The organism is Kitasatospora sp. NPDC088783 (assembly GCF_044750705.1).
GTDB classification, from domain to species: Bacteria; Actinomycetota; Actinomycetes; order Streptomycetales; family Streptomycetaceae; genus Kitasatospora; species Kitasatospora fiedleri.
This window is the reverse complement of the sequence record NZ_JBIVKJ010000020.1, coordinates 1-57,234: the sequence shown is the minus strand read 5'-3', so window position 1 is coordinate 57,234 and position 57,234 is coordinate 1. Positions and strand designations below refer to the sequence as shown.

General features: G+C 74.6%; 47 protein-coding genes, 1 tRNA gene and 1 pseudogene (1 of these 49 only partly in view). 23 read left to right on the top strand and 26 right to left on the bottom strand.

All coding sequences use genetic code 11. The features are described 5' to 3' along the window. The 4 genes from ACIP60_RS33975 to ACIP60_RS33960 form a co-directional block, all read left to right on the top strand. A protein-coding gene (locus ACIP60_RS33975; protein ID WP_400692185.1) for a glycosyltransferase family A protein crosses the window boundary here: on the top strand, positions 1–311 show its end. The gene continues 430 nt to the left of window position 1, outside the view; the window shows 311 of its 741 coding nt (coding positions 431–741); its start codon lies beyond the left edge, outside the window; it ends in the stop codon at positions 309–311. 180 nt (positions 312–491) lie between these two features. Continuing rightward, positions 492–1,967, top strand: a complete 1,476-nt coding sequence (locus ACIP60_RS33970) for an AMP-binding protein (RefSeq protein ID WP_400692182.1) — start codon at positions 492–494, stop codon at positions 1,965–1,967. A 79-nt stretch (positions 1,968–2,046) separates the two neighbouring features. After that, positions 2,047–3,093 carry a cytochrome P450 gene (locus ACIP60_RS33965; protein ID WP_400692179.1) on the top strand — a complete coding sequence of 349 codons (1,047 nt, stop codon included), beginning with the start codon at positions 2,047–2,049 and terminating at the stop codon, positions 3,091–3,093. Positions 3,094–3,237: 144 nt separating this feature from the next. Further along, on the top strand, positions 3,238–4,131 hold the full coding sequence (locus ACIP60_RS33960; protein WP_400692177.1) for an NAD-dependent epimerase/dehydratase family protein: 894 nt from the start codon (positions 3,238–3,240) through the stop codon (positions 4,129–4,131). A 67-nt stretch (positions 4,132–4,198) separates the two neighbouring features. Here ACIP60_RS33960 and ACIP60_RS33955 read toward each other — a convergent pair whose 3' ends face one another. From ACIP60_RS33955 to ACIP60_RS33945, 3 genes are all read right to left on the bottom strand, one after another. After that, positions 4,199–4,399, bottom strand: coding sequence for a hypothetical protein (locus ACIP60_RS33955; protein WP_400692174.1), 201 nt, complete (start codon positions 4,397–4,399; stop codon positions 4,199–4,201). A gap of 165 nt (positions 4,400–4,564) precedes the next feature. After that, the gene (tenA, locus tag ACIP60_RS33950; protein WP_400692171.1) at positions 4,565–5,221 is read right to left on the bottom strand and encodes a thiaminase II; all 657 of its coding nucleotides are present in this window, start codon (positions 5,219–5,221) and stop codon (positions 4,565–4,567) included. A gap of 56 nt (positions 5,222–5,277) precedes the next feature. Then, complete coding sequence (locus ACIP60_RS33945; RefSeq protein WP_030463001.1) at positions 5,278–5,595, bottom strand: cupin domain-containing protein; 318 nt, start codon at positions 5,593–5,595, stop codon at positions 5,278–5,280. A gap of 93 nt (positions 5,596–5,688) precedes the next feature. Here ACIP60_RS33945 and ACIP60_RS33940 point away from each other — a divergent pair, with 93 nt between their 5' ends. Then, positions 5,689–6,063 carry a phage holin family protein gene (locus ACIP60_RS33940; RefSeq protein WP_100837181.1) on the top strand — a complete coding sequence of 125 codons (375 nt, stop codon included), beginning with the start codon at positions 5,689–5,691 and terminating at the stop codon, positions 6,061–6,063. A gap of 271 nt (positions 6,064–6,334) precedes the next feature. Continuing rightward, the gene (locus ACIP60_RS33935) at positions 6,335–9,301 is read left to right on the top strand and encodes a protease pro-enzyme activation domain-containing protein (protein ID WP_400692166.1); all 2,967 of its coding nucleotides are present in this window, start codon (positions 6,335–6,337) and stop codon (positions 9,299–9,301) included. A 63-nt stretch (positions 9,302–9,364) separates the two neighbouring features. Here ACIP60_RS33935 and ACIP60_RS33930 read toward each other — a convergent pair whose 3' ends face one another. Beyond that, positions 9,365–9,511, bottom strand: coding sequence for a hypothetical protein (locus tag ACIP60_RS33930; RefSeq protein WP_400692163.1), 147 nt, complete (start codon positions 9,509–9,511; stop codon positions 9,365–9,367). Positions 9,512–9,668: 157 nt separating this feature from the next. On the opposite strand from ACIP60_RS33930, the gene ACIP60_RS33925 reads away from it, so the two are divergent. Beyond that, complete coding sequence (locus ACIP60_RS33925) at positions 9,669–10,196, top strand: NUDIX domain-containing protein (protein WP_100837183.1); 528 nt, start codon at positions 9,669–9,671, stop codon at positions 10,194–10,196. Between the two features lie 12 nt (positions 10,197–10,208). Here the strand turns inward: ACIP60_RS33925 and ACIP60_RS33920 are convergent, their stop codons facing one another. From ACIP60_RS33920 to pdhA, 4 genes are all read right to left on the bottom strand, one after another. Beyond that, positions 10,209–11,933 (bottom strand): globin domain-containing protein, encoded by a 1,725-nt coding sequence (locus tag ACIP60_RS33920; protein ID WP_400692159.1) that lies wholly within the window; start codon positions 11,931–11,933, stop codon positions 10,209–10,211. 240 nt (positions 11,934–12,173) lie between these two features. After that, positions 12,174–13,454, bottom strand: coding sequence for a dihydrolipoamide acetyltransferase family protein (locus tag ACIP60_RS33915; protein WP_400692156.1), 1,281 nt, complete (start codon positions 13,452–13,454; stop codon positions 12,174–12,176). Next, complete coding sequence (locus ACIP60_RS33910) at positions 13,454–14,461, bottom strand: alpha-ketoacid dehydrogenase subunit beta (protein WP_282202006.1); 1,008 nt, start codon at positions 14,459–14,461, stop codon at positions 13,454–13,456. Before ACIP60_RS33910 ends, ACIP60_RS33915 begins: the two co-directional genes overlap by 1 nt. Further along, positions 14,458–15,627 carry a pyruvate dehydrogenase (acetyl-transferring) E1 component subunit alpha gene (pdhA, locus tag ACIP60_RS33905; protein ID WP_400692152.1) on the bottom strand — a complete coding sequence of 390 codons (1,170 nt, stop codon included), beginning with the start codon at positions 15,625–15,627 and terminating at the stop codon, positions 14,458–14,460. Before pdhA ends, ACIP60_RS33910 begins: the two co-directional genes overlap by 4 nt. Before the next feature lie 147 nt (positions 15,628–15,774). On the opposite strand from pdhA, the gene ACIP60_RS33900 reads away from it, so the two are divergent. Next, positions 15,775–16,242: an Lrp/AsnC family transcriptional regulator gene (locus tag ACIP60_RS33900; RefSeq protein ID WP_233533760.1), complete on the top strand. Its 468-nt coding sequence runs from the start codon at positions 15,775–15,777 to the stop codon at positions 16,240–16,242. Positions 16,243–16,272: 30 nt separating this feature from the next. On the opposite strand, the gene ACIP60_RS33895 is transcribed toward ACIP60_RS33900, so the two are convergent. Beyond that, entirely contained in the window at positions 16,273–16,857 is a 585-nt protein-coding gene (locus ACIP60_RS33895; RefSeq protein WP_100837187.1) for a TetR/AcrR family transcriptional regulator, read from the bottom strand. A 47-nt stretch (positions 16,858–16,904) separates the two neighbouring features. Then, a complete protein-coding gene (locus tag ACIP60_RS33890) occupies positions 16,905–17,960 on the bottom strand; it encodes a glycosyltransferase family 2 protein (RefSeq protein ID WP_400692147.1) in 1,056 nt (351 codons plus the stop codon). A gap of 149 nt (positions 17,961–18,109) precedes the next feature. Here ACIP60_RS33890 and ACIP60_RS33885 point away from each other — a divergent pair, with 149 nt between their 5' ends. Both ACIP60_RS33885 and paaN read left to right on the top strand, forming a co-directional pair. Beyond that, complete coding sequence (locus ACIP60_RS33885) at positions 18,110–19,375, top strand: hypothetical protein (RefSeq protein WP_400692144.1); 1,266 nt, start codon at positions 18,110–18,112, stop codon at positions 19,373–19,375. 165 nt (positions 19,376–19,540) lie between these two features. Continuing rightward, complete coding sequence (gene paaN / locus ACIP60_RS33880) at positions 19,541–21,235, top strand: phenylacetic acid degradation protein PaaN (RefSeq protein WP_400692141.1); 1,695 nt, start codon at positions 19,541–19,543, stop codon at positions 21,233–21,235. An 89-nt stretch (positions 21,236–21,324) separates the two neighbouring features. Here the strand turns inward: paaN and ACIP60_RS33875 are convergent, their stop codons facing one another. From ACIP60_RS33875 to ACIP60_RS33865, 3 genes are all read right to left on the bottom strand, one after another. Next, positions 21,325–22,254 carry a hypothetical protein gene (locus ACIP60_RS33875; RefSeq protein ID WP_400692138.1) on the bottom strand — a complete coding sequence of 310 codons (930 nt, stop codon included), beginning with the start codon at positions 22,252–22,254 and terminating at the stop codon, positions 21,325–21,327. A gap of 420 nt (positions 22,255–22,674) precedes the next feature. Next, complete coding sequence (locus ACIP60_RS33870) at positions 22,675–23,085, bottom strand: DUF3800 domain-containing protein (protein ID WP_400692296.1); 411 nt, start codon at positions 23,083–23,085, stop codon at positions 22,675–22,677. A 521-nt stretch (positions 23,086–23,606) separates the two neighbouring features. Further along, entirely contained in the window at positions 23,607–24,842 is a 1,236-nt protein-coding gene (locus ACIP60_RS33865; RefSeq protein WP_400692135.1) for a glycosyltransferase, read from the bottom strand. Between the two features lie 128 nt (positions 24,843–24,970). Here ACIP60_RS33865 and ACIP60_RS33860 point away from each other — a divergent pair, with 128 nt between their 5' ends. The 4 genes from ACIP60_RS33860 (at position 24,971) to ACIP60_RS33845 (ending at position 31,818) form a co-directional block, all read left to right on the top strand. Continuing rightward, positions 24,971–26,446, top strand: a complete 1,476-nt coding sequence (locus ACIP60_RS33860; protein WP_400692132.1) for an FAD-dependent oxidoreductase — start codon at positions 24,971–24,973, stop codon at positions 26,444–26,446. A 188-nt stretch (positions 26,447–26,634) separates the two neighbouring features. Continuing rightward, on the top strand, positions 26,635–28,803 hold the full coding sequence (locus tag ACIP60_RS33855) for a protease pro-enzyme activation domain-containing protein (protein ID WP_400692130.1): 2,169 nt from the start codon (positions 26,635–26,637) through the stop codon (positions 28,801–28,803). A 250-nt stretch (positions 28,804–29,053) separates the two neighbouring features. Continuing rightward, entirely contained in the window at positions 29,054–30,160 is a 1,107-nt protein-coding gene (locus tag ACIP60_RS33850; protein WP_400692127.1) for a hypothetical protein, read from the top strand. A gap of 311 nt (positions 30,161–30,471) precedes the next feature. After that, entirely contained in the window at positions 30,472–31,818 is a 1,347-nt protein-coding gene (locus tag ACIP60_RS33845) for a peptidoglycan-binding protein (RefSeq protein ID WP_400692124.1), read from the top strand. Between the two features lie 18 nt (positions 31,819–31,836). Here ACIP60_RS33845 and ACIP60_RS33840 read toward each other — a convergent pair whose 3' ends face one another. The 5 genes from ACIP60_RS33840 to ACIP60_RS33820 form a co-directional block, all read right to left on the bottom strand. Continuing rightward, positions 31,837–32,493: a TrmH family RNA methyltransferase gene (locus ACIP60_RS33840; RefSeq protein ID WP_100837195.1), complete on the bottom strand. Its 657-nt coding sequence runs from the start codon at positions 32,491–32,493 to the stop codon at positions 31,837–31,839. Further along, positions 32,490–34,631 (bottom strand): FUSC family protein, encoded by a 2,142-nt coding sequence (locus ACIP60_RS33835; RefSeq protein ID WP_400692120.1) that lies wholly within the window; start codon positions 34,629–34,631, stop codon positions 32,490–32,492. The genes ACIP60_RS33840 and ACIP60_RS33835 overlap by 4 nt, the downstream gene beginning before the upstream one ends. Before the next feature lie 35 nt (positions 34,632–34,666). After that, complete coding sequence (locus ACIP60_RS33830) at positions 34,667–35,734, bottom strand: HTTM domain-containing protein (protein ID WP_400692117.1); 1,068 nt, start codon at positions 35,732–35,734, stop codon at positions 34,667–34,669. After that, positions 35,731–36,357, bottom strand: coding sequence for a DUF5819 family protein (locus ACIP60_RS33825; RefSeq protein WP_400692114.1), 627 nt, complete (start codon positions 36,355–36,357; stop codon positions 35,731–35,733). The genes ACIP60_RS33830 and ACIP60_RS33825 overlap by 4 nt, the downstream gene beginning before the upstream one ends. Before the next feature lie 79 nt (positions 36,358–36,436). Continuing rightward, positions 36,437–37,558 carry a rhodanese-like domain-containing protein gene (locus ACIP60_RS33820; RefSeq protein WP_400692111.1) on the bottom strand — a complete coding sequence of 374 codons (1,122 nt, stop codon included), beginning with the start codon at positions 37,556–37,558 and terminating at the stop codon, positions 36,437–36,439. Between the two features lie 216 nt (positions 37,559–37,774). Between ACIP60_RS33820 and ACIP60_RS33815 the strand changes: the two genes are divergently transcribed. Next, positions 37,775–40,456: a SpoIIE family protein phosphatase gene (locus tag ACIP60_RS33815; protein ID WP_400692108.1), complete on the top strand. Its 2,682-nt coding sequence runs from the start codon at positions 37,775–37,777 to the stop codon at positions 40,454–40,456. Positions 40,457–40,475: 19 nt separating this feature from the next. On the opposite strand, the gene ACIP60_RS33810 is transcribed toward ACIP60_RS33815, so the two are convergent. Further along, entirely contained in the window at positions 40,476–41,243 is a 768-nt protein-coding gene (locus ACIP60_RS33810; RefSeq protein ID WP_400692106.1) for a hypothetical protein, read from the bottom strand. Positions 41,244–41,451: 208 nt separating this feature from the next. Then, positions 41,452–43,233 carry a phosphatidylglycerol lysyltransferase domain-containing protein gene (locus tag ACIP60_RS33805; protein WP_400692103.1) on the bottom strand — a complete coding sequence of 594 codons (1,782 nt, stop codon included), beginning with the start codon at positions 43,231–43,233 and terminating at the stop codon, positions 41,452–41,454. 187 nt (positions 43,234–43,420) lie between these two features. Between ACIP60_RS33805 and ACIP60_RS33800 the strand changes: the two genes are divergently transcribed. Further along, positions 43,421–44,089 (top strand): response regulator transcription factor, encoded by a 669-nt coding sequence (locus ACIP60_RS33800; RefSeq protein WP_282206381.1) that lies wholly within the window; start codon positions 43,421–43,423, stop codon positions 44,087–44,089. Further along, the gene (locus ACIP60_RS33795) at positions 44,086–45,315 is read left to right on the top strand and encodes a sensor histidine kinase (protein ID WP_400692099.1); all 1,230 of its coding nucleotides are present in this window, start codon (positions 44,086–44,088) and stop codon (positions 45,313–45,315) included. Before ACIP60_RS33800 ends, ACIP60_RS33795 begins: the two co-directional genes overlap by 4 nt. A gap of 126 nt (positions 45,316–45,441) precedes the next feature. Here ACIP60_RS33795 and ACIP60_RS33790 read toward each other — a convergent pair. Beyond that, positions 45,442–45,525: transfer RNA gene (locus ACIP60_RS33790), tRNA-Leu, on the bottom strand. 352 nt (positions 45,526–45,877) lie between these two features. Here ACIP60_RS33790 and ACIP60_RS33785 point away from each other — a divergent pair. The 6 genes from ACIP60_RS33785 (at position 45,878) to pknB (ending at position 54,196) form a co-directional block, all read left to right on the top strand. Beyond that, positions 45,878–46,756: a DUF3662 and FHA domain-containing protein gene (locus ACIP60_RS33785; RefSeq protein WP_282206379.1), complete on the top strand. Its 879-nt coding sequence runs from the start codon at positions 45,878–45,880 to the stop codon at positions 46,754–46,756. 12 nt (positions 46,757–46,768) lie between these two features. Continuing rightward, the gene (locus ACIP60_RS33780; RefSeq protein WP_400692095.1) at positions 46,769–47,293 is read left to right on the top strand and encodes an FHA domain-containing protein; all 525 of its coding nucleotides are present in this window, start codon (positions 46,769–46,771) and stop codon (positions 47,291–47,293) included. Between the two features lie 45 nt (positions 47,294–47,338). After that, positions 47,339–48,850, top strand: a complete 1,512-nt coding sequence (locus tag ACIP60_RS33775; protein WP_400692092.1) for a protein phosphatase 2C domain-containing protein — start codon at positions 47,339–47,341, stop codon at positions 48,848–48,850. Between the two features lie 34 nt (positions 48,851–48,884). Continuing rightward, positions 48,885–50,390: an FtsW/RodA/SpoVE family cell cycle protein gene (locus ACIP60_RS33770; protein ID WP_400692089.1), complete on the top strand. Its 1,506-nt coding sequence runs from the start codon at positions 48,885–48,887 to the stop codon at positions 50,388–50,390. Beyond that, positions 50,387–51,844 carry a peptidoglycan D,D-transpeptidase FtsI family protein gene (locus ACIP60_RS33765; protein WP_400692087.1) on the top strand — a complete coding sequence of 486 codons (1,458 nt, stop codon included), beginning with the start codon at positions 50,387–50,389 and terminating at the stop codon, positions 51,842–51,844. Before ACIP60_RS33770 ends, ACIP60_RS33765 begins: the two co-directional genes overlap by 4 nt. Positions 51,845–52,162: 318 nt before the next feature. Then, a complete protein-coding gene (gene pknB / locus ACIP60_RS33760; RefSeq protein WP_400692084.1) occupies positions 52,163–54,196 on the top strand; it encodes a Stk1 family PASTA domain-containing Ser/Thr kinase in 2,034 nt (677 codons plus the stop codon). A gap of 85 nt (positions 54,197–54,281) precedes the next feature. Here pknB and ACIP60_RS33755 read toward each other — a convergent pair whose 3' ends face one another. The 5 genes and pseudogenes from ACIP60_RS33755 to ACIP60_RS33735 form a co-directional block, all read right to left on the bottom strand. Then, the gene (locus ACIP60_RS33755; protein ID WP_400692082.1) at positions 54,282–55,016 is read right to left on the bottom strand and encodes a class E sortase; all 735 of its coding nucleotides are present in this window, start codon (positions 55,014–55,016) and stop codon (positions 54,282–54,284) included. Positions 55,017–55,034: 18 nt separating this feature from the next. Further along, positions 55,035–55,994, bottom strand: coding sequence for a class E sortase (locus ACIP60_RS33750; RefSeq protein ID WP_400692079.1), 960 nt, complete (start codon positions 55,992–55,994; stop codon positions 55,035–55,037). 5 nt (positions 55,995–55,999) lie between these two features. Beyond that, positions 56,000–56,662 carry an aminodeoxychorismate/anthranilate synthase component II gene (locus ACIP60_RS33745; protein WP_400692076.1) on the bottom strand — a complete coding sequence of 221 codons (663 nt, stop codon included), beginning with the start codon at positions 56,660–56,662 and terminating at the stop codon, positions 56,000–56,002. A gap of 58 nt (positions 56,663–56,720) precedes the next feature. Further along, complete coding sequence (locus ACIP60_RS33740) at positions 56,721–56,891, bottom strand: hypothetical protein (protein ID WP_014137037.1); 171 nt, start codon at positions 56,889–56,891, stop codon at positions 56,721–56,723. Positions 56,892–57,099: 208 nt separating this feature from the next. Further along, positions 57,100–57,234, bottom strand: a pseudogene (locus ACIP60_RS33735) (IS5/IS1182 family transposase); the annotation flags it as partial.

Sequence of the window (57,234 nt, the reverse complement as noted above, 5' to 3'; positions counted from 1 at the left end):
CCCTCTTCGGCCGGATCCGCCCCGCCCACCGCCGCCGCCACGGCTACCTCACGCCCTACCGCATGCACGCCGGCAACAACATGGCCATCACCGCCGACCTCTACCTCGCCACCGGCGGCATGCCCCGCCGCCCCTCCCCCACCGACCGCGCCTTCATCAACCGGATCCGCCGCCACAGCACCGCGATCGTCCGCCGCCCCGACATGGTCGTCCAGAACTCCACCCGCCGCATCCGCGCCTACGGCCTGCGCGGCACCGCCCGCTGGTACCTCGAACGCGGCGCCGGCCACCGCGACGTCGACGTCCGGTGAGACGGCGAGGTCCGCGTCGCGGGCCCGGGAACCGGCGGGTCGTCCGAGCAGCTGCGCGCCGGAGCCCACCGGCGGCCCCGAGCCCGCCGTTCCCGGGCCCCGGCGCGGACCTTCCGTCCGTCCCCCTCCCGTCCGTCCCCTTCCGCCCGCCTGCCCGCCCGCCCGCGAAGAGGAGTCCCCGTGCTCGACCAGCTCGCCCGCACCCTGCGCGAAGGCGCCTCGCGCCCGGCGCTGCTCACCAGCACCCGCCGCGGCAGCCCCCGGGTGCTCGCCCGGTGCGCGGAGCTGGCCGCGCTCGCGGACGGGTACGCCGCGGCGCTGCACCACGGGCACGGCCTGCGGCCGGGGGACACCCTGGGGGTGGCGGTGCGCCCGGGGCCGCGGGCCCTCGCCGTGCTGCTGGCCGCGCACCGGCTGGGCCTGCGCAGCGCGGTGCTGGACCCGGGCGCCGGGCCGGAGGTGCTGCGGGCGCGGCTGGCGCTGGCCCCGCCCGCGCTGATCCTGGCCGACTCCGCCGCGCAGGCCGTCGCCGGGTGGGCCCGTCCGCTGGCCCGCCGCGCCCGGCTGGAGCTGCCGCCGCTGGGGGCGCTCGGCCCGGTGGCGACCGTCGGTCCCCGGCACCCGTGGTGCGCCCGGTCGCTGGCCGGGCACCCGGGGCCCGCCCCGGACCCGTACGAGGGGGACGGCGACGCGGTGGTGGTGTTCACCTCGGGCACCACGTCCGCCCCGCGCGCGGTGGTGCACTCGCGGGCCTCGCTCGCCGCCGGGATGCGGGCCGTGGACGCGCTGGTGCGCCCCCGTCCGGGCCGGACGGTGCTCGGCGGGACGACGTTCGTGCTGGTCCCGGCGCTGGCCGCGGGCGCGGTCGTCGCGCTGCCGGCCCGCCGCACCGCCGTGCTGCAACGCCAGATCGACCGGCTCGCCCCGGACGAGACCTACCTGACGCCGCCCCGGCTGCGTCCCCTGACCAGGCTCACCGGCCGGGTCTGGACCGGGTCCGCGCCCGCCGACGCCGCGCTGCTGCGCCGGGCCAAGGAGGCGGGGGCGGACGAGGCGTGGGGGGTGTACGCGCTCACCGAGCTGTTCCCGGCCGCGGCGGTCGAGGAGCGCGACAAGAGCGCCCACGACGGCCCGGGCGACCTGCTCGGCCACCCGCTGCCGGGCGTCCGCACCCGGCTCGGCGCGGACGGCGAACTGCTGCTCGCCGCCCCGGCCGCCCGCGACCGCTACCTCGGCGAGGACCCGGACCCGTGGGTGCGCACCGGCGACCGGGCCCGCCTCGACCCGGCCGGTCGGATCGTGCTGGCCGGCCGGCTCAAGGACATGGTGCTGCGCCGCGCCGAGAACATCTACCCGGGCCTGTACGAGCCCTCGCTGCACCTGCCGGACGTCGAACTCGCCGTCCTGGTGGGCGTTCCCGGCCCGGACGGCGACGAGCGCCTGGTCGCCCTGGTCCAGCCCCGTCCCGGCGCCGACCCCCGGCGGCTGCGCGCCGCCCTGCACGCCCCGCTCGCCCGGATGGGCACCGCCCGCCCCGACGCCCTGCTGCTCGGCCCCGTCCCGCTGACCGGCCGCTCCCGCAAACCCGACCGCGCGGCGGCCGCCCGCCAGTGCGCCCGCCGCCTCGCCGACCACCCGGCCGGGCGGACGCGCTGACCCCGCCGGACCCGCCCGCCCCCGCCGACACCGGCACCGCCGCCCGCCGCACCGCCGACACCCCACCCCGGAGGGCCAGTTGACCGCCGCCCGGCGCGCCGACCGCACGGTCTACCTGCGCAGCCACCCCCTGCTGTTCGCGCTGCTCGCCGCGACCCGGCACCGGCCGGTGCTCCGGCTCGGCCGCACCGTGCTGGTCCACCACCCGGACGCCTACCGCGAGGTCCTCACCCGCGTCCCGCTCGACCGGACGGCCGAGCGGACCACCGGCGGCACCGCCGCCCGGCTCACCGGCGGAAGCCTGCTCTTCGACCAGCAGGGAGCCGAACACCGCACCGCCCGGCGGGAGTTGACGGCCCTGCTGGGCCCGGCCGGGGTGGCCGCGCTGCGCCCGGTCTGGGAGCGGGTCCTGGACCGGCACCTCGGCGGCCTCGACCGGCCCGTCGACCTCGTCCCCGCCGTCCGCGAACTGGCCGGCGCCACCGCCGCGGCGCTCACCGGCAGCGACGCCCCGCCGGTGCGGCTGGCGCTCGCCGCGGAGCGGGCCGCGGCCGCCACCGCCCGCGCGCACCTGCCCGCCCTGCTGCCCCGCCCGGGCGGCGCCCGCCGGGCCCGCACGGCCGCCGACCGGTTGAGCGGGCTGCTGCCCGACCCGCGCGACGCGATGCTCGCCGTCGCCGCGGTCAACACCACCCTCGCCGCCCTGCCGCGCGCCGTCGCCTGGTGCGCCCGCGAGCGGCTCTGGGACCTGGCCCGCGACGACGCCCCGGCGCTGGCCGCCGAACTGCTCCGCCGCACCGCCGCGTCCCCGGTCCTCCCGCGCGCCGCGGCCGCCGACGCCACCGTGCTCGGCCACCGCGTCCGCCGCGGCGACCGCCTGCTGCTGGTCGCCCGGCACGCCGCCGAGGCCCAGCACGACACCCCCGCCCACCCGCACGCCACCCTGGCACCCTTCGGCCTCGGCCCGCACACCTGCCCCGGCGCCGCCCTCGCCCGCGCCCAACTCGCCGCCCTGCTGAGCACCCTGGCCCCGCACCGCCCGCACGCCCTGCGCACCTCCCCGCACCCCGGCAGCGCCCTGCCCTCCTACCGCACCTGCGTCATCGGCCCGCCGCGCCCCCGTTGACCCTCGCCCGCGCCCGACGCGCCACCCCGCCCGCACGCCCTGCGCACCCGCGCCGCCGCCCCGCCGCCCCGCCGCGCAACTGACGACCCGCCATCCCGCCGACATGCCAACGCCCGCCATCCCGCCCGCCAGCGAAGGACCGCCGTGCCCCCGTTGACCCTCGCCCTCACCGGCGCCACCGGCTTCTGCGGCGCGCACCTCGCCGCCCTCGCCACCGCCCGGGGCCACCGGGTGCTGGCCCTCGGCCGCCGCCCCGCCCGGCACGGCGCGCACGTCCGCTGGGACGCCGCCGCGGACACCGCCGCCTCGCCCGAACTGCGCGCGGCGGACCTGGTGGTGCACTGCGCGGCGGCCGTCGGCGACCACCCGCCGGGCTCCCCCGCCGAACGGGACCAGTACGCCGTCAACGTGCGGGCCACCCGGCGTCTGCTGGAGGCCGCCGCCGGGACGCCCTTCGTGTTCGTGAGCAGCGCCAGCGTCTACGACCCCCGCCCCGACCGGTCGCTGGTCACCGAGGAGCACCCCACCGCCGCCGGCCACCTGAACGCGTACGGGCGGACGAAGGCCCGCGCGGACGCCCTGGCGCTCGCCGCCGGCGCCGTCGTGCTGCGCCCGCGCGCGGTGTACGGGCCGGGGGACCCGCACCTGGTGCCGCGACTGCTGGCCGCCGTCCGGTACGGGGTGCTGCCGCTGCCGGGCGGGGACGTCGAGCTGAGCCTGACCGCGGTGGAGAACCTCGCCGCGGCGTGCCTGGCCGCCGCCGACTGGCCGCCGGGGGCGTACAACGTCGCCGACCGCGCCCCGTACCGGCGGGACGCCGCGCTGCGCCGGGTGCTCGCGGCCCACGGCCGCCGGGCCCGGCTGCTGCACGTCCCGCCCCGGCTGGCGGCGCTCGCGGTCGGCCGCCGCCCGCAGGTGACGCGCTACGCGCTGGACCAGCTCGCGCACCGCGTGGTGCTGGACACGCGGAAGTCCCGGTCCCGGGGCTTCGCCCCGGGCCGGGACCTCGACGACTACCTCTCCCGCCTCACCGGCTGACCGCCCCACCGGCTGACCGCCCCACCGGCCGGCGGGCCGGGAGACCGGGAGGCCGGCGGGCCGGGGGCTAGTTCCGGGCGGCCTTCTTGATCAGGATCACCACGGCCGCGGCGATGCCGACCAGCACCAGCACGTTGATGGCGAAGCCGACGATGCCGGCCACCACGCCCACGATGGTCCAGAAGACCTTCCAGGCGATCACCAGCAGCAGGATCGGGACCACGATGTTGCGCACCCACGAGGGCAGCGACTTCCAGAACTCGGCCATGTCCGTACCTTCTCCCCTCGGGGTCGGTGCCGGTGTTTCCGGCTGCGTTCCCGCTCCCTCGATCTCGACACTTCGATCGTAGGCGGCGCGGAGATCCGAAATCGAGGGGCGACGGCCCGGAGAGAACCCGGAGATCCTTCCCTGACTCCCCGCCGGGGAGAACCCTCAGACCGGCCAGGTCTCGCCGCGCCAGGCGGCGTCCCAGAACATCCACTCGTAGCGCGAGGTGGTGGTGAAGTGCCCGACCACGCGCCGCCTTTCGGCCGCGGAGAGCTCCTCGCCGATCCGGTCGGTGAGGTCCAGGACGCGGCGCACCACGGTCTGGAACTCCTCGTCGCCGTACGCGGCGATCCACTTGGCGTAGAGCGGTTCGGGCGAGGAGCGGCGGGCCAGCTCCTCGCCGACCCGGGCGTAGATCCAGTAGCAGGGCAGCACGGCGCCGAGCGCCTCGGCGAAGGAGCCGCCGTAGACGGTGGCCAGCAGGTAGCTGGTGTAGGCCCGGGTGGTGGGCAGCACCGGTTCGTCGTCGACGCCCGGCCCGCCCAGCGCGCCCATGAACTCGCCGTGCATGTCCTGCTCGGCGGCGATCGCGCCGACCGCGTCGTGGGCGAAGGCCAGCACCTGGTCGTCGCCGGGGGCCTTGGCGGCGCAGACGGCCAGCGCCCGGGCGTAGTCGCGCAGGTAGTGGGCGTCCTGGACGACGAAGTGGCGGAACGCGGCGCGCGGGAGGGTGCCGTCGGCGAGGCCGAGCAGGAAGGGGTGGTCGAGTATCCGGCGGTAGGTCGGCTCGGCGGCCGTCCACAGTTCGTCGGTGAGCTTCACGGGTGGTCCTCCTCCCGGAACGGCGCGGTGCTGCGGTCGGTCCTCCGGCCGGACGGTCAGTCCTCCGGCGGGGAGAAGACCACCAGCACCCGCAGTTCCTCGGTGATGTGGTGGAAACGGTGCTCCGTCCCGGCGGGGACGAACACCACGCTGCCGCGCCCGACCGTGGCGGTCTCCCGGCCGACGGTGAGTTCGGCCCGGCCGCTGACCACCAGGTAGATCTCGTCCTGGGCGTGCGGGGTCTGCGGGTCGGTGTCGCCGGGGGAGAGCGCGTACAGGCCGGCGGACATCGTCGGCTGCTTCAGGAAGCGCAGGTACGCGCCGTCGCTCCCGGCGCGCTCGGCGTCGAGTTCGTCCAGCCGGAACAGCTTCATCGGGGCTCGGCTCCTCTCCCGGTCCGGCCCCATTCAACAACACCGGCGCGGGGAGCTTCCGCCCGGCCGTCCGGGCCTGCCACCATCCGCAGCATGAAGAATTTCGTGATCAAAACGCTCATCAACGCGGTGGCCATCTGGGTCGCCGCCTGGATCGTCACCGGGATCACGCTCTCGGGGGACGACTGGCAGCACAAGACACTCACCGTGGTCGCGGTGGCGCTGGTCTTCGGCGTGATCAACTTCCTGATCAAGCCGCTGGTGAAGCTGTTCTCGCTACCGCTGTTCTTCCTCACCCTGGGGTTGATCACCTTCGTGATCAACGCCCTGATGCTCTGGCTGACCTCCTGGGCCTCGGACAAGCTGAGCCTGGACTTCCACGTCGAGGGCTTCTGGTCCGCGCTGCTCGGCGCGCTGATCATCAGCCTGGTGTCCTGGGGCCTCAGCCTGGCGCTCAACGACGACTGAACACCCCGCGGGCGGCCCACCGGCACCGGGCCGCCCCAGGAGGAAACCCCGTTGCCGAACGTCCGTTCCCGACTGGTATAACTGTCCGCCGGTGAGCTGACCGCCCCGTCGCCCGGGGCGCGAGCTTCGGGGGGTTCCACGGCGTCCACGCCGTCCTCTCCGCTGCCTTCACGACCTCCGTGCTGCCTCGACACCCGGCCGTGCGACCGGTCCGCCACTGCATGGCGGCCGCGCACGCGACCGCCGGACGAATGGCACTGGAGAGAACCGCATGCCAACTGCCCCTCCCCGCGGGCGGATACGCCGCGCCCTGGCGGGCGCCGCCGCCGCGTCGGTGGTCCTGGGCCTGGTCGCACCGACCGCCGCCCACGCCGCGAGCCCCCAGCCCGACCAGCGGATCGGCCGCGTGCCGACCGTCCCCGGCGGCGCCACCCGCACCGCCGCCCCGGCCGACAGCACCGTGCTGGACCTCGGCGTGACCCTGCGCCCGCGCGACCCCGGCGCGCTGGAGGACTTCGTCACCGCCGTCTCCACCCCGGGCTCCCCGCTCTACCACCAGTACCTGCGGACCGGCGAGTTCGCCGGCCGCTTCGGGGCCGCCCCGGCCGACGTGGCCGCCGTCACCGCCGAGCTCACCGCGGCCGGCCTGCGGCCCGGAGCGGTCGAGGACGACGGCCTGACCATCCCGGTCGAGGCCACCGTGGCGCAGGCCCGCAAGGCGTTCGCCACCGACTTCGCCGGCTACGCGCTCGCCGACGGCAGCGCCGCCTTCAGCAACACCGAGGCGCCCAAGGTCTCCGGCCGGGCCGCCGCGAAGGTGCTCGGCGTCACCGGCCTGAACTCGCTGGCCGGCGCGGTGTCGATGAGCCGCCCCTCGGGCAGGGTGATCGAGCAGCCCCGGCAGGCACCCGCCACCGAGCGGCAGCTCAAGCCGTCCTACGTCGGCGGCCAGCCCTTCGTCTGCTCCGGCATCAAGGACCAGCTGACCAAGGCCGGCCTGCGGCCGATGATCGACTACAACACCCCGGACACCCTGACGCTCAACACCTACCAGCAGGCGTTCGGCAACGGCGGCGCGGGTGCCACCGTGGCGATCCTGGCCCTGGAGGAGTTCGACGACCGGGCGATCGCCGGGTACCAGAGCTGCCTGGGCACCAGCACCAACGTCAGCCGGGTCAAGGTCGACGGCGGCCCCACGCAGCCCCCCGGCGCGGACGTCGGCGTGGAGACCGCGCTCGACATCGAGACGGTGATCGGCCTGGCCCCCAACGCGGACGTGCTGGTCTACCAGCCCGCGGACGCCAGCATCCGGGAGCTCAACTCCGGCCTGCGCCGCATCGTCACCGACAACCGGGCCCAGACGGTCTCGATCAGCTGGGGCCTGTGCGAGCCGTACGTGGACTCCGCCTCCGAGCAGGCGCAGAACCTGATCCTCCAGCAGGCCGCCGCCCAGGGCCAGTCGGTCTTCGCCGCCTCCGGCGACTCCGGCTCGACCGGCTGCACCGACGACCACGGCCGCCCCCAGTCGGGGCTGGCGGTGTCGTTCCCGGCCTCGCAGCCGTACCTCACCGCCGTCGGCGGCACCAGCGTCTCCGACCCGTACAACACCCCGACCGAGTCGGTGTGGAACACCCCGGGCGGCGGGGCCGGCGGCGGCGGCGTCTCGGCCGTCTGGTCGGTGGACGGCGCCACCGGCTACCAGTCCGGCTTCTCCGGCCAGGGCTACGCCAACCTCTGCAACGCCGCGGCCGGCCGGGCCTGCCGCCAGGTGCCGGACGTCTCCGCGCTGGCGGACCCGAACCAGGGCTACCTGACCCTGACCCACGCCGACTCCACCACCCTGTACTGGGACCTGATGGGCGGCACCAGCTTCTCCGCCCCGCTGTGGGCGGCGATGACCGCGCACGCGAACGCCGACCCGAAGTGCGCCGCCGCCGGGCCGCTGGGCTTCCTCAACCCGCAGCTGTACAAGCTGGGCAGCACGCCGGGCCTGTACGACCCGGTCACCGGCAACAACGTGGTCAGCGCCTCCGGCTACACCGGCCCGCTCTACCAGGCCGGCACCGGCTACGACCTGGCCACCGGCCTGGGCACCCCGCGCGCCGACAAGCTGTTCGCGCAGCTGTGCGCCAAGCTCCCGGGCAGCCCGGCCGGCGCGTTCAACGCCGTCGTCCCGACCCGCCTGCTGGACACCCGCGGCGGCGCCCCGCTGGCCGCCTACGGCGAGACCGCGGTGCAGATCGCGGGCAGCGCCGGCATCCCGGCGAACGGCGTCACCTCGGTGGTGCTGAACGTCACGGTGACCGACCCCACCACCGACGGCCACCTGACCGTCTACCCGTCCGGCGGCGCCCGCCCGAGCACCTCCAACCTGAACTGGACCGCGGGCCGGACGGTGCCGAACCTGGTCACCGTGCCGGTCGGCCCGGACGGCAAGGTCCGCTTCTACAACGGCGCCTGGGGCCAGGCCCAGCTGATCGTCGACGTCCAGGGCTACTACGGCACCGCGGGCGGCTCGACCTACCTGCCCTCCGGCCCGACCCGGGCGCTGGACACCCGCTCCTCCGGCGGCGCGCTCGCGGCCTACGCGACCCGCACCGTGACGAGCGGTCAGCTCAGCGCCCCGAGCGGGACGAAGGCCGTGGTGCTGAACGTGACCGCGACCGACACCCGGACCGACGGCCACCTGACCGCCTACCCGTCCGGCACCACCCTGCCGAGCACCTCCAACCTGAACTGGACGGCGGGCCGGACGGTCGCCAACCAGGTGATCGTGCCGCTCGGCGCGGACGGCTCGATCAGCGTCAACAACGGCTCCTGGGGCTCCGCCCAGGTGATCGTGGACGTCTTCGGCTTCCTCGGCGCCAACGGGGGCGCGTCGTTCCACTCGACCACCCCGCAGCGCCTGTTCGACAGCCGGGTCGGCCAGGGCACCAACAGCTGGCCGTTCGGCGCCGACGAGATCCGGGCCCTGAACCTGGACGGCGACGGCCGACTCGCCAAGGCCAAGGCCGTGGTGCTGAACGTGACAGTCACCAACCCGCGGGTCGACGGCCACCTGACCCTCTACCCCTCCGGGCAGAGCGCGCCGGACACCTCGAACCTGAACTGGTCGGCGGGCCAGACCGTGCCGAACATGGTCACCGTGCCGGTCGGCCCGGACGGCCGCGTGATGATCAAGAACGGTTCGTGGAGCTTCACCGACGTCATCGTCGACGTCTTCGGCTACTACAGCTGAGCCCGGGGGCCGGCCGTCCGCCGGCTCCCCCCTCGCGGGCTGACCCCGGAATCCGTTCCGGGGTCAGCCCGCTTTCTCGTGCCCGGTGGTGGAGGGGATGGCGGCGAGCTCCTCGTCCGGCGGCTGCCCGGTGCCGGAGACCACGTCGACCATCCGCACCTCGCCGTCCCGGTGGACCGCGTGGTAGTCGGCGGCGAATCGAAAATCCACGGCGCGGGCGCCCCGCGCCGCCGCCCGACGCCCCCGGACACGCCGTTCCACCCGGACCGCGGAACGGGTCCCTCCGATTCGTCCCCGTGTGCGAGTTTCGCGCCCGCCGCCGCGCGGGAGACTCCCGCACAACGCTCGCGCCCCGGAGGTGGCAGCCATGTCGGGCCCGGTCCGTCCTGTCGTCAAACGCACCGCCCGCGCGATCCTGCTGGACGTCGATCCGGACGACCCGCACGCGCCCGCCTCGCTGGTGCTGATCCGCCGGGTCCGCCCCGGCTCCCCGCACCCGTACTGGATCACCCCCGGCGGCGGCGTCGAGCCCACCGACCCGACGGTGGTCGCCGCCCTGCACCGCGAGGTGGACGAGGAGTTGGGCGGCAAGGTCACCGACGTGGTGCCCGCCTTCGTCGACACGGTGGCGCAGTCGCACCACGACGACGGCACCCCGGCGCACCCGCACGGCGTCAAGGTGCAGCACTTCTTCGTCTGCCGGCTCGCCGGGCTGGACGAGTCCCGCCGGCACGGCCCCGAGGTCGAGCGGCCCAACGGCGAGTACGCGGTCGTCCGGGTCCCGTTCACCCGCGAGGGCGTCACCTCGGTCAACGTGGTCCCGCCCAGCCTGCGCGCCTACCTCGCCGCCAACATCGAGGGCGTCCGCGCCCTGCTCGCCCCCGACCTCGGCTGAACCACCGCCGCCTCACCCGCCCCGTCGGTCCTCCCGCGCCGCCAGGTCGTGCCGGACCCGCCCCTCCGGCACCCCGCAGCGCCGCAGCACCGCCGCCCCGGACCGCACCATCGCCGCCGGGCCGCTCAGGTACGCCGTGAAGCCGCGCCAGGGCGCGTACCGGGCCACCGCCTCCGGCAGGTCCCCGACCAGCGCCCCGACCGGCCCGACCGGCTGCTCCGACACCACCGGACGCACCGTCAACCAGGAGTGCTCGGAGGCCAGTTCGCGCAGCTCCTCCAGCCGGTACAGCTCCTCGGCCCGCCGCGCCCCGTAGAACACCTCCACCCGGCGCCCGGCCGCGCCCCGCTCGGCCACCTCCTCGACCAGTGCGGCGATCGGCCCGATCCCGGTGCCGCCGCCCAGGCACAGCAGGTCCTCCCCCGCCGCGTGGTCCACCGTCATCGCGCCCTCCGCCGCCCCCAGCCGCAGCACGTCGCCCGGCCGCGCCCGGTGCACCAGCGCGTTGCTCACCCAGCCCGCCGGCACCGCCTTCACGTGCAGCGTCAGCAGCCCGTCCGGCCGCGGCGCCGAGCCGAACGAGTACGGCCGCCACACCCGCGGCCACCACGGCGTCTCCACCGCCGCCCACTGCCCGGCCCGGAACGGGTACGCCTGGTCCGGACGGAGCGTCAGCACCGCGACGTCCCGGGTGGCCTGGCGGTGCTCCACCACCTCGGCCTGCCACCACGGCGGGGCCGAGCGGGCCTCCTCGTCGGCGCCCTCCGCCATCAGCCGGGCCACCAGCGCCAGCAGCCGCCGCCAGGCCGCCTCGGTCCGCTCGTCCCAGCCGCTGCCGCCGTACCGGGCCAGCGCCGCCACCAGGCAGTCCGCCACCGAGGCGTAGTGCCGGGGCAGCGCCCCGTACGTGCGGTGCCGCCGCCCCAGCGGGCCCAGGTACCCGCGCAGTTCCTCCGGGTCGCCCGCCCGGGACGCGCAGAGCCGCAGCGCCTGGAACAGCCGGGCGCGCTGCTCGTCCATCGCGGCCGGGAACATCGCCCGCAGCTCCGGGTGGCGCAGGAACAGCAGCGCGTGGAAGTGCGCCATCGCCCGGTCCGCGTCCGGCGCCACCGCGGCCAGACAGGCCCGCACCAGCACCAGGTCCTCGGGACCCGGCGGCTGGACCGGCGGCGCGTCCGCCCCGGCCGGCTCCAGCGCGGGCGGCGGCTCGACCGCCGCCGGCACGCCCCAGGCCCGGCTCCACCGGTCGTCCGGACCGACCCGGTTCAGCGCCGGCGCCGGCCGGAACAGCGGCTCGAACGACACCGGGACGGCCGCCGACGGCACCGGCACCACCGCGGGCACCGGTGCGGGCACCGTCGGCGCCCAGGTCGGCTTCGCCGGCACGGCCGGCACCGGGGTCAGCCCGGCCGGCCCCGTGGCGGCGGTCGGCTCCCCCGGCTTCCCCGGCTGCACCGGCCCCAGCGGGAACGGGAGCCCGGAGGCGGCCGGGAACGCGGCCGGGAACGGCCCGGGCTCCGGGGCCGGACCCGACCCGGCGGAGGGCTGCTCCGCCGGATCGGACGGCTCCCGCTGCTCCGGGGCGGTCGGAGGTTCGTCCGCCGGCTCGGCCGGGGCGGACGGGGTGGACGGGGTGGCGGCGGGCTCGGCACCGGAGGGCACGGGACCGGCCGCGGTGCCCCGGCCGGCCTCCACCTTCGACGGCCTGCTCTCCCGGACGAGCTGACGAGCGCTCAAGAGAATCGTTTCGCTTCCGATCGACCTGTGTACTGACGCCCCAGCACAGTGACACCGACCGCACAGCTCATCCGACGAATCCGGGGAACCCCGGACATCCGGGCCGTCCACCCGCTACCCTCACCCGCCGGGCGGCGCCCCCGTGGAGCCCGGCCGGACCCCACGGCGCGCCACCGCGCACCACCGCACGCTCCCGAAGTTCACGGCGCGCCCCGGCAGGTCACCGCGCACCCCGACAGGTCACAGCACCCGCAGCAGCGTCCCCGGCCGCTCCACGCAGTCCGCGACGAACCGCAGGAAGCCGCCCGCCGTGCCCCCGTCGCACACCCGGTGGTCGAAGGTGAAGGAGAGCTGGGTGACCTGGCGGACCGCCAACTCCCCCTGGTGCACCCACGGCTTGGGGGCGATCCGCCCCACCCCGAGCATCGCCGCCTCGGGGTGGTTGAGCAGCGGCGTCGAGCCGTCCACCCCGAACACGCCGTAGTTGTTCAGCGTGAACGTCCCGCCGGTCAGCTCCGCCGGGGCCAGGGTGCCCTCCCGGGCCGCCCCGGTCAGCCGGGCCAGCTCCTCGGACAGCCGCTCGGTGCCCAGCCGCCGGGCGTCCCGGACCACCGGCACCAGCAGGCCGCGCGGGCCCTGCGCCGCGAACCCCAGGTGCACGGCCCGGTACCGGCGCACCGAGTCGCCCTCGACGCTCGCGTTCAGCTCGGGGAAGCGCTCCAGCCCGGCCAGGCAGATCCGGGCCAGCAGCGCCAGCACGCTCACCTTCGGGCCCGGCACCTGGTTCAACTGGGCCCGCAGCGCCATCAGTTCGGTGGCGTCCGCGTCCACCCAGCAGGTCGCGGCCGGGATCTCCCGGTGGCTGCGGGTCAGCTTCTCGGCCACCGCCCGGCGCAGCCCGCGCAGCGGCACCAGTTCCTCGTCCGGGTCGGTTCCACGTGGAACGGCGACCGGCTCGGGCGCGGCGGTCGCCCCGATCGCCCGCTCCACGTCCCGCCGGGTGACCAGCCCGTCCGGCCCGCTCCCGGCCACCTCGGTCAGGTCCAGTCCGTGCTCCCGGGCGATCCGGCGCACCAGCGGCGAGATCACCGCCACCACGGCCGGAGCCGCCAGCGGAGCCGGAACCGCAACGGGCTCGACCACCGCAGCGGACGCGGGCGCGGCCCCCGGCAGCACCCGCCGCCGTCCGGCCCGCCGGGCCTCGGCGACCCCGTACCCGACCAGCGGGCGCTCCACCGCGGGCTCGGCGGCCGGGGCGTCCCCGGGCGCGGGCGCCACCGCGACGGTCACCAGCGGCGCGCCGACCGGCACCTCCTGCCCGACCTCGCCGTAGCGCGCGGTCACCACCCCGCCGTACGGGCAGGGCACCTCGACCACCGCCTTGGCGGTCTCCACCTCCACCACCGGCTGGTCGACGGCGATCACCTCGCCGACCTCGACCATCCAGCGCACCACCTCGGCCCCGGTGAGCCCCTCACCGAGGTCGGGCAGCGTGAACTCGCGGACCACGGGCACCGCCATCACTCCTCCCATTGGAGCCGGGCGACGGCGTCCAGGATCCGGTCCACCCCGGGCAGGTGGTGGTGCTCCAGCATCGGCGGCGGGTACGGGACGTCGAAGCCGGTGACCCGCAGCACCGGCGCGGCCAGGTGGTGGAAGCACTTCTCGGTCAGCCGGGCGGCGATCTCCGCCCCGGCCCCGCCGAAGCCCGCCGACTCGTGCACCACCACGGCCCGGCCCAGCGAGCGGACCACCTCGCAGGCGGTGGCCTCGTCGAACGGCACCAGCGAGCGCAGGTCGAGCACCGCCAGGTCCCACCCCTCGGCCTTCGCCGCCTCGGCGGCCTCCAGGCAGACCGGCAGCGAGGGCCCGTAGGTGACCAGCACCGCGGAGCTGCCGGGGCGGCGCAGCACGGCCTTCCCGATCGGTTCGACGGCCGCCGCCGGGTCCCACCCGTCCTTGCCCCAGTAGAGCCGCTTGGGCTCCAGGAACACCACCGGGTCGTCCGAGGCGATCGCGGCCCGCAGCAGCCCGTACGCGTCGGCGACGGTGCCGGGGGTGACCACGTGCAGGCCGGGCGTGGCGGCGTAGTACGCCTCGGAGGCGTCGCTGTGGTGCTCGACGCCGCCGATGCCGCCGCCGTACGGGATGCGGACGGTGATCGGCAGCGGGAGCTTCCCGGCGGTGCGGTTGCGCATCTTGGCGACGTGCGAGAACAGCTGCTCCAGCGCCGGGTAGGCGAAGGCGTCGAACTGCATCTCGACCACCGGGCGCAGCCCGTACATGGCCATGCCGACGGCGGTGCCGAGGATGCCGGCCTCGGCCAGCGGGGTGTCCAGGCAGCGGTCGGGGCCGAACTCGGCGGTCAGGCCGTCGGTGATCCGGAAGACGCCGCCGAGCGCGCCGACGTCCTCGCCGAGCACGTGCACGGTGTCGTCGGCGCGCAGCGCGTCGCGCAGCGCGAGGTTGAGGGCCTGCGCCATGGTGCCGGTGCGCAGGCCGGACTGCTCGCGGGTGGCGGTGCTCATCGGCCGTGCACCTCGGCCTCCGCGGCGAGTTCGGCGGCCAGTCGGGCGGCCTGCTCGCGCAGTTGCTGGGTGGGTTCGGCGTAGACGTGCGCGAACAGCGACATCGGGTCGAGCTCGGGGTCGGCATGGAACTCGGTGCGCATCCGGGCGGCCAGCTGCTCGGCCCGCTCGGCGGCGTCGGCGACCAGTTCCCCGTCCAGCAGGCCGCGCCCGCGCAGGGCGTCCTCCAGCAGCCGGACCGGGTCGTGCGCCTGCCAGGCGTCGACCTCCTCGGCCGACCGGTAGCGGGTGGCGTCGTCGGCGTTGGTGTGCGCCTCGACCCGGTAGGTGAGCGCCTCCACCAGGGTCGGGCCGCCGCCGGTGCGGGCCCGCTCGACGGCCTCGGTGAGCACCTGGTGCACGGCGAGCGCGTCGTTGCCGTCGACCAGCCGGCCGGGCATCCCGTAGCCGACCGCCTTGTGGGCCAGGGTCGGGGCGGCGGACTGCCGGGTCAGCGGGACGGAGATCGCGTAGCCGTTGTTCTGCACCAGGAACACCACGGGGGCGTGCAGCACGGCCGCGAAGTTCAGGCCCTCGTGGAAGTCGCCCTCGCTGGTGCCGCCGTCGCCGAGCAGGGCGAGCGCCACCGTGTCGTCGCCGGCCAGCCGGGCGGCGTGCGCCAGGCCGACGGCGTGCGGGACCTGGGTGGCCAGCGGGGTGCAGAGCGGGGCGGTGCGGGTGGCGCGCGGGTCGTAGCCGGTGTGCGCGTCGCCGCGCAGCAGGGTGAGCGCCTCCAGCGGGTCGACGCCGCGGGCGACCACGGCCAGGGTGTCCCGGTAGGAGGGGAACAGCCAGTCCGCGGGGCGCAGCGCGAGCGCGGCGGCCACCTGGCAGGCCTCCTGGCCGGTGGAGGCCGGGTAGACGGCGAGCCGGCCCTGCTTGGTGAGGGTGGTGGCCTGCTGGTTGTAGCGGCGGCCGGCCACCAGCCGCCGGTACAGCTCGCGCAGCAGTCCGGGGTCGGCCGCCTCGGCGGCGGGGGTGCCCAGCACCCGGTACGGCTCGGCGTCGGGCAGCAGCGGGGCGGGGTCGGTGCGGGGCGCGGTGGCGCCGGGCCGCCAGCCGGGCACGTCGGCCGGGTCGGCCGCTCCGGCTCGGGCGGCCTGCTTCCTGTGGTCCAGGACGGTCATCTCGGGCACCTCCGGGGTGATGGGGGCTCCCTACCGATTGTTCGGTCGTCTGGTCAACTTGACCATATCCCCGTCAAGACGGTGGACAGTCGGCCGAAAGGGAGGTCTGCTGGGGCCAGCACGTCCAATCACGAGGGATGGGGGGCCATGTCGGCTGAACAGGTGTCCAGACTCGACCGGGTGGACCGGTCGATCCTGCGGCTGCTGCAGCAGGACGGCCGGGCCTCGATCCGCTCGGTGGCCGAGCGGGTGCACGTGTCCCGGGCGAACGCGTACGCCCGGATCTCCAGGATGGTCGAGGACGGCGTGATCCGCGGCTTCACCGCCCGGGTCGACCACGAGAAGGCCGGGCAGGCCGCGTCCGCGTACGTCACGCTGCGGATCGTGCAGAACTCCTGGCGCACCGTGCGCGAGCAGCTGCTGCGCCTGCCCGGGGTGGCGCACATCGCGCTGGTCGGCGGCGACGACGACGTGCTGATGCTGGTCCACACGGCGGACAACCGGGCGCTGCGCGAGCTGGTGCTGGGCAGCATCCAGTCGATCCCGGAGGTGCTGGGCACCCGCACCATGCTGGTGTTCGAGGAGACCGACCAGATCCCGGCGGACGGCCCGTAGCGGGGCCGGGGCCGGCCGGCGCCCGGCGGGTCAGCGGGCGCGCAGCCCCTCGAAGGCGAACCGGGCCACCGCGTCGGGCAGCGCCTCGGTGCCGCGCTGGCCCGGGCGGTACCACTCCACCAGCGAGTTGACCGTGCCGAACAGCAGCCGGGTGGCCAGCCGGGGCTCGACGTCGGCGCGCAGCTGTCCGGCGGTGACGGCGTCCTGCACCAGCTCGGCGACCCGGTGGTCGAAGTCGCGCCGCCGCTCCAGCGCCCACTGCTCGGTGCCGGTGTTGCCGCGCACCCGCAGCAGCAGCGTCACGTACGGCAGCTCGGCCAGCAGCACCTCGGCGGTGCGGCGCACCACGTGCTCCAGCCGGTCCACCGGGCGGCCCGCGACGGCGGCCGGCTCGTCGAGGATCGCGAACAGCGCGTCCAGCGCCCGGCCGACGGCGAGGCGCAGCAGTTCCTCCTTGCCGCGCACGTGGTGGTAGATCGAGGACTTGGAGATCCCGGCGGCCCTGGACAGGTCCTCCATCGAAGTGCCGTCGTAGCCGCGTTCGTTGAAGACCCGCACGGTGACGGCGAGCAGCGAGTCGACGGTGTAGGCGGCGCGCGGGGAGTGATCGGCCATGCGACGAGTATCCCCGGGGCCGCGGCGGCCCGCCCCGGCGGGTGGTCTCAGATCCCGGCCCGGCCGGTGCCGTCCACGGCCTCGGACCCGGCCCCGGACCTGGCCCCGGGCCTGATCGCCGACCGGGCCGCCGACCGGGCGGCGGTCCGCCCGGCCGCCCCCGCGGTGTCCTCGGCGACGAAGTAGGCGGGCCGGCGCTGCACCGCGCTGTAGATCCGGGCCACGTACTCGCCGAGCAGTCCCACGCAGATCAGCTGCACCCCGCCGATGAACAGCAGGCCGACGAAGAGCGAGGTCCAGCCGGGCACGGTGGCGCCGACCAGGTAGACGGTCAGGCAGAAGGCCAGTAGCAGCAGGCAGGTGAAGAAGGCGACGGTGCCCAGCCAGGTGGCCAGCCGCAGCGGGGCGGCGGAGAAGCCGGTGATGCTGTCCAGGGCGAGCCGGACCATCTTGGTCAGCGGGTACTTGGTGCTCCCGGCGACCCGCTCCTCGCGGACGTAGCGCACCTCGCCGCTGGGGAAGCCCAGCCAGGGCACCAGCAGCCGGTAGACCCGCTGCTGGTCGGGCAGTTCCCGGAGCGCCTCGACGGCCTCCCGGCTGAGCAGCCGGAAGTCGCCGGCGTTGGACGGCACCTGCCGCCCCACCAGGCGGCGGATCAGCCAGTAGTAGCCGCCGGCCGTCCAGCGCTTGAAGCCGGTGTCGGTGGAGCGGTCCTCGCGCACCCCGTACACGATGTCCAGGCCCTCGCGGCGGGCCAGTTCCAGCATGTCGGGGATCTTCTCCGGCGGGTCCTGGAGGTCGGCGTCGATGCTGGCCACGTAGTCGCCGACGGCGTGGTCGAGACCGGCGGTCAGCGCGGCCTGGTGGCCGCTGTTGCGGCGCAGCCGGACCATCCGCAGCTCGGGCCAGTCCGCGGACAGGTCGCGCAGCAGGGCGGCGGTCTTGTCGGTGCTGCCGTCGTCCACCGCGAGCACCTCGTAGCGGGCGCCGAGGCCGTCCAGCACCGGGCGCATCCGGGCCGCGAAGGCGGGCAGCGCGTCCTCCTCGTCGTACATCGGGACGACCACCGACAGCAGGGTGCCCTCCTGAGCCGCTGCAGTCATCAGTTTCTCCCGCCGAGTGGGTGACGTCCGTCCGATGGTGGGGAGTGTAGCCACGTGCCGTCCCGTCAGGTACGGACCAGTGGTGCGTGCCGTAGGCTCGCCCGAGAATCCGGGCGGCCCGGCGGGGCCCGAGACCCAGACAGGACCTGATGGCGATGGCAGCGAGCCCCGACACCGAAGTGGCCGAGCGACCCGATCCGCCCGTGGAGAGCGGTGCCCCCGCGCCGGGCCCGCGGGCCTGGCTGCGGCACGTCCTGGCCGAGTACGGGCCGGCCCTGGCGGTGTTCGCGGCGGTCCGGCTGATCGCCTTCACCTCCTTCATGTGGCTGCTGTCCTGGTCCGGCGAGTACCTGACCAAGGACCCGCGGTTCGGCGGCGGCAAGCACGTCTGGGACGTGCTCGGCGGCTGGGACGGCTGGTGGTACCAGCAGGTCGCGCTGAACGGCTACGACCCGAAGCTGCTGCCGTCCACCTCCGGCCCGTGGACGCTGGAGCAGAACTCGGTCGCGTTCTTCCCGCTCTACCCCGGCATGATCAAGATGGTCTCCGCGGTGACCGGCCTGAACACGCTGGGCGCGGGCATCGCGGTCTCGGTGCTGTCCTCGTTCGTCGCGGCGGCCGGCATCTACGCGGTGGCCAAGCTGCTCGCGGGCCACCGGGCGGCGGTGATCGCGGCCGCGGTCTGGGGCCTGTTCCCGGGCTCGGGCGTCGAGTGGGCGGTCTACTCGGACTCGCTGTTCGTCGCGCTGGCCGCCTGGGCCTGCTACTTCGTGATGACCCGCAACTGGCTGGCCGCGGGCGTCACCTCGTTCGTCGCGGGCCTGAACCGGCCGACCTCGGCCGCGCTGGCCGCGGCGGTCGGCGTGGCCGCGCTGATCGCGCTCTGGAAGCGCCGGGACGGGGTGCTCGGCCCGCTGGCCGCGCTGGTGATCGCCCCGCTCGGGTTCGTCGGCTACATCGCCTGGGCGAGCTGGCGGATGGGCAGTTGGACCGCCTACTTCGACCTCCAGCGCGGGGCCTGGCTGCACTTCTTCGACTGGGGCAAGCACACCGGCAACGTGCTCCGGAACCTGCTGTTCGGGCACCACGACTACATCTTCGGCTACCCCACCGAGGACCTGATCGCGCTGTTCCTGGTGTTCTCGCTGCCGATACTCGTCTTCCTGCTGGTCCGGATGCGCCCGCCGGTCTTCCTGCTCGTCTACACCGGCATCACCCTGGTCCTGGTGCTCGGCAGCCAGCAGATCTTCGGCAACACCTCCCGCTACCTGCTGCCCTGCTTCCCGCTCTTCCTCCCGATCGCGGTCGGCCTCAAGCGGCTGTCGCGGGTCTCGCTGGCGGCCACCCTGGGCACCGTCGCGCTGGCCTCCGGCTGGTACGCCGGGTACGTGCTGTTCGAACTGGGTATCCCGTAGAGCGCGGCCGACCCCCACGACGGCCGTCCCCGGCTCCCGGGGGCGGCCGTCGCGCGTCCGCCCGCCCGGCGGCGGACCGGACCGGGGGCGGACCGGGGCCTTGCACCGACCGATCGTTCGGTTACGCTGAGGAGCGTCCCGCCCCGCCCCCGTGAGGAGCGCACCATGTCCGCTGCGACCCCCGCCCTGCCGGTCGCCGAACTGCTCGCCCGCCACCAGGACACCCTCGACCGCGCCCTGGCCGCGATCGCCGAACGCGACTACTGGTCGCCGTACCCGGAGTTCCCCAAGGCGTACGGGGAGAACGCCGTCGCCGACGGCAAGTCCGCCTTCGAGGCCCTGCTGGGGCGGGAGTTCGACCTCCCCGGCCACCCCGGCGGCGGCACGCCGGTCAGCGGCGAGACCTCCCCGTACGGCCTCGAACTGGGCGTGCTCTACCCGCACGCCGAGCCGGACGCGCTGCTGGCCGCGCTGGAGGCCGCCCGGCCCGGCTGGGCCAAGGCGTCGCCCGCCGAGCGGGCCGCGGTCTGCCTGGAGGTGCTGGCCCGGATCAGCGCCCGCACGCCCGAGTTCGCGCAGGCCGTGATGCACACCACCGGCCAGGCGTACGGCATGGCCTTCCAGGCCGGCGGCCCGCACGCCCAGGACCGCGGCCTGGAGGCGGTGGCGTACGCGTACGCCGAGCAGACCCGGCTGCCCCGCTCGGCGCGCTGGACCAAGCCCCAGGGCAAGCGCGAACCCCTGGTGATGACCAAGGAGTTCACCGCCGTGCCGCGCGGCACCGCGCTGCTGATCGGCTGCAACACCTTCCCGACCTGGAACGGCTACCCGGGCCTGTTCGCCTCGCTGGCCACCGGCAACGGCGTGCTGGTCAAGCCGCACCCGCGCGCCGTGCTGCCGCTGGCGCTGACCGTCCGGATCGCCCGCGAGGTGCTCGCCGAGGCGGGCTTCGACCCGAACCTGGTCTGCCTGGCCGCCGAGCACGAGGGCTCCGCGATCGCCAAGGTGCTGGCCCTGCGGCCCGAGGTGAAGCTGATCGACTACACCGGCTCCACCGGCTTCGGCGACTGGCTGGAGGACAACGCCCGGCAGGCGCTGGTGTACACCGAGAAGGCCGGCGTGAACACCGTCGTGCTGGACTCCACCGACGACTACCGCGGCATGCTGGACAACCTGGCCTTCTCGCTCAGCCTGTACAGCGGCCAGATGTGCACCACCCCGCAGAACCTGCTGATCCCGCGCACCGGCGTCCGCACCGAGGACGGCGAGCGCTCCTACGAGCAGGTGGTGACCGACTTGGCCGCCGCCGTCCAGGGCCTGCTCGCCGACGACACCCGGGCCGCCGCCCTCCTGGGCGCCGTGGTCAACCCGGGCGTGCTGGCCCGCAGCGCCGCCGCGGCCGGCGGTGAGTACGGCGAACTCGCCCTCGCCCCAAGGGTGGTGGCCTCCGCCGAGTTCCCCGGCGCGACCATCCGCACCCCCGCCCTGGTGAAGGCCGACGCCGAGAAGCCGGACGACCGGGCCCGCTTCCTGGCCGAGTGCTTCGGCCCGGTGGCCTTCGCGGTCGCCGTGGAGTCCACCGCCGCCGCCGTCGAACTGCTGCGCCGCACCACCGTCGAGCACGGCGCGATGACCGCCGGCGCCTACACCACCGACCCCGCCGTCGAGACCGCCCTGGTGGACGCCTGCCTGGAGGCCGGCGTCTCGCTCTCGCTCAACCTGACCGGCGGCGTCTACGTCAACCAGACCGCCGCCTTCTCCGACCTGCACGGCACCGGCGCCAACCCGGCCGCCAACGCGGCCTACTGCGACGCCGCCTTCGTGGCCTCCCGGTTCCGCACCGTCGAGGTCCGCAAGTAACGGCCCGCCGGAGCGGGTTCGACCACCCGGCCCGGACGGCTCCGCCACCGGAGCCGGGTGGTCGAACCGCTCGCGGGGCCGGCCCGGGGCTATCCGGTGAACGTCGCGGGCAGGCCGAACGGGAGCACCGGTAGCGCGGCCCTCGCGGCACGCATCGCGTCCCGGACCCGCGCGGCCCCCGCCCGGGTGGCCGCCGCTCCACCGCCGACCGAGACCGGCCGGGGGACGAGGCCCGCGCAGGGGGCGCAGACGCCGGGACGGGGTACGGGGTCGTGGCAGGTGGCGCACTCGGCGTAGCGGGCCGCGGCCGGGCGGGCGGCGGCGGGTTCGGGCGGCATCTTGCGCTCCAGGCGGTTGCGGAGCACGGCGGCCGCCGAGTGCAGCGGGACGGGCAGGCCGGGCAACAGGGCGGCGGCGAGGTCCGCGGTGCTCGCCCCGCGCTCCTGCCACCCGGCGACCAGGGGCGCGAGTTCCTCCGCCTCGGCCTGGCCGAGCCGCAGGCGCGGCTCCGGGCGGATCACCCGCAACAGCGTGGCGGCCGCCCCGCGGACCCGCTCGTCCGACACCGGCGGCAACTCCGCCACCTCCCGCCGCCCGGCGGACCCGGCGGGTCCGGTCGGTCCGGCGGGGAGGGAGGGTTCTTGGTACCGGTCCTTTGGAAGGGCCTCACCCCCGGTGGTGGCTGGTGCACCGGAGCCCGGGAAGGTGACACCCGGGAGCGGCGGGAGCTGCGGGGTGTCGTAGACGTGGTTCTCGCTGACGACCGTCCCGTCGGGCAGCCGGTTCTTCTCGACCCGGTAGAACCCGGCCCGGGCCAGTTCCCGCAGCGCCTGGTAGACCGCCTTCCGCCCCTGCGGACTGCTGTCCGCCATCTGCCGCCCGTCCTCCCGCCAGCCGTCCGGCCGGGACAGCAGGTCGACGAGCAGACCGCGGGCGGTGTAGGAGAGCTGCCGGTACTGCAACACCGCATTGGGCAGCACGGTGAAATTGCGCGCGTGGGCGCTACGATGAACTCGCATCGGGAGGTACGACTCCTGTTGTCAGGCCCCGGGGTGTTGGCGCACCGCCGGGGTCAAACTTTTCCACTTGTGGTGGGGAACGTAGCACACGTACCAGCCGAAAACCGACATGATCGACAAGCGGTCACTCCCGCCCTCCCCCAATCATGATCGATCGTCAAACGCCACTTCCCACAAGACATTTGACACCTCTGCCACCCACCCCCACCCACCCGTCCCGTCCCCGGACGCCGCCGCATCCGCTGCGGATGCGGCGGCGTGAAGGCCGGCCCGCCGGCGGTGCCACCACTTGCTGGACGGAGTTATCTCTGAGAGTATTCTTGTGCAAGGTCCCATGTGTTCCTGGAGAGCACTCAGGGGATCTTGCTCTCGTGGGCCCCCGGTTCTTCCGGGGGTTTCTGCGTTTCAGGCGCCCCGGTTTCAGGCGCCCCGTTCGTCGTCCATCCACACGATGCCTTCGTGGCCGTGGCCTTCGAGCCAGTGGCCGCTGAGCCGCCGGTACGCCTTGGACATGCCTTCCACCGGCTGGACCTTGGGCCAGATCTCGGGGTGCTGGGCGACCAGGTGGTGGAAGGCTGCGTAGCCGACCATGTCCGCGGCCTGGATGAACTGGCTGAAGCGGCTGTCCTGCATGATCGGGTCCTCCAACACGCGGCGGGAAGCCAAGGGCAGGGCGCGGTGGTGGTCTCGGTAGGGCTTGGCGTTGCGCACCGCCTGGTTCCACTGCTCCTGGGCCTGGGCGGGCGTGAGGGCACCGGTGTCGTGGGGGCCTGACTGGCCGTCGTAGAAGACGAGAACCCTGGTGTCGTTGTCGAGCGCCCAGGTCTCCAGGCGGTCGGCGAAGGCTTGGTAGACGGCGGGGGTCTGGGGGGGTGCGCCCAGCCACGGTCATCACGCGCAGGCTTCCGCAGCGAGCGAGACGCTGCATCATCAGCTCGTGGGCCCGGCGACGGGCCGAGCGGCTGAAGGCGGCGTTCTGCTCGTCGGTCGCGCGGGGACGGCCACGCCCTTTGACGAAGTCCTTGGCATGGAGTTCGACGTTCTTCGGCACGCCCCAGGTCTCGTCGAGCTCGCGCCGGCCTTCGAGCCAGCAGTGGAGCAGGTCGCTCCAGCCGTCCTCCGGCACGAGCAGCCCGGTCAAGGTGCGGGCGTTGTTCGCTCCGGAGTCATCGGCGTAGCAGAAGTACACGTCGGAAAATATAGCTGTGCCCGTGGACGGCCGGAGCAGGTCTCGTTCTGTACCGGTTCCCCGCCACCACCACGCGAGAAGCGGGCCCGGACGCCGCCCCACAACGGTGTCCGGGCCCGTGCCCTGTCCGGAGGGGAGGGGGACAGGGAGTTGCTGAAAGCCCCTACGCGCGCCTCGGGTTGAACACCCACACTCGCAGCAGCACGAACCGCACCAGCGTCGCGGCCGCGTTCGCCGCCACCAGCACCGCCAGCTCGACCCCGGGCCCGGCGTCCGGGGCCGCCGCGTGCAGGACCGCGACGCCGCCGCTGGTCAGGGCCAGGCCGACCAGGAAGGCCAGGCCGCCCTCCAGTTGGTGCTTGAGGGCGTCCCGGCGGCCGGTCACCCCGAAGGTGAAGCGCCGGTTCGCGGCGGTGTTGGCCACCGCGGTGACGGCCAGGGCCAGCGCGTTGGCCGCCAGGGCGGGGGCCAGTTGCCGCAGCCCCAGGAAGAGCAGCAGGTAGGCCAGCGTGCACAGGCCGCCGATCACCGCGAAGCTGACGGTCTGCCAGCCCAGCCCCGGCGGGACCTGGGCCCGGCGCACCCGGTCCGGCAGGTCGACGCTGCCCCGGCCGGCCAGGGTCCGCCGGGCCACCCGGGCCATGCCCCGGAGGTCGTCGAGCACGGTGCGGACGATGTCGACCCGGCTGTCCGGGTCGTCCACCCAGTCCACCGGCACCTCGTGGATGCGCAGCCCGGACGCCTCGGCGAGCAGCAGCAGTTCGGTGTCGAAGAACCAGGCGTTGTCCTCGACCTGCTCCAGCAGCCGCTTGACCACCTCGGTGCGGCCCGCCTTGAACCCGCACTGGGCGTCGGAGAACTTGGCCGCCATGGTGGCCCGCAGCAGCAGGTTGTAGGTGCGCGAGATGAACTCCCGCTTCGGGCCGCGCACCACCGCCGAGCCCCGGTGCAGCCGGCTGCCGATGGCCAGATCGCTGTGCCCGGACAGCAGCGGCGCGACCAGCGGCAGGAACGCCTCCAGCCCGGTGGACAGGTCGACGTCCATGTACGCCACCACGTCGGCCGTGCTGGTGCCCCACACCTGCCGCAGCGCCCGCCCGCGGCCCTTGAGGTCCAGGTGCACGGCGCGCACCGGCCCGAGTTCCGCGGCGAGCGCGGTGGCGACCTCCCAGGTGCCGTCGACCGAGGCGTTGTCCGCCACGGTGATCAGGTAGTCGTAGGGGAACGTCTCCGACAGGTAGGCGTGCAGCTCACGGACGCAGCGCTCCAGCGAGTGCTGCTCGTTGTAGACGGGTACGACGATCTCCACGAGCCTGGTCCGCACCACGGCGTCGGCCCGTTCCCGGCCGTCGGCCGCCGGTGCGGGGCGGAGGGCCGGGCGCATCGCTGGCTGTGTCATGGGAAGGAGGTTCACAGCCCCTGATGGGCCCGCGATGATGGCAGCCTGAGAGCGCGCTGAGAACCCGGGCGACGTGGACTCCGGTCCGGTGACCACCGGCCTCTGCGGCAAGACGACGGGAGAGACGGATGTCCGAGACGGAGTTCACCGCCGACGTGCTGGTGGTCGGCGCCGGCCCGACCGGCCTGCTGCTGGCGGGCGACCTGGCGGCGGCCGGCCTGCGGGTGACGGTGCTCGAGAAGCGGGCCGAGGAGTCGAACCTGACCCGGGCGTTCGCCGTGCACGCCCGCACCCTGGAGCTGCTGGACGCCCGCGGCCTGGCCGACGAGCTGATCGCCACCGGCCGGGCGATGCCCTCGCTGCAGGTGTTCGGCCGGCTCCGGGTCGACCTCGCGGGCCTGCCCACCCGTTTCCCGTTCGTGCTGGTCACCCCGCAGTACCACACCGAGCGGGTGCTGCGGGAGCGGGCCGTCAAGGCCGGTGCCGACCTGCGCCGCGGCACCGAGGTGACCGGCCTGCGGCAGGACGGCCGGGGCGTCACGCTGACCGCCCGCACCGCCGGGGGCGAGCGGTCGTTCCGGGCCCGCTACGCGGTCGGCGCGGACGGCGTGCACTCGGCGGTGCGCGACCTGCTGGGCGTCCCGTTCCCCGGCGAGTCCGCGGTGCGCTCGGTGATGCTGGCCGACGTCCGGCTGGAGCGGGAGCCGGACGAGCCGCTGACGGCCGGCGCGGGCGAGGCCGGGTTCGCCTTCCTGGCCCCGTTCGGCGACGGCTGGTACCGGGTGATCGGCTGGAGCCGCGAGCACCAGGCGCCGGACTCCGACCCGGTGGTGCCGGCCGAACTCTCCGACCTGCTGCGCGAGGTGATGGGCCGTGACTTCGGGGTGCGGGAGACCCGCTGGACCTCCCGCTTCCACAGCGACGAGCGGCAGGTGCCCAGTTACCGCTCCGGCCGGGTCTTCCTGGCGGGGGACGCCGCGCACTGCCACTCCCCGGCCGGCGGCCAGGGCATGAACACCGGCCTGCAGGACGCCGCCAACCTGAGCTGGAAGCTGGCCGCCGCCGTCCGCGGCTGGGCCCCCGACGCCCTGCTGGACACCTACCAGACCGAGCGCCACCCGGTCGGCCGGGCGGCGCTGCGCTCCTCCGGCGCCCTGGTCCGGCTCGCCCAGGGCGCGCACGCCCCGGCCCGGGCGCTGCGCTCGGCGCTCGGCGCGGCGGCCGGGCACCTGGGCCCGCTGGCCGAGTTGGGCGCCAAGCAGGTCTCCGGCATCGGGTACGCCTACCCGGCCGAGAAGGGCGCCCACCCGCTGGTCGGCCGCCGCGTCCCGGACCTGCGGCTGGCGGTGGACGTGCCCGGCGGCCCGGCCCGGCTGCACGAGGCGCTGCGCTCCGGCAAGGCGGTGCTGGTCAGCAACGACGAGCTGTCGGTGGCCGACTCCTGGGCGGAGCGGGTGGTCACCGCGGCCCCCGCCGACCCGCACGGCAAGCTGCGCGACACCGTGCTGCTGGTCCGTCCGGACGGGTACGCGGCCTGGGCCTGCGCCGACCCGACCCGGGGCGAGCTGCGGGCGGCGCTGGGCCAGTGGCTGGGCCGCCCCTGACATTCAGTTGTGCCCGCCTCCCGCGGAAAGGGAATTCGGTTCATAAACTGAATTCCCCCACCCTTTCACAGTTGACTGTTTTTTAATAAGCAATTGCCCGGCCATGGGCCTTTTCCCGGGAGTTCTCTGAGAGATTCTGGCGAGCGTTTTCGAAACCCGGAACGCCGCCAGATATTCCGGAGGAGCCCGTGCGACCCCGCTCGCTCGCCCTTGCCGCCGCCCTCGCGGTCCTTCCCCTCACCGCCGTCTCCCTGGGCAGCGCCACCGCCCAGGCCGCCCCGACGCCGAACGCCAACGCCCGGGTGGCGCTGCCGCAGACCGTGACCCCGGCGGTCGCCCGCTCCCACAAGCAGGGTGACGTCCCCGCCGACCGCCGGATATCCGTGGCGGTCTCGCTGAAACTGCGCAACACCGCCGAACTGGACCGTTTCCTGGCCGCGGTCGCCACCCCGGGCACCGCCGAATACGGCCACTACCTGACGCCCGCGCAATTCACCGAGCGCTTCGGCCCGACCGCGTCCGACGTCGAGCAGGTCCGGGCGTTCCTCACCGCCCAGGGCCTGAAGGTCGACTCGGTCAGCGACAACCGCCAGGTGGTGAACGCCACCGGCACCAGCGCGCAGGTCGCCGCCGCGTTCGGCACCCACGAGTCGACGTACACCGACCCGCAGCAGAGCGGCCGGACCTTCTTCGCCAACGACGCCGCCGCCTCGGTGCCGGCCGCGCTGGCCGGTGTGGTCGAGGGCGTCAGCGGCCTCAACGACCACACCGTGCGCACCACCCGGATCGCCAAGCCGGGCGCCGCCACCCCGCACGCCACCCCCTCCGGCTTCGGCCCCTCCACCTACGACGGCGCCTACCGGCTGAACCAGCTGGGCGCCGACGGCACCGGCTCCACCGTCGCGCTCTGGGAGTTCGACGGCTACAAGTCCTCCAACCTGACCACCTACGACAGCCAGTTCGGCCTGTCCGGCCCGGCGGTCAGCACCGTCCCGGTGGACGGCGCGAACTACGACTCCAAGCCCGGCGACGGCCAGGGCGAGGTGGAGCTGGACTCCGAGATCGTCCGCGGCGTCGCCCCGAAGGCCACCCAGCTGGTGTACGAGGCGCCCAACAGCGACCAGGGCGAGATCGACATGGCCGCCAAGATCGTCTCGGACAACCGGGTCTCGGTCATCTCCATCTCCTGGGGCTCCTGCGAGCCGGACACCACCGCCTCCTCGATGACCGCGGTGAACAACTCCTTCAAGCAGGCCGCCGCCCAGGGCATCTCGATCTTCTCGGCCTCCGGCGACGACGGCTCCCGGGACTGCACCCGCTCCGACTCCGGCTCCTCGGTGAAGGCGGTGGACTTCCCCGCCTCCAGCCCGTACAACACCGGCGTCGGCGGCACCAACCTCAAGGTCTCCGGCACCACCTACGGCTCGGAGAGCGCCTGGTCCACGGCCGGCGGCGGCGTCTCCACCCAGTTCGCCAAGCCGAGCTGGCAGACCGGCACCAACGTCACCGGCACCCAGCGCACCGTCCCGGACGTCTCCTCCAACGCCGACCCGAACAGCGGCTTCGCGATCTACACCCAAGGCACCAGCAGCCCCGGCTGGCAGGTCTACGGCGGCACCTCGGCGGCGGCCCCGCTGTGGTCCGGCTTCGCCGCGCTGTACAACCAGAAGGCCAAGGCCGCCACCAAGCCGGTGCTCGGCGAGGCCAACCCGAAGATCTACGCGGTCACCAACTCCTCGTCGTACGGCAGCGCCTTCCACGACGTCACCAGCGGCAAGAACCAGGACTTCTCCACCAAGGCCGGCTACGACCAGGTCACCGGCTGGGGCACCCCGATCGCCGACGGCCTGACCGCCGCCCTGCTCGGCTCCGGCGGCACCACCCCGCCGCCGCCCACCGGCTCCTGCACCGCCGCCCAGCTGCTCGGCAACCCCGGCTTCGAGACCGGTAGCGCCTCCCCCTGGACCGCCAGCTCCGGCGTGGTCAACAACTCCACCTCGCAGGCCGCCCACGGCGGCTCCTGGAAGGCGTGGCTGGACGGCTACGGCTCCAGCCACACCGACAGCCTCTCCCAGTCGGTGGCCGTCCCGTCCGGCTGCACCGCCAAGCTGAGCTTCTGGCTGCACGTCGACACCGCCGAGACCGGCAGCACCGCGTACGACAAGCTGACCGTCTCGGTCAACGGCACCACCGTCGCCACGTACTCCAACCTCGACAAGAACACCGGCTACGCGCAGAGGACGATCGACCTGTCCTCGTACGCCGGACAGACCGTCACGGTGAAGTTCAACGGCGTGGAGGACTCCTCGCTGCAGACCTCCTTCGTGCTCGACGACACCGCGCTCAACGTGTCCTGACCCCCTGTCGGCACCGGTGCCGGGAGACCCGCCCAGGGTCTCCCGGCACGGGTGTGTCAGGAGTGTTTCCGATTCGCTCCGCCCGCGAAATACTTGTCGTGACCACTGTCATATGTCCTGATTGATGACGTAGCCTCTCAACCCTCAATAGGGTTCCCACACGCTCGGCGGCGCACCACCGACGCCCCGCCGACGCACCGTGGGGCCGGGGGGCGGACCCGCCGAACCCGCCGGGTGGGAAGGGTGTCGCATGGGCTCACAACAACCTCAGCACTCCGGTCGGCTCCGGCTGGTCGGCCAGCGCGAGCACAGCGGCCGGCCGCCGTCGGCCGGCGGCGGCGAACAGTCGCCGGTCGGCGTCGGCGCCCCGCCGGTGGGCGTGTCCGTCCCGCCGACCGGCCTCGGCAGCACGCCGACCGGCCTCGGCGCCCCGCCGACCGGCATACCCGTCCCGCCGGTCCTGCAGAGCGGCTTCGCCGACGTGCTCAACGCCGCCATCGAGACCAGCGGGCTCAGCCTCGACCGGATCCGGGCCGCCCTGGCCAAACAGGGCGTCAGGGTCAGTGTCACCACGCTCAGTTACTGGCGGCGCGGCCGCAGCCAGCCCGAGCGCGCCACCTCGCTGCGCGCCGTCCACCTGCTGGAGGAGCTGCTCGGCCTGCGGCACGCCGCGCTCACCTCGCTGCTCGGCCCGCCCCGCCCGCGCGGCCGCTGGGTCACCCAGGGCCCGGCCCCCGACGGCCTGCGGGTCGAGCAGGTCTGGCCCGGCCAGGCCGAACTCGCCGAGGTCTTCGCCGAACTCGACGCCCCGCCGGCCGGCCAGCTGGAGCGCCAGTCCATCCACGACGCCTACTACGTCGACGCCTCCCGCCGCGGCCACCTGCTGCGGATGCGCCAGGTGGTCCGCGCCACCGTGGACGGCGTCACCCGGCACGTGGTGGTCCACAAGGCCGACGAGGGCGTCCAGACCTGCCCCGAGATCACCTCCGTCCGGCACGCCCGCCTCGGCCGGGTCCGCCGCCGCCCGCTCAGCGGGCTGCTGGTCGCCGAACTGCTGCTCGACCGGCCGCTGGGCCTCGGCGACTCCACCGTCCTGGAGTACGAGGTGCAGATCCCCGACTCCGGCCCCACCATCGACTACGGACGCTTCTTCGCCGCGCCGGTGCGGGAGTACGTCCTCCAGGTGCACTTCGACCCCGCCACCGTCCCCGTCCAGTGCGAGCGCTTCGACCGCGCCCCCGGCGCCGAGGTCGACCGCCACCGCGAGCCGCTGTGGATCGGCGCCTCGGCCAGCGCCCACGTCCTCACCGCCGACCAGCAGCCCGGCCAGGTGGGCATCCGCTGGCAGTGGGAGTAGCCGCGGCGCCCGGTCCGGCTCCCGCGCGGCCCCGTCCCGCCCTCCCCTTCCCTCCGCTTCCTTCCCCATCCTTCCCTTTCCTTCCCATTTGCTCCCTTTCGTTCCGCTTCGTCATGTTTCCTTCCGTTTCATCCGCTTTCATCCGTTTCACCCCTTTCCTCCCACCGGTCGCGGCCTACCCCGCCACGCCCGACCCCGCGGTGCGGCCGTTCACCCGAACCGCCCTGCCGGACCGCCCATCGGGTGGTCCGCACCGCTCCCCCCGGGGAACGTGAGTCCCACTCACCGAGGAAAGGCAGGACCCCGTGCTGATGGAGTTCAGCGATGTCGAGCCGGACGCCTCCTGCGGCTGTCCGGGCTGCGCCGACCGCCGCCTGGCCCGTTCGCTCGCCGCCCGGCCGGGCCGGTGCTCCGCCCGCGGGGCGCGCCGCGCGGCCTTCCTGCTGGCCGCCGTCGGCGGCGTCCTGGGCGCCGGGACGGCCACCGTCACCGCCGCGCCGCGCACCGACAGCAGCCCGTCGACACCCGACTCGCCCCAGGGCGAGGTGGCCGGCCCGTACGGCGCCGAAGCCCAGCCCGAACGCTCGATATCCGCCCGGCCCGCCACCACCCGGGCCGAGATCCTGCAACGGGCCCGGGCCTGGGTGGCCCGGAAAGTGCCGTACAGCATGAGCACGTACTGGTCCGACGGCTACCGCCAGGACTGCTCCGGCTTCGTGTCGATGGCCTGGGGCCTGGGCAGCAGCCAGACCACCTGGACCCTGCCGGACTTCGCCGACCGGATCGCCAAGGACGACCTCCAGCCCGGTGACGCGCTGATCTACAACAACCCCAAGGACCCGCAGGGCGGCTCGCACGCCGTGCTGTTCGGCGGCTGGCTGGACGCCGCCCGCACCAGGTACACCGCCCTGGAGCAGACCCGCCCGGGCACCACCGAGCGCAGCACCCCGTACGCGTACTGGAGCAACGCGAGCGGCTACCTCCCGTACCGCTACAAGGGGTTGAGCCAGCCGATGCCCGCGCCGGACGCCGACGCCTTCCCGGGGGCGGACACGTTCGGGCCGGGGAAGGTCAACCCGTACGTGACGCGGCTGGGCACCATGCTGGTCGAGCGCGGCGGCGGGCGGTTCTACCACGAGGGCCCCAGCCCCGACTGGGGCGAGGCCGACCGGCAGGCCACCGAGGCGTTCCAGCTGGCCCAGGGCTGGCGCGGCGCCGAGGCCGACGGCTACCCCGGCAAGGACACCTGGGACCTGCTGGTGCACCACAAGGGCAAGGACATCCCCCCGGCCGCCCCGGCCGCCACCACCACCCCCGCGCCCGCCCCGGCTCCCGGCACTCCCGCGCCCGCGCCCGGCACCCCCGCCCCGCCGCCACCGACCGCTCCGGCCGCGCCGACCACCCCGTCCGCTCCGGCCGCTCCGCCCTTCCCGGGCGCCGGCCGGTTCGGCCCCGGGCAGGTCAACGACGACGTGCTGCTGCTCGGGCAGCAACTGGTCCGCAAGGGCTACGGCGCCGCCTACCGGGAGGGCCCGAGCCGGGACTGGGGCGAGGCCGACCGCCTCAACGTGGCCGCCTTCCAGCGCGCCCAGGGCTGGACGGGCGCCGAGGCCGACGGCTACCCGGGCCCGCACACCTGGAAGCTGCTGTTCGCCTGACCTCCGGCGGGAGCGCGCTCAGGGCGCGGCGTGCTCCCGCACCCACGCGTGCATGGCGATCGCGGCGGCGGCCCCCGCGTTGATCGAGCGGGTGGAGCCGAACTGGGCGATCGAGCAGACCGCCGCCGCGTGCTCCCACGCCTCGGGCGTCAGCCCCGGCCCCTCCTGCCCGAACAGCAGCACGCAGCGCTCGGGCAGCCGGAAGGTCTCCAGCGGCACCGCGCCCGGCAGGTTGTCGATGCCGATCACCGGCAGCCCGCGCTCGGCGGCGTACCCGGCCAGCGAGGCCACCGAGCCGTGGTGGCGCACGTGCTGGTAGCGGTCGGTGACCATGGCGCCGCGCCGGTTCCAGCGCCGCCGCCCCACGATGTGCACCTCGCCCGCCAGGAAGGCGTTCGCGGTGCGCACCACCGAGCCGATGTTGAAGTCGTGCTGCCAGTTCTCGACCGCGACGTGGAAGCCGTGCCGCCGGGTGTCCAGGTCCGCGACGATCGCCTCGTGCCGCCAGTAGCGGTAGCCGTCCACCACGTTGCGGCGGTCCCCGGCGGCCAGCAGCTCCGGGTCCAGCCGGGGGTCGTCGGGCCACGGCTCGGGGTGCGGGCCGACGCCGATCTCCCGGTCGTCGCCAAGGTCGTCGTACTGCGCGCCCAGCTGGGGCACCGAGGTGTCGCTCACGCCCCCAACGGTACGGGCTCCGGACGGGCCGGCTGCGGCCGCGTCCGCACCGCGCGCTCCAGCTCGGTCAGGGCCTGCATGACCAGGCGGGCCCCGGCCCGGACGACGTCGATCCGGTCGTCCCGGGGCAGCGCGGCGAGCTGGTGGTCCCAGGTCCGGTGGGCCTCGCGCAGCAGGGTGAAGTCGACGTCCTGGCCGAGCAGCACCGCGGCGGCGGCCAGCGCGGTGGCGTCCCGCAGCTCCTCGCCGAACGCGCCGGCCCCGGGCACCGGCGGGGCGTCCTCGCCGGGCAGGTGGGCCTCCAGCAGGACGGTGGAGCGGTCCAGCATGCCGACCGCGGAGCGGGCCTTGTCGAACTGCTTGCGGCTCAGCTCCGGCACCTGCTCGGAGTGCCGCACCGGCTCCACCTCGGCCCGGTCCAGCGCCGCCAGCATCTCGCTGCGGGCCTCCCGTACGTCCAGCAGCGCCGGCCGCACCTCCCGCTCGGCCCGGCCGCCCGCCGGGTCCCCGTACGCGCCGAACACCGCCGCCGCGTACCGCCCCGCCGAGGCCAGCCACTCGGCGAGGCGCTCCGGCAGCCGGGCGGTCTGCCAGGTCGGGAACAGCGCGTACGCGGCGAGCGCGACGAAACCGCCCAGCAGCGTCATCGACACCCGGTCCACGGCCAGTCTCACCGGGTCGCCGGGCTGGAGGCCGAGCAGGAACACCACGTACGAGGAGATCGCCACCGTCATCACCGCGTACCCGGTGCGCATGGTCAGGTAGGCCAGGCCCATGCAGCACACCGCCAGCACCGCCAGCACCCAGTCCCCGGGGTCGAACAGCTGCACCACGGCGGTGGACAGCAGCACCCCGGCGGCCGTCCCGGCCACCCGGGCCACGCCGCGGCTGAAGGTCTGCGCGAAGTCCGGGCGCATCACCATCGCGGAGGTCATCGGCGCCCAGTAGCCGTGCTCGATCCGCAGCAGCCGGGACGCCAGGTAGGCGGAGGTGACCACCACGGCCATCCGCACCGCGTGGTGGAAGATCGCCGAGTGCCGGTGCAGCTGCCGCCCGACGGTGGCCAGCGCGGCGGGCGCCAGCTTGACCAGCGGCGGGCGGCGCAGGCCCGGGGCGGGCTCGCCGCGGGTCTGCACGGTGGTGCGGTCCTGCCGGTCCAGCCGGTCGGCGGCCCGGCCCAGCAGGCCGGAGAGCCGGCGGGCCGAGCGGCGGGCGGCGCCGCGCAGCAGGTCCTCGCCGCTGCCGGGGCGGGCCAGCGCCAGGCCGGGGGTGTCCCTGGGCAGCCGGACCGGGTCGCCGCTGCGGATCGCCCGGGCCAGCGCGTCCAGCACGTCGGCGGCGGCGGCCAGCACCTCGCGGGCCCGGTCCCGCTCGGCGCCCTCCTCGGCGGCCCCGACCCGGGGGTCGGCGAGCGCGGCCAGTGCGGGGCGGATCCGCTCGGCGATGGTGCGCAGGCCGCGCAGCTCGGGCGGGCGGCGCCTGGCCTGCCAGGCGGTCAGCGCGGCGGCCTGCCGGCCGACGATGAACGGCTCCGGGTCGACCTGCGCCACCGGGTCGTGGCGCAGCCGGCGGGCGTAGTCGCCGAGCCCGGCGTAGATGTCGGCGAGCGCGTCGCGCTGGGCCCGCCAGCTGTCGATCGGCCAGACCGTCACCACCAGGGCCTGGACGGCGCCGCCGACCGAGCAGAGCAGTCCGTGCTCGACCGCGGTGGGCACCGACACCGGCAGCTGCACCACCACCATCATCACGGCCAGCGTGTTGGCGGCGACCACGCCCGCGGTCGGCCCGATCGCCCAGGCCAGCCCGGCACCGAACGCCCACAGCGCGAGCACCACCGGGAACGCGCCGGGAACGCCCACCGCGACGTAGCCCAGGAAGGTCGACAGGCCCAGCCCGGCGGCCGCCGCCAGCGCCAGCGAGGCGCGCGGCCGGAACGAGCGCTGGAAGGTCGCGGTGCCGGCGATGAACGCGCCCATCGCCGCCGAGGTCGCCTGCGCGGGTCCGTACAGGAACAGCGCCGGGAAGACCACCAGCGCGGCGGCCACCGCCCCGCGCAGCGCACGCCTGGGGTTGGTCAGCGAGCGGTCCACGGTCAGCCCGGCCCGTGCGGTGTCGCGCAGGGCCGTGAACCAGGACATACCGCGAGCTTATCGACTTTTCGCCACGCGGCCCGCTAGGCGGTCGGCTCCCCGGCCCGCTCCGCCGTCGGCCCGTCGCCGGCCGGCTCGTCGTCCGGCTCGTCGGCCGGCCCGTCCGTGGCCTCCCGCTCCGCCGCCGGCTCCCGCGCCCGTCGCCGTCCGGCCAGCCGTCCCTGGACCGCCAGCAGGAACGCGGTGGGCAGGAACACCGCGTCCGCGGAGATCATCGCCAGCGAGAAGAACGGCAGCCCCAGCAGCACCGCGATCGCCAGGTGCTCGACCACCATCACCGCCAGCAGCACGTTCTTCAGCCGCCGCGCGGCCAGCGAGAACGGGAAGCCGACCTGCATGACCACGGTGCCGTAGGTCAGCGCGAAGGTGACCAGCAGGCTGCCGCCGAGCAGCCCAGACAGCTCCGGCCAGGGGGCGAAGTACTCCAGTTTCAGCGGGTAGAAGACCGCGGTGCCGTCCTGCCAGCGCGAGCCCTGGACCTTGTACCAGCCGGCCGTGGCGTACACCAGCACCACCTGGGCGGCGATCACCAGCATCGCGCCGTTGTGCAGCATCGCGGCCAGCGCGTCGGCCAGCGCCCGCGGCTCGCCCCACCCGGCCGGGTCCCGGCCGGGCTTGCGGGCCCGGCGGCGGGCGTCCAGCGACCAGACCGTCCCGCAGCGGGTGAGGGCCAGGTAGATCGCCATCAGGTGGACCAGGTTGTCGCCGCCGTCGCCGAGGAACACGTTGCGGTTCTGCAGCGACAGCACGGTCAGCGCGAACAGCACCGAGGAGGCCCGGGTGCGCCAGCCCAGCGCCGTCGCCCCGGCCGAGAGCAGCGCCAGCAGGTACACCGCCTCGAACCACCAGCGGCCGTCGCTCCAGGACAGCGCCGTGAACGCGTGGGTGTCGGCCAGCAGCCGGCCGTTCAGCTCCGCCGACCAGGGCGAGAGGTCCCCGTACAGCACCCGCCGGTGCGGCCACTCGCGCAGCAGGTAGCCGCCCCAGGTGCCGGCGACGCCGATCCGCACCACGGCGGCCTGGTACGGGGCGAGGGTGGTCAGCAGGCGCGGCAGCGCGGCCCGGACGGCGGCGGCGGGCGTGCCGGTCACCACAGGCCCTGCCGGTCCTCGGCCTGCACCGGCCACCAGGGCAGCTCGCGGGCGTGCGGGGCGGTGTCGACCTGCTCGCCGCTCCACGGCGGCGGGGCGACGGCGGTGGCGGTGGCCCGCAGCTGGACCTGGATCACCCGGCCACCGCCGGGCCCGATCCGCTGCAGGGCGATCCGCTTCAGGTACTGCTCGGCGAGCTCGCCGCGGCTGCCGGCCGCGGCGGGCGCGTCGCCGTCGCCGTGGGTGGACTCGTAGAAGTCCCAGGCCCGGCGCAGCAGGTTCTGGTCCAGGTGGCTGGGCGCCGGGTCGTGCCGGATCGCCGCCCAGTCCGCGGCGCTCAGCCCGTGCCACTCGCCGGTGGCCACCTGCCCGTCCGGGCCGATGGTCCGCACCCGGGCGTCCACCGCGACGTTGCGCTGCAGCGGGTCCGGCGCGAACAGCTTCCAGTTCTGCTCGAACTCCGGGTAGACCACCGCGTCCAGCTCGGAGCGGTACTCCTTCGACACCGAGTTGGCGGGCGCCACGGCCAGGAAGAGCGCGCCGAGGAACGCCAGGACGCAGGCTCCCAGCCCCACCCCGGCGACCACCAGCACCACCCGGGCGGGCTTGGACCAGACGCGCACGGCCGACATCCTGCCGCACCGCCCAGGCGTTCGAACAGGGGCCGGAGCCCTTGCACCGCCCCGCGGCGGACCACGGGGGCTACAGGACGAACGGCTCCCGGCCGGTCCCGCTCACCATCGGGCGTCCGGCGGCCTCCCAGGCGAACATCCCGCCGTCCACGTTGACCGCGTCCCGACCGCCCGCCACCAGGTACTGCACCACCTGGGCGGAACGGCCGCCGACCCGGCACATCACGTACAGCCGGCCCTCGGGCAGCTCGTCGAGGCGGGCCACCACCTGGCCGATCGGGACGTGCAGCGCGCCCTCCACGTGCCCGGCGTCCCACTCGTCCTGCTCGCGGACGTCGAGCAGGACGGCGTCGGCGGGCACCGAGGCGGCGTCGGCGGTGGGCAGCTGAGCGAACATCGGGGCGGTCTCCTGGGGTGCGTGGGACGGTTGGTGGTGCCCATTGTCGGGCAGGAGCGCGGCCAGTCTCGCCTGCCGGTCCGCGGCGGTGGCCAGCAGCTGCTCGGCGAGCTCCTCCAGCAGCCGCTCCGGCTCCTCGGGCCGCAGCAGCAGCAGCTCGCCCATCGGGGTGCGCTCCAGCCGGACCCGCTCCACCGCCAGCGCGGTGATCCGGCCGGTCAGCCACTCCAGGCGCTGGCGCAGCCAGGCCAGCCGGTCCGGGGAGTCCGCGGCGGGCGCCGAGTCCGGGGAGGTGGACCACTCCTCGGCCAGCCGCTCCAGCCCCTCGGCGTCGGCCAGCGCGTACGCCTCGTTGACCCGGGCGATGAACCCCGAGCGGCGCTCCTGCTCGGCCGGGTCGGTGGTCAGGTCGGGGTGGGCCCGGCGGACCAGCTCGCGGTAGGTGCGCTGGGCCTCCTTGCCGGGCCGCACCCGGCGGGCCTCCGGCTCGCCCTCGCGCGTGCCGCGCTCCTCCGGCGGCTCGACCCGCTCCCGGGCCTCCCGGGCCCGCCGCAGGTCCTCCGGGTCGCCGCTGAGCGCCGCCACCGACTCGGCGATCAGCGCGTCCAGCTCGTCCAGCTCGGCGTAGAGCGGGCCCAGCAGCTGGTGGTGGGCCAGCGCGAAGTTGTCGATCTCCACCCGCAGGGTGGCCACGTCGACGTCCAGCGTCAGCCAGGCCAACTCGGCCGCCGCGACCCGCTCCTCCAGGTCCTGCCGCTCCGGGTCCGCCCACACCTCGACGCTCGGTACGCTCACCCTGGCCACCCTACCGGGGCCCGGCACACCGCCGACCGGGTGACACCGGTGGCGCTCCCCGGGGCGCGCGGCGGACGACACGCAACTGATACTGACGAATCTGCCCGATTGGCTACCTGCCCCCGGCATCTCCGTGCTTCATTGGAGGACGCGTGCGAGGACGCGCGCACCGGCCAGGAGGAGCAGCGAGCACAACAAAGGGGCAGACCGATACCCATGGTGGACCAGCCCGATCCCACACCCCCGGCCGGAGTGGTCGCCCTGCTCCGGGTCGCCACCGTGCTGGTCGACCCGGACGGCCGGATCGCGCTGTGGAACCGCACCGCGGAGGAACTGTTCGGCCACCGCGCCGAGGTCGCCCTCGGCCGCACCGCGCACGGCCTGCTGCCCGCCGTCGAACCCCGCCCCGAGGGCTCCGGCCCGGCCCAGCGCTGCGACGCCCTCGACACCCTGGACGACCTCGTCCTGGACGGCCCGTGGGCCGGGCCGATGAGCGTGCACGACCGCGAGGAGCGGCTGCGCGACGTCCTGTGGTGGGCCTACCCGCTGGTCGAGCCGGTCGGCCGCTCGCTGCTGGTGCTGGCCGCCGACGCCCGCCCGCTGCGCGCCGCCGGCCCGCGGATCGCCCTCGGCGAGCGCCTGCTCCCGTACGCCGCCGCTCCCGCCGCGGCCCGCCCGCAGCAGGTCGCCGCCGCCTTCGCCCCGCCCGGCCCGGGCCGCGCCGAGGCGCTCGCCGCGCTGCTCCCGCCGGGCTCCGCCGAGCGCCGCCGCCGGCTGCTGGACGCCCTCGCCCAGGCCGGGCCGCCCGCACTGCGGGTGAACGGCGCGGCCGTGCTGCCCGTGGTCCCGCTGCCGTCCTTCCCGGAGGGCGCCGGCACCGCCCGGGCCGCCGCCGGGATCGGCCGCCGCTACCCCACCGCGCAGCAGCGCGCCGCCCGCCGCGCCGCGGAGCCGCCGAACCCGGGCGCCGCCGGGTCGCGCCCCCCGGCCGCCGGGCCCGCGACCGACCACCGGGACGCGCCGCGGCCCGGCCGCACCGTCCCCGGACCACGCGAAGCCGCCGCCCACCGCCCGGACCCGGGAGGCCCCGTCATCGAACCCGCAGCCGCCCCCGACCCGACCACCGCAGCCGACCCGACCGCCGTCACCGACCCGACCGCCGCGCCCGCGCCCGCCGCCGTCCCGCCGAGCCGGACGGCCGGCTCCGGCACCGGCGTGGAGGTGGTCCGCGGGCTGCCCGACGACGGCGACCTGGCGCTGCTCGCCTCGATCGGCAGCCAGGTCGGCACCACCCTGGACCTGGACACCACCGCCCGCGAGCTGTGCGAGGTGCTGGTCCCCCGGGTCGCCGACTTCGCCTGCGTCGACCTGCTCGACGGCCTGATCTCCGACTCCGAGCTGCCCGTCGGGGCGCCCGACGACGCCACCATGCTGCGCCGGGTCGCCCGCACCTTCAACGCCGCCTCGCCGTGCTGGGGCCACGTCCTGGACGAGGGCGCGCTGCTGGCCATGCCCCGCTCCACCCCGCCCGGCCTGGCCCTGCAGGAGAACCAGCCGGTGCTGGTCCCGCTGATCTCGCCGGACGTCGCGGTCGACTACGCGGCCTCGCTCGGCGGCCCCGAACTGGAGCCGGCCGTGGTCGGCCGCTCGATGCTGGTGCTGCCGCTGTCCGCCCGCGGCACCGTGCTGGGCATCCTCAAGCTGCTGCGGCTCGCCGACCGGACCCCGTTCACCCGCTCCGACGCCGACACCTTCAAGGAGGTCGCCGCCCGCGCCGCGCTCTCCCTGGACAACGCCCGGCTGCACCGCGCCGAGTCCAAGGTCGCCACCACGCTCCAGCGCTCGATGATCCCGACCCGCCCGCCGCGGATCCCCGGCGTCCAGATCGCCCACCGCTACATGCCCGGCGACCGCAAGGCCGAGGTCGGCGGCGACTGGTTCGACGCCATCCAGCTGCCCGGCAGCCGGGTCGCCCTGGTGGTCGGCGACGTGATGGGCCACGGCCTGCACTCGGCCGCCGCGATGGGCCGCTTCCGCACCGCCATGCAGACCCTGGCCGCCCTCGACCTGCCGCCCGCCCAGCTGCTGCGCCACCTCGACAACCTGGCCCACAAGCTCGGCGACGACCACCTGGCGACCTGCCTGTACGCGGTCTACGACCCGATCAACCGCACCTGCGAACTCGCCTCGGCCGGCCACGTCCCGCCGGTGCTGGTGCACCCCGACGGCCGCGGCGAACTGCTGGAACTGCCCTCCGGCGCGCCGATCGGCGTCGGCGGGGTGCCGTTCCAGACCAAGCAGATCGACGTCTCGGACGGTTCGATGCTGGTGCTGTGCACCGACGGCCTGGTCGAGGTGCGCGGCGGCGACATAGGGGCGGGCCTGGCGGCGCTCTGCGGCAACCTGATCGACCCCAAGCAGACCCCCGACGAGGCCTGCGACACCGTGCTGAACACCCTGCACTCCGACGACCGGCAGGACGACATCGCGCTGCTGGTGGCCCGCTTCGACGGCGTCCCGCCGACCGAGGTCGCCACCTGGCAGCTCGGCGTCACCGAGCTGGAGGTCGGCCGGGCCCGCAGCCTGGTGCGCGACCAGCTCGCCGCCTGGCAGCTGACCGCGCTCTCCGAGACGGTCGAACTGCTGGTCTCCGAACTGGTCACCAACGCGGTCCGGGTGGCCCGGGCCGAGGTGCAGCTGCAGCTGATCCGGGTCGACAAACTGCTGGTCGAGGTCAGCGACGACAACCACAACCTGCCCTCGCTGGAGCCCGCCGACGCGTTCTCCGAGCACGGCCGCGGCCTGAACCTGGTCAGCAAGCTGTCCGAGAAGTGGGGCACCGCCCGCAAGGCGGTCGGCAAGGTCGTCTACTTCGAGATGCCGCTGCCGCGCGGCTGACCGCCGCCCGCCCGCCGGGTCAGGACGCCACCGCCCTGGCCCGGCCCTGCGCGGCCACCGCCGCCGCCGCGCCGACCCCGGTCAGCACCCGCGGCCAGTAGTCGCCGAACACCTCGACCCAGACCGCGATCAGCACCGCGGTGCTGATCGCCACCAGGTGCTCCAGCCCGGCCAGGTTCGGCAGCAGCAGCGCCTCCACCACCATCGACAGCGCCACCGCCCCGCCCGTCCACCAGGCCCGGCAGCGCAGCGCCACCACCACGGCCAGCGCCACCACCGCCGCCGAGGGCCCGGTGTCCCGCACGTACGCCACCCAGCGCGGGAAGCCCAGCGCGTGGTGCGGGCCCAGCGTCACCCCGACCCGGGCGAACAGCGTGCCCGCCAGGGTGCAGGCGTACGCCACCACCAGGGTCAGCCGCCGCCCCAGCACGATCTCGGCCACCCCGAACACCAGGAACACCTGGGCCAGCGCCCCCCACACCGGCAGGTCCAGGGCCGGCACGTACAGCGACAGCGGGGTGCGCAGCAGCGACACGTCCAGCGGCAGCGCCGCCTTCACCACCCCGATGTCGGACACCAGCCGGTCCCCGCCCGGCAGGTGCTGGACCACCGAGAACAGCAGCACCAGCGCGGTCGCCGCGGTCGCCAGCGGCACCGCGGCGAACCTCCGCCGCACCACCCGCTCCTTCACGGAAGCGAAGAGCTCCCCCCACTCCGCGACCGCGGCCCGGCGGAACACCGCCCAAAGCCCCGACCGCACGCCCCCCGCGTGGGTGATCTGCTCCACGTCCCGGCTCTCCCGTCCGATTCCGTGCCGACTTCCGTCGTCGATTTCTCTTCTGCTCCCCGAATCCGACCCTACGCACCGGGCCGAACCGCGGCATCAGCTCCGGAGACCATTCCCGGCCTCCTCCTGGAGGCTGACCTCCGGCCCGCTCCGCCCCCCGGCGGAGGGACCTCCCCCTCCCGGGCCGTTCCCGGCCGGGAAGCGTTCCTCACCCGTGCCGGCGGCGGAACAGCGCCGGCATCGTGGGGGCCGTGATGAACCCCTCCGCGCGGGCCGAGGCGATGCCGATCCGGGGGATCTCGCCGCTCTTCTCGAAGAGCAGGTACCGCGGTTCCCAGATCGGCCGGTACTTCGCGTTCGCCCGGTACAGCGACTCGATCTGCCACCAGCGCGAGAAGAAGCCCAGCACCGAGCGCCACAGCCGCAGGACCGGGCCCGCGCCCAGCTTCGAACCGCGCTCGAACACCGACCGGAACATCGCGAAGTTCAACGACACCCGTTCCAGCTCGACCTCTCCGGCGCGCTGCAGGAGTTCGATCACCATGAACTCCATCAGGCCGTTCTCGCTGTCCCGGTCGCGCCGCATCAGGTCCAGCGACAGGCCGTGCGCGCCCCACGGCACGAAGCTCAGCAGCGCCCGCAGCTCGCCGTCCCCGTCGAAGCACTCCAGCATCACGCAGCGCCCGTCGCCCGCGTCGCCGAGCCGCCCCAGCGCCATCGAGAAGCCGCGCTCGGTCGCGCCGTCCCGCCAGTGGTCGGCCTTGGCCACCAGCTCGGCCATCTCGCACTCCGGGATGTCCCCGTGCCGGCGGATCCGCACCGTGTAGCCGGCCCGCTTGACCCGGTTGTACGCCTGCCGGACCACCCGCATCGCCCGGCCGTCCAGCGAGAACTCGTCCAGCTCGACGATCGCCTCGTCGCCCAGCTCCAGCGCGTCCAGCCCGTGCCGGGCGTAGATCACCCCGGCCTCCTCGGAGGCGCCCATCACGGCCGGCACCCAGGCGTGCTCGCGGGCCTCGGCCAGCCAGGCGTCGATCGCCCCCGGCCAGGCCTCCGGGTCGCCGATCGGGTCGCCGGACGCCAGCGTGACGCCGCCGACCACCCGGTAGGCGATCGCCGCCTTCCCGGACGGGGAGAACACCACCGCCTTGTCCCGGCGCAGCGCGAAGTAGCCCAGCGAGTCCCGCTCGCCCTGCCGGTCCAGCAGCTCGCGCAGCCGGCTCTGGTCCTCGTCGCTCTGCAGCTCCTCGCCGCGCGGCGAGCGGAACGCCACGTACAGCACGAACAGGAACAGCACCGCGCTCATCGCGTTGATCGCCGCGTTCACCCAGGTCGGCACCGAGACCACGTCGAGGACCCGCTCCGACGGGGTCAGCGTGATCATCCGGTGCACCGCGTAGCTGAACCGCGTCCCGAAGCCCGCGCCGGCGACCTCGTTGGTCAGCTGCACCAGCAGCGAGCCGACCAGCCCGCCCAGCAGCAGCCCGCCGACCGCCGCGGCGGCCGCGGTCTTCGGGTTCGAGCGGTCGCCCTTGGAGGTGAACTCCCGGCGGGAGAACAGCAGCGCGACCAGGAACAGGCCGGTCAGCACGATCGAGAAGTAGTTCCACGGGTGGTCCCGGTACCGGTCGCCCCAGGCCATCCAGGCCAGGTAGCCGAGGAACGTCAACCCGGCCAGCCCGGTGTTGAAGATCCACGCCGCCCGCTTGCGGCGGCGCATCGCCACCGCCAGGAACAGCGCCAGGAGCATCGAGGTCAGGCCGGCGGTCATCAGGTAGGGGGTGAAGAACTCCCCCTCGTTGTGACGCTGCACCTGGTCCCGGAACGGCACCGAGAGCACCGCCGCCAGGTTCAGCAGGGCCACCAGCCGCAGGTACCAGACCGTCGACGCGGCGGCCCTGAGCCGCCACCGTGCCAGCGGGCCGGGGCCTTCGCCCCGGGAGGGGGACACGGCCGGGGAAGCCGTCTTCACAGTGGACACAGCAACCATTCCAGACGATCGATCACAGGGGCGCATCCGCTCGCGGTTCGGCGCACTCGACCCCGATTTCCATGGTTGCCCAGCCCGGATGAGAATTGCGTGAATCCGGTAGCGGATTCCCACCCCCGCCGATCGGCGGGGGTGCCGAACCGCCCCGGCCCCCAACCGCCCCCACCGGGGAGAGACAGGGAGAGACATGCCGCCGACCCGGGTCCTGATCGTGGACGACGAGGTGCTGGTCCGCTCCGGGCTCGGCCTGATCGTCGGCACCGCACCCGACCTGGAGGTGGTCGGCGCCTGCTCCGGCGGCCAGGCCGAGCAGCTGGCCCGCGAACTCGCCCCCCGGGTCGTCCTGCTCGACGTCCGGATGCCCGACCTGGACGGCATCAGCGTGCTGCGCCGGCTGCGCGCGCTGCCCGACCCGCCCGCCGTCGCCATGCTCACCACCTTCGACACCGACGAGCACATCGGCACCGCGCTGCGGGCCGGGGCGGCCGGGTTCCTGCTCAAGGACACCGCCCCCGAGCAGCTGGTGCACGCCGTCCGGGTGCTCGCGGCCGGCGGCAGCGTGCTCTCCCCGACCGTCGCCCGCACCGTGATCAGCGGCTACGTCGAGGGCGGCGGCCCCGACACCGCCGCCGCCGACCTCACCGGCCGGCTCACCGGCCGCGAGCTCGACGTCCTGGCGCTGCTCGGCGAGGGCCTGTCCAACGCCGAGATAGCCGACCGGCTGTTCCTGGGCACCGGCACCGTCAAGGACCACATCAGCGCCATCCTGGCCAAGCTCGGCGCCGCCAACCGGGTCCAGGCCGCCGTCATCGCCCACCGCGCCGGGCTGGTCCGCGAGCGGCGGGACGGGGAGTGAGCGCCGCGGCCGCCGCGGCCCCCGGACACCGCCCGGAACCCCCCGGGACCGCAGAGCCCCCGACGCCCCCGGAGCCCGCCGGGCCGCGCCGCCCGCTCCGGGCCCGCGCGCGGGCCTGGCTGTGCTCCCCGCGCACCACCCTGCTGGCCCCGGTGCTGCTCGCCGCGATGGACTCCGCGCTGGTCGCCAAGGGCTCCGCGCCCTGGCAGCTGGCCCTCTCCGCGCTGTCGGTGGCCGCCCTGCTGGCCCGCCGCCGCCTCCCGCTCACGGTGGCCCTGCTCACCCTGCCCGGCGCGTTCTTCAACGAGATCTGGCTGGCCCCGCTGACCGCCGTCTACGCGGTCGCCGCCGCCCGCCCCCGGCCCGGCGTCCCGGTCGCCTGCGCCACCGCCTTCGCCCTGGTCGAGTTCTTCCACTGGCCCTTCGACCCCGGTCTGTTCGAACTCAGCCGGGACAACGCGCTGTACGGCATCCAGTCGGTGATGCTCGGCGCCGGACCGGCCGCCCTCGGCATGCTCGCCCGCACCCGCGGCGAACTCGCCGAGCGGGTCACCGAGCTCACCGCCGGCCGGCAGCGCGAGAGCCGGCTGCTCGCCGAGCAGGTGCTGACCGCCGAACGCGCCCGGCTCGCCCGCGAGATGCACGACGTGGTCTCCCACCAGGTCAGCCTGATCTCGATCCAGGCCGGGGCGCTCCAGGTCTCCAGCACCGACCCGGCCGCCCGGGACGGCGCCCGCACCATCCGCGAACTCTCGGTCCGCACCCTCGACGAACTCCGGCAGATGGTCGGCGTGCTGCGCGCCGCCGGCGGCCCCGGCACCCCGCTCGCCCCGCAGCCCACCCTGGCCGACCTGCCCCGGCTGATCGGGGGCAGCGGCCTGGCCGTCACCAGCCGCCTCGACCCGGGCCGCCGGAACTGGCCCGAGGCCGTCGAACGGGCCGCCTACCGCACCGTCCAGGAGGGCCTCACCAACATCAGCAAGCACGCCCCCGGCGCCCCGGTCACCGTCCGGGTCACCGCCCGCGGCGGCCGGCTGCACGTCGAGGTCCGCAACGGCCCCCCGCCGCTGCGCCCGACCGGCACCGGCCAGGACGCCCCGCTGCCCGGCGGCGGCCACGGCCTGATCGGCCTGCGCGAACGCGCCGCCCTGCTCGGCGGCACCTTCACCGCCGCCGCCACCCCCGACGGCGGCTACGCCCTGCACGCCGTGCTGCCCGCCCCCTGAGAACCGCGGGAGCCACGAAAACCTCGGAAGCCGTGAGAACCGCGGGAGCCGTGAGAACCGTTCCGGGCCGTCACCACCGGAGAACGAGAAAGCCCCGCAGGTCCGTGGACCTGCGGGGCTTCACTGTGCGCGAGGGGGGAGTTGAACCCCCACGCCCTTTCGGGCACTGGAACCTGAATCCAGCGCGTCTGCCTATTCCGCCACCCGCGCATGGGTGTTGTCTTCAGTTGCTTACCGCTTCTTCCGACCTGTCGAGAAGCTTACCGCATCTCTCGGGGTCTTCCGTTCGGCTCCCTCTCGGGCGCCCCTTCCGACATGGAAAACATTAGCACGCCCCACGCCGCACCTGCGAATCCATTCCGCCCGGCCCCCCGCACGGGCCCGCCCGGCCCGCAACCGGAGGCCGGACGAACGCGTGAGCGGGCCGTCCGGCGGGTACCCCTCCGGGCGCGACCTAGCCGGGGAACCGTACGGAAGGGCCGGGCGTGGATACGATCAGTACGGAAGTACCGCTTTCCAGCCGACGAACCGGCCCGTCCGACGCCCTGAGAGGGGGTGCCCCGTGGGAGTCCTGAAGAAGTTCGAGCAGCGACTCGAAGGTCTCGTGAACGGCACCTTCGCGAAGGTGTTCAAGTCCGAGGTCCAGCCGGTGGAGATCGCCGGTGCCCTGCAGCGCGAGTGCGACAACAACGCCACCATCTGGAACCGGGACCGCACGGTCGTCCCGAACGACTTCATCGTCGAGCTCAGCCCGCACGACCACGAGCGGCTCAGCCCCTACGCCACCCAGCTCGGCACCGAGCTGGCCGGGATGGTCCGCGAGTACGCGGAGGCCCAGCGGTACAGCTTCATGGGGCCGCTCCAGGTCGCCCTGGAGAAGGCCGACGACCTGGACACCGGCCTGTACCGGGTGCGCAGCCGCACGCTGGCCGCCGAGGAGCCCCAGCGGGCTCCGGCCCCGCCGTCCGCCGCCCAGCCCGGGTACGGCCGTCCGCCGACGCCGCCCGCGCCCGGCGCGCCCTGGCACCAGGGCGCGTCCGCCGCGCCCTACGGCGCCCCGCCGCCGCCCCCCGCGCCGCCCGCGATGCCGCCCGCGGCGTCCGCCGCCCCGTCGGCCGGGAACGTCCGGCCCTTCCCCGGCGCGGGCCACGGCGGCGCCGGCACCCGGCGCTGGATCGAGGTGAACGGCGCCCGGCACCAGATCAGCCAGAACGCGGTGGTGCTCGGGCGCTCCACCGAGGCGGACATCCGGATCGACGACCCCGGGGTGTCCCGCAAGCACGCGGAGATCCGCCCCGGTACGCCCGCGATGGTCCTGGACCTGGGTTCCACCAACGGCATCGTGGTGGACGGGCAGCACACCCAGCGCGCTACGCTCCGCGACGGCTCCCGGATCGTCCTGGGGTCGACCACCATCGTCTACCGACAGGTCGAAGGGTAGAAGCGGGCCGGTATGTCTGATCTGACCCTGACGGTCATGCGGCTGGGCTTCCTCGCCGTCCTCTGGCTGTTCGTCATCGTCGCGGTGCAGGTGATCCGCAGCGACCTGTTCAACACCAAGGGCGCCGCGCGCACCGCCCAGCGCTCCCCCGCCCCCGCGCCGGCCCAGGCCGGGGCGGGCCGCGGGCCGCAGGGGCAGCCCGCCCCGGCCGCCCAGCAGGCGCAGGCCCGGCAGCGCCGCGGCCAGCCCACCCACCTGGTGGTGACCCAGGGGTCGCTGGCCGGGACGACCGTCGCCCTGCAGGGCCAGACCGTCACGCTGGGCCGGGCGCACGACTCCACCATCGTCCTGGACGACGACTACGCCTCCTCCCGCCATGCCAGGATCTACCCCGATCAGGCTGGGCAGTGGACGGTGGAGGATCTAGGCTCCACCAACGGCACCTATCTCGACCGGCAGCGGCTCACCACGCCGACGCCGCTCCAGATCGGCGTGCCGATCCGAATCGGCAGGACCGTCATCGAGCTGCGGAAGTAGTCAGCGCATGAGGACCAGCTCCACCCGAAGGAGGGCCCGGACAGCATGAGTCTCGTGCTGCGCTTCGCCGCCGGCTCGCACAAGGGCCTGATCCGTGAAGGGAACGAGGACTCCGGCTACGCCGGGCCCCGGCTGCTCGCGGTGGCCGACGGCATGGGCGGAGCGGCGGCCGGCGAGGTCGCCTCCTCCGAGGTCCTCGGCTCGATCGTCCGGCTCGACGAGCCGCACCCCGGCGCCGACCTGCTGAGCCTGCTCAACGAGGCGGTGCAGACCGCCAACGAGCGGCTGCGGCAGATGGTCGAGCAGGACCCGCAGCTGGAGGGCATGGGCTGCACCCTCACCGCGCTGCTCTGGGACGGCCAGCGGATGGGCCAGGTGCACATCGGCGACTCCCGGGCCTACCTGCTGCGCGACGGCCGGCTCGACCAGATCACCCAGGATCACACCTGGGTGCAGCGGCTGGTCGACGAGGGCCGGATCACCGCCGAGGAGGCCGAGACCCACCCGCAGCGCTCGCTGCTGATGCGCGCCCTGGACGGCCGCGGCCAGGTCGAGCCCGACCTGTCGATCCGCGAGGTCCGGGCCGGCGACCGGTACCTGATCTGCTCCGACGGCCTGTCCGGCCCGGTCAGCCACCAGACCCTGGAGGAGACGCTCGGCAGCTACTACGCGCCCGAGCAGACCGTCCAGGAGCTGATCCAGCTGGCGCTGCGCGGCGGTGGCCCGGACAACATCACCTGCATCGTCGCCGACGTGATCGACGTCGGCGCCACCGACCAGCTCAGCGGCCGGGCCGCCGAGGCCCCGGTGGTGGTCGGCGCGGTCGCCGAGAACCAGCCGCACCACTACAACGACCCGCAGCTGCTGGACACCCCGGCCGGCCGGGCCGCCGGCCTCGGCCGCGGCCCGGCCCCGCAGGGCGCCTTCGGCCCGGCCCAGGGCTACCAGGGCGGCTACGAGCAGCAGCAGCCCGGCTACGGCGCCCCCGCGGGCGACTTCGGCCCCCCGGAGGGCTACGGCGCCCCGGCGGACGACTTCACCCGGGCCGGCTTCCCGGCCGGCGAGGGCGGCTACGGCGCGCCCGGCGAGGAGTTCGACCAGGACGCCCCGGCCGAGCACCGGAAGAAGAAGCGCGGCCTGAAGCTGACCCTGATCGGCGTGCTGGTGCTCGCGGTGCTCGGCGCCGGCGGGTTCTTCGCCTGGCAGTGGAGCCAGGACCAGTACTACGTCGGCGTCCAGGACGGCCACGTCGCGGTCTACCGCGGCCTCGACCAGAACCTGGCCGGCATCGAGCTCAGCTCGGTCTACCAGCCGTTCACCGACGTCGAACTCAAGTACCTGCCCGCCTACCAGCAGGACCAGGTGGCCAAGAAGATCCAGGCCGACGGCCTGGCCGACGCCCGGAAGCAGGTCGACGCGCTGCGCGCGCAGGCCGCCGTCTGCAAGAAGGTCGCCGAGTCCACGACCGCCCCGGCCACCGGGGAGGGCACCGAGCCGTCCGCGCCGCCGCTGACCGAACAGGAGCAGCAGCTCGCCGCGTCCTGCCCGGCCCGGTAGGGCCGCGGGCGAACCCGGGGGGTTTCACACAGGCATGAGCACCTTCGACGTGAGCGGCGGCCGCACGCCCGCCACCGGGCGCCGCCGCGCCACCGGCCGCGGCACCCCGGACACCGTGCCGAACCGGCGCAACACCGAGCTGCTGATGCTGGCCTTCGCGGTGGCCGTCCCGGTCTTCGGGTACGCCAACGTGGGCCTGGCGATGGACGGCACGCTGCCCGCCAACATCCTGGCCTACGGCCTGGGCCTGGGCGTGCTGGCCGGCCTCGCGCACCTGGCGGTGCGCCGCTTCGCCCCGTACGCCGACCCGCTGCTGCTGCCGCTGGCGACGCTGCTCAACGGGCTCGGCCTGGTGATGATCTGGCGGCTCGACAAGGCCGGCGACCTGCTGCACGACAACTACCCGGCGACCACCAACCAGCTGATGTGGTCGGGCCTGGGCATCACGCTGTTCATCGGCGTGATGTGGCTGCTCAAGGACCACCGGATCCTGCAGCGCTACACCTACATCTCGATGGTGGTGGCGCTGGTGCTGCTGGCCGCGCCGGCCTTCTTCCCGTCCCAGGACGCGAACTTCGGCGCGAAGATCTGGATCCGCTTCGGGTCCTTCTCGATCCAGCCCGGCGAGTTCGCCAAGATCATCCTGACCGTCTTCTTCGCCGGCTTCCTGATGGTGAAGAAGGACGCCCTGGCGCTGGCCAGCCGCAAGTTCATGGGCCTGTACCTGCCGCGCGGCCGCGACCTCGGGCCGATCGTGGTGGTCTGGCTGCTGTCGATCCTGATCCTGGTGTTCGAGACCGACCTCGGCTCGTCCTTCCTGTTCTTCGGCCTGTTCGTGGTGATGCTGTACGTGGCCACCGAGCGGACCAGCTGGATCGTCTTCGGTCTGCTGATGTCCTTCGGCGGCGCCGCCGTGGTGGCCACCAGCGAGCCGCACGTGAAGACCCGGATCAACGCCTGGCTGGACCCGATGGCGGCGTTCGGGCCGCACCCGCCCAAGCAGTCCTCGGAGCAGATCGGCCAGACCCTGATGTCGCTGGGCTCCGGCGGCACCATCGGCACCGGCCTGGGGCAGGGCCGCAGCTGGCTGATCCAGTTCGCGGCGAAGAGCGACTTCATCCTCGGCTCGTTCGGCGAGGAGCTGGGCCTGACCGGCCTGATGGCGATCTTCCTGGTGTACGGCCTGGTGGTGCAGCGCGGCCTGCGCACCGCGCTGGCCGCCCGCGACCCGTTCGGCAAGCTGCTCGCGGTCGGCCTGAGCTCGGCGTTCGCGCTCCAGGTGTTCGTGGTCGCGGGCGGCGTCACCGGCCTGATCCCGCTGACCGGCATGACCATGCCGTTCCTGGCCCAGGGCGGTTCCTCGGTGGTGGCCAACTGGGCGCTGATCGCCATCCTGATGAAGATCAGCGACACCGCCCGCCGCCCGGCCGCCGAACCGACCGCCGAGCCGGCCCCGGCGATCCCGGAGCCGGCCGGTCCCGACCGGTACGGGCCGCCCGGGTACGGCGCGCCGGACCAGAGCAGGGGAGCGTCCTCGTGAACAAGCCGATCCGCCGGGTGTCGATCTTCTGCCTGGTCCTGGTGCTGGCGCTGATGGTCCGGGTCAACTGGGTGCAGGGCGTGCAGGCCTCGGCCTGGGCGAGCAACTCGCACAACGACCGGGTGAAGTACGACCGGTACGCCTACCCGCGCGGCAACATCATCGTCGCCGGCCAGCCCGTCACCAAGTCCGACTTCGTCAACGGCCTGCGCTACAAGTACAAGCGCTCCTGGGTGGACGGGCCGATGTACGCGCCGGTCACCGGCTACTCCTCGCAGATCTTCGACTCCAGCCAGCTGGAGAAGCTGGAGGACCCGGTGCTCTCCGGCACCGACTCCCGGCTGTTCTTCCGCAACACCCTGGACATGCTGACCGGCAAGCCCAAGCAGGGCGGCGACGTGGTCACCACCATCGACCCGAAGGTGCAGAAGGCCGGCTTCGAGGGCCTGGGCAACCGCAAGGGCGCCGCGGTGGCGATCGACCCGCGCACCGGGGCGATCCTGGCGCTGGTCTCCACCCCGTCCTACGACCCGGGCACCTTCGCGGGCGGCGGCGACAGCGACTCCGCGGCCTGGACGGCGCTGCAGAACGACCCGAACCAGCCGATGCTGAACCGGGCGCTGCGCCAGACCTACCCGCCCGGCTCGACGTTCAAGCTGGTCACCGCGGCGACCGCGTTCGAGACCGGCAAGTTCAAGAACCCCACGGACACCACCGACACCCCGGAGACGTACATCCTGCCGGGCACCAGCACCCCGCTGGTCAACGACAGCCCCGACGAGCCCTGCACGAACGCCACCCTCGCCTCGGCGATGGCCATCTCGTGCAACACGGTGTTCGGCAAGATCGGCGCCGAGCTCGGCAAGGACGCGCTGCGCTCGCAGGCCGAGAAGTTCGGCTTCAACAACGACAAGCTGGACGTCCCGGTCCGGGCCGCCGCCAGCTACTACCCCAGCGGCTCCTCCCCCGACGGCACCGCGATGGACGCCATCGGCCAGCACGACACCCGGGCCACCCCGCTGCAGATGGCCATGGTGGCCGCGGCGATCGCCAACAACGGCTCGCTGATGCAGCCCTACCTGGTCGCCCAGGAGGGCTCGGCGGGCCACGCCATCTCCACCCACTCCGAGCACCAGCTGAGCCAGGCCGTCTCGCCGGACACCGCGCAGAAGCTCCAGCAGCTGATGGAGGGCGTGGTGAAGAACGGCACCGGCAGGAAGGCGGCCATCCCGGGCGTGACGGTCGGCGGCAAGACCGGCACCGCGCAGCACGGCCAGGACAACGCGGGCAAGCCGTTCGCCTGGTTCGTCTCCTACGCGAAGGACTCCGCCGGCAAGCAGGTCGCGGTCGCGGTGGTGGTCGAGGACGGCGCGGCGCAGAGCTCGGAGATCTCCGGCGGCTCGCTGGCCGCGCCGATCGCCAAGTCGATGATGCAGGCGGCCCTCGGCAAGTAGGCCCGGCGACCGGGCCCGGGAAGCGGGCTGCGGAGCGGCCCGGTCGCATGCGTCACATTCCGGCCGCCGGTCCTCGATCGGCGGCCGGAATTGTCACAATGGGACGGTCCTGGTCGATATCGGTCCGGTCTCAGCTGACGGTCCGCGCGGGCCCGCCCAGGTCGGCCCGGTAGCGTATCCGCCAGCAGCGGGTGTACCCGCGGCCGGAGACCGTGGCCGGAGCCGTGCAACCGCGGCGGCGGCCGCCGCGTCCGAAGAGAGCGTGCGGGGACACCTACGTCACATCCTCACCTGCCGGTGGGGGAGAGGGTCGGAGATATGGAAGAGCCTCGTCGCCTAGGCGGCAGGTACGAACTCGGCGGCGTCCTCGGGCGCGGTGGCATGGCCGAGGTGTACCTCGGGCACGACACCCGGCTCGGCCGCACCGTGGCCGTGAAGACCCTCCGCACCGACATGGCCCGCGACCCCTCCTTCCAGGCCAGGTTCCGCCGCGAGGCGCAGTCCGCGGCCTCGCTCAACCACCCGGCCATCGTCGCGGTCTACGACACCGGCGAGGACTACATCGACGGGATCTCCATCCCGTACATCGTGATGGAGTACGTCGAGGGCTCCACCCTGCGCGAACTGCTGCACACCGGGCGGCGGCTGCTGCCCGAGCGGGCGCTGGAGATGACCATCGGCATCCTCCAGGCCCTGGAGTACTCGCACCGGGCCGGCATCGTGCACCGCGACATCAAGCCCGCCAACGTGATGCTGACCCGGCAGGGCAACGTCAAGGTGATGGACTTCGGCATCGCCCGCGCGATGGGTGACGCCGGCATGACGATGACCCAGACCTCCGCGGTCATCGGCACCGCCCAGTACCTCTCCCCCGAGCAGGCCAAGGGCGAGACCGTCGACGCCCGCTCCGACCTGTACTCCACCGGCTGCCTGCTGTACGAGCTGCTCACCGTCCGGCCGCCGTTCGTCGGCGACTCGCCGGTCGCGGTGGCCTACCAGCACGTCCGCGAGGAGCCCGCCCCGCCGTCCTCGTACGACCCCGAGGTCCGCCCCGAGATCGACGCGATCGTGCTCAAGGCGCTGGCCAAGGAGCGCGACTACCGCTACCAGTCCGCCGACGAGATGCGCGACGACATCGAGCGCTTCCTCGACGGCCTGCCGGTCGCCGCCGCCCAGCAGGCGGCCTACGGCATGGGCGCGGCCGGCTACGGCTACGACCAGGGCGGTGGGCAGTACGACCCGTACGGCCAGACCAACGTGCTGCCCCAGCAGGGCGGCGGCCCGACCACCATGCTGCCGCCGGTCGGCAACCAGCAGCCCGCCCCGTACGGCGGCTACCAGGACAACGGCTACGGCGGCGGGGACGACGGCGGCTACGAGGGCCGCGGCAGCCGGCGGCGCGAGGAGCAGCCGAAGAAGAGCAGCACCTCCTGGATCGTGCTGGCCGTCGCGGCGGTGCTGGTCCTGGTCGGCGCGTTCTTCGTGGTGCAGTCCATGGTGAAGACCGGCGACAAGGCCGCCGGGAAGACCACCGTCCCGAACCTGGCCGGGCTGAGCCTGGCCGACGCGGAGAACGCGGCGAAGGCGCAGAACGCCACCCTCAAGGTGGTCGTCGGCGACCCGGCCGCCACCTGCGCCGACACCAAGGTCCAGAAGGACCAGGTCTGCACCCAGGAGCCCGCCGCGGCCGGCCAGATGTCCGCCACCGGCACGATCACCGTGCACCTGGCCGCCGCCGCGGCCCAGGTCGACGTGCCGGACGTCACCGGCCAGGCCAAGGACGCCGCGACCAAGGCGCTCAAGGACAAGGGCTTCGACGTCAAGACCACCTACGCCAACGACGACAAGATCGACCAGGACAAGGTCGTCTCGCAGGACGTCACCGGCAAGGCCGCCCCGGGCGCCACGGTCACCCTGACGGTCTCCTCCGGCCAGCAGAAGGTCACCGTGCCGAACGTGGTCGGCAAGGCCCAGGACGAGGCCACCCAGATCCTCACCGACGCCAAGTTGAACGCCACGGTGACCACCAAGGCCGTCACCGACAGCACCCAGGTGGGTCAGGTCCTCGACCAGAACCCGAAGAACGGCCAGCTCAAGCAGGGCGGTCAGGTGACCCTCGTGGTGGGCAAGCAGGCCGACAAGGTGACGATGCCGCCGCTGCAGAACGTCAAGGTCAGCGACGCCATCACCCAGCTCGGCAAGCTCGGCCTGAGCTACGCCCTGGTCGGCTCGCAGGACCCCAACGGCACCGTGGTCAACACCAACGTCCCGGCGGGCACCCAGCTCAACCCCGGTGACAAGGTCACCCTGTTCACGCAGGCACCGGACAAGTCCAACGACCCGAAGCCGTAGCACCGGCGCCCGGGACCACACCGAGGGGCCGCACCGTTCAGCGCGAACGGTGCGGCCCCTCGGCCGTTCCGGTGCCCGGTGGCGGTCAGCGCAGCTCGGGCGGCGGGGTGCGCCGCGCGTCCACCGGGTCGACCCGGACCAGCTGGGCCCAGACCGCCATCCGGTAGCGGGAGGTGTACACCGGCGTGCAGGTGGTCAGCGTCAGGTAGCGGCCAGGGCCGGTGAACGGCGAGCCCTCGGGGACGGGCGCCACCACGCCCACGTCGTACTTGGAGGTCTGCGGCAGCGTCCCGGCGACCCGGTAGACGTACCAGGCGTCCCTGGTCTCCACCACCACCGGGTCGCCGACCGCGACCCTGTCCAGGTCGTGGAACCTGGCGCCGTGCCCGTCCCGGTGCGCCGCCAGCGCGAAGTTGCCCTCGGCGTCCCACGGCATCGCCGAGCGGTACGGCTCCTCGTACACCCCGGCCACGCCCTCGTCGAGCACCTCCGCGGTGGTGCCCATCCGGATCAGCGTCTGGTCGCCCCGGCCGAGGGCCGGCACGTGCAGGAAGCCCACCCCGTCCCCCGCCGCGTACCGCGGCACCGGCGCGGCGGCCGCGCCGTCCGCCGGGGGCGCGGCCGGGACGCCCCAGGTCTGCCGCAGCCGGTCCCCCGCGTGCCCGGCGGTCCGGTCGGCCAGCACGTCGGTCCACCACAGCGAGTACCCGACGAACAGCGCCAGCACCAGCCCCAGGGTGATCAGCAGCTCCCCCAGCAGCCCCAGGGCCACCGCCGTCCGTCCGCGCCGCCTACGACCGCCCCGCATGGCTGTGCCCATGGTGCCGCGCCTCGCTGCTCAGTGTCGCCCGGTCAGCGCCTCCGGCTGGCCCTGGCTCCTCGGCCGTTCCTCGACCATCTTGCCAAAGACGATCAGCCTTCCCCGGGCACTGAACTCCGGCGTGCATGTCGTCATGGTGAGGTAGCGGCCCGGCCCGGTGAACGGCGAGCCCTTCGGGACCGCCTGGAGCACCGTGACGTTGGTCGGCGGGGTCTCCGGGATGCCGCCGGCCACCTCGTACGTGTAGTAGGCGGTCGCGGTCTCCACCACGATCTTGTCGCCCGGCACCAGTTGGCCGATCTTCCGGAACGGCTGGCCGTGCGTGGTGCGGTGCGCGGCGACCGCGAAGTTGCCCTGCTGGTCGGACGGCATCGCGGTGCCCGCGTAGTGGCCCACCAGGCCGTGGTCGAGCACCTTCTGCTTGTCGGTGCCCTCGGCGACCGGGTAGTCCAGGCCCAGCTTCGGCACGTGGATGATGGCGAAGCCCTGCCCGGGCTGGAAGGCGGTGGGCTGCGGGGCGGGGGCGGCGCCCCCGCCGGTCGGGGCGGCCGGCTGCTGGGCCCACTGCTGCTCCAGCTTGCTGCTGGCGGCCCCGGCGTCCCGGTCGGCCAGCACGTTGGTCCACCACAGCTGGTACGAGACGAACAGCAGCATGACCGCGCCGAGGGTGATGAACAGCTCCCCCACCAGCCGGGCCAGCACCACCCGCTTGCGCTCCTTCGGGCGCGGCGGCCGCGGCCCGGCGGGCCGCCCGGTGGCCCGGCGGCGCCCGGTGCCCGGCGCGCGCAGGCCGGACGGGCCGGCCGCGGCCCGGCGGCGGGCCGCCCGGTCGCCGGGCGGCGGGGACACCGGCCCGGCCGCCGGGGCGGGCGGCAGCCGCAGTTTCAGGGTCTGCTCGGCCGGGGTCTCGTAGACGCTCCAGTCCTCCGGCTCCCCCAGCTCGTCGGGGACGCCCCCCTCCGGGCGCACGGCGGTCACCGGCGTCAGCTCCGGCCGATGACCGGGGCGAGCCCGGCCGAGCGGCCCACCGCCTCCGGGAAGCCGCACTCGGCGAGCCAGTTGGCGAGCATCCGGTGGCCGCCCTCGGTGAGCACCGACTCCGGGTGGAACTGGACGCCCTCGATCGGGAGTTCGCGGTGCCGCAGACCCATGATCACGCCGCTGTCGGTGCGCGAGGTGACCACCAGCTCGGCGGGCACGGTGTCCGGGTCGACCGCCAGCGAGTGGTAGCGGGTGGCGGTCAGCGGCGAGGGCAGGCCCGCGAACACGCCGCCGTCCTCGTGCAGCACCGGCGAGGTCTTGCCGTGCAGCAGCTCGGGCGCCCGCCCGACCACCGCGCCGTGCGCCACCGCGATCGACTGCAGGCCCAGGCAGACCCCGAACAGCGGCAGCCCGGTCCGGGCGCAGTGGTGCACCATCTCCACGCACACCCCGGCCTCCTCGGGCGTGCCGGGCCCGGGGGAGAGCAGCACCCCGTCGTAGCCCTCCTCGCCCGCCCGCGGCCGGGCGTCGGCCACGGTCAGCCCGTCGTTGCGGACCACCTCGCAGACCGCGCCCAGCTGGTACAGGTACTGGACGATGTTGAACACGAAGCTGTCGTAGTTGTCGACCACGAGGATCCGGGGCGCTCGGCCGGCGGGGGTCATCGCTACTCCTGGGGTACGGGTGCGTCGGGGGACGGACGGAGTCGGAACGGTGCCGGTCTCAGCCGCCGGCGCCCTGGTCCACCGTCACGTTCCCGAAGGGGAGCAGCGGCTCGGCCCACGGGAAGACGTACTGGAACAGGACGTAGACCACCCCGAGGACGAGCAGCAGGGCGATCAGCGCACGGACCGGCGCGGGGCCCGGAAGATGCCGCCAGATCCAGCCGTACATGGTGCTCCTCGGTGTTTCGGGTCGGCACAAGCGTAGACGCCCGTCCGCCCGGCCCAGGAGGGTATCCGCGCAACGGGCCGGTCGCGGCGGGTCCGGGGCGGATTCCGGACGGATCCTGAACGGGTTCCGGTCAGGTCCTGGCCGGGTCCGCACCGGTCCCGGCGGGTCCTGTCCGGGCCCTGGCCGGGTCCGGACGCGCGGGCGGGCGCTAGAGCCTGTCTGACAAATGATCATCTAGCGGGTTCGCGAAGCCAGAGGATCAGGGCCGCCAGGACGATTCCGGCTCGGTAGCGGTTGGCGAGCTTGTCGAACCTGGTTGCGATCGCACGGAACTGCTTCAGGC

Excerpts from the sequence above, each read along its gene's own strand:
- ACIP60_RS33955 (WP_400692174.1), bottom strand. The coding sequence starts at position 4,399 with ATGGCCGAGTTCTGGAAGTCGCTGCCCTCGTGGGTGCGCAACATCGTG.
- ACIP60_RS33945 (WP_030463001.1), bottom strand. The coding sequence starts at position 5,595 with ATGAAGCTGTTCCGGCTGGACGAACTCGACGCCGAGCGCGCCGGGAGC.
- ACIP60_RS33940 (WP_100837181.1), top strand. The coding sequence starts at position 5,689 with ATGAAGAATTTCGTGATCAAAACGCTCATCAACGCGGTGGCCATCTGG.
- ACIP60_RS33935 (WP_400692166.1), top strand. The coding sequence starts at position 6,335 with ATGCCAACTGCCCCTCCCCGCGGGCGGATACGCCGCGCCCTGGCGGGC.
- ACIP60_RS33925 (WP_100837183.1), top strand. The coding sequence starts at position 9,669 with ATGTCGGGCCCGGTCCGTCCTGTCGTCAAACGCACCGCCCGCGCGATC.
- ACIP60_RS33915 (WP_400692156.1), bottom strand. The coding sequence starts at position 13,454 with ATGGCGGTGCCCGTGGTCCGCGAGTTCACGCTGCCCGACCTCGGTGAG.
- ACIP60_RS33910 (WP_282202006.1), bottom strand. The coding sequence starts at position 14,461 with ATGAGCACCGCCACCCGCGAGCAGTCCGGCCTGCGCACCGGCACCATG.
- pdhA (WP_400692152.1), bottom strand. The coding sequence starts at position 15,627 with ATGACCGTCCTGGACCACAGGAAGCAGGCCGCCCGAGCCGGAGCGGCC.
- ACIP60_RS33900 (WP_233533760.1), top strand. The coding sequence starts at position 15,775 with ATGTCGGCTGAACAGGTGTCCAGACTCGACCGGGTGGACCGGTCGATC.
- ACIP60_RS33895 (WP_100837187.1), bottom strand. The coding sequence starts at position 16,857 with ATGGCCGATCACTCCCCGCGCGCCGCCTACACCGTCGACTCGCTGCTC.
- ACIP60_RS33890 (WP_400692147.1), bottom strand. The coding sequence starts at position 17,960 with ATGACTGCAGCGGCTCAGGAGGGCACCCTGCTGTCGGTGGTCGTCCCG.
- ACIP60_RS33885 (WP_400692144.1), top strand. The coding sequence starts at position 18,110 with ATGGCGATGGCAGCGAGCCCCGACACCGAAGTGGCCGAGCGACCCGAT.
- paaN (WP_400692141.1), top strand. The coding sequence starts at position 19,541 with ATGTCCGCTGCGACCCCCGCCCTGCCGGTCGCCGAACTGCTCGCCCGC.
- ACIP60_RS33875 (WP_400692138.1), bottom strand. The coding sequence starts at position 22,254 with ATGCGAGTTCATCGTAGCGCCCACGCGCGCAATTTCACCGTGCTGCCC.
- ACIP60_RS33865 (WP_400692135.1), bottom strand. The coding sequence starts at position 24,842 with ATGACACAGCCAGCGATGCGCCCGGCCCTCCGCCCCGCACCGGCGGCC.
- ACIP60_RS33860 (WP_400692132.1), top strand. The coding sequence starts at position 24,971 with ATGTCCGAGACGGAGTTCACCGCCGACGTGCTGGTGGTCGGCGCCGGC.
- ACIP60_RS33850 (WP_400692127.1), top strand. The coding sequence starts at position 29,054 with ATGGGCTCACAACAACCTCAGCACTCCGGTCGGCTCCGGCTGGTCGGC.
- ACIP60_RS33845 (WP_400692124.1), top strand. The coding sequence starts at position 30,472 with ATGGAGTTCAGCGATGTCGAGCCGGACGCCTCCTGCGGCTGTCCGGGC.
- ACIP60_RS33835 (WP_400692120.1), bottom strand. The coding sequence starts at position 34,631 with ATGTCCTGGTTCACGGCCCTGCGCGACACCGCACGGGCCGGGCTGACC.
- ACIP60_RS33815 (WP_400692108.1), top strand. The coding sequence starts at position 37,775 with ATGGTGGACCAGCCCGATCCCACACCCCCGGCCGGAGTGGTCGCCCTG.
- ACIP60_RS33805 (WP_400692103.1), bottom strand. The coding sequence starts at position 43,233 with ATGGTTGCTGTGTCCACTGTGAAGACGGCTTCCCCGGCCGTGTCCCCC.
- ACIP60_RS33800 (WP_282206381.1), top strand. The coding sequence starts at position 43,421 with ATGCCGCCGACCCGGGTCCTGATCGTGGACGACGAGGTGCTGGTCCGC.
- ACIP60_RS33780 (WP_400692095.1), top strand. The coding sequence starts at position 46,769 with ATGTCTGATCTGACCCTGACGGTCATGCGGCTGGGCTTCCTCGCCGTC.
- ACIP60_RS33775 (WP_400692092.1), top strand. The coding sequence starts at position 47,339 with ATGAGTCTCGTGCTGCGCTTCGCCGCCGGCTCGCACAAGGGCCTGATC.
- ACIP60_RS33770 (WP_400692089.1), top strand. The coding sequence starts at position 48,885 with ATGAGCACCTTCGACGTGAGCGGCGGCCGCACGCCCGCCACCGGGCGC.
- pknB (WP_400692084.1), top strand. The coding sequence starts at position 52,163 with ATGGAAGAGCCTCGTCGCCTAGGCGGCAGGTACGAACTCGGCGGCGTC.
- ACIP60_RS33755 (WP_400692082.1), bottom strand. The coding sequence starts at position 55,016 with ATGGGCACAGCCATGCGGGGCGGTCGTAGGCGGCGCGGACGGACGGCG.
- ACIP60_RS33745 (WP_400692076.1), bottom strand. The coding sequence starts at position 56,662 with ATGACCCCCGCCGGCCGAGCGCCCCGGATCCTCGTGGTCGACAACTAC.
- ACIP60_RS33740 (WP_014137037.1), bottom strand. The coding sequence starts at position 56,891 with ATGTACGGCTGGATCTGGCGGCATCTTCCGGGCCCCGCGCCGGTCCGT.